Origin of the sequence: Lysinibacillus odysseyi 34hs-1 = NBRC 100172, from assembly GCF_001591965.1 — a bacterium.
Lineage (GTDB): Bacteria > Bacillota > Bacilli > Bacillales_A > Planococcaceae > Lysinibacillus_B > Lysinibacillus_B odysseyi.
Map to the genome: position 1 here is coordinate 1 of NZ_BCVX01000011.1, position 57,671 is coordinate 57,671.

Consider the following 57,671-nt stretch of genomic DNA (forward strand, 5'->3'; position numbering starts at 1 on the left):
ACATCGCTTCGCAATCAGACTCAGCCTGTAGAGGTTGAGTTTTTTTATTGCCAAAAAAGCTCCCAACAACCAAACACCGAAGGTGAGCGCGGCGCATAAAACGAAGATTTCATTTTATCTAAGGGACTCAAAAACATAGGATACGAAATCCCCGAGCTGTGGGAGGACCAAGAAGGGCAAGGAACCAAGGAAGCGAAAGAAGGAACGTACTTTGTACGTGACGGAAAGAGCGAACGCAGATCACGCGGTCATTCGCCGGTCATCGTGCTGCGAAAGTGGCGCCGATGGTAGTTGGGGGCGCCCCCTTTGAGAGTAGGACATTGCTTCGCAAGTATACCCCAATCTAAACAGATTGGTTTTTTTATATAGAAAAAGCCCTCTAGCTAATCAGTAAACACCACTGAAAAACTCAATATATACATAAAAATCTAATTTCCTAACAGGAAAGCAGGAAATCCTTAACGAAGTACCTCATTACTAGACAACCAACATCTCTCCATCATTCATTTTCCTTTATCCTTTCTTTTAACAAAACTCTCTTTCTCGCTAAAAGGCAAAATATATGCATTTTATTACACTCCAGCGATCCATCTAAAATGATACCCCCCTTTTTCAATGTTCCTCTTTTCCCCTTCTTCCCCAATTTTCCAATATGCCGTATCCTTAAAAATAAAGAATTTATAAAGTTCAGAAGGGCACTGGTAATCATTGCTATAGTTATTGATAGGGGGCGACAATATGGAAGGCAGTATTCTACTCGTTGAGGATGATCGTGAAATCGCACGCATAATCAAGGATACACTTACGAAGGCAAACTATAACGTCACATGGGCAACGACGGGAATAGAAGGGCTCGAAGACTTTCAGGCTGGGAAGTTTGATTTAGTACTGGTAGATTGGATGTTACCAGAAATGAACGGACTCAAGCTGACGGAGCATATTCGGCTTCAAAGTGATATTCCCATCATCATGATTAGTGCGAAAAATAGGGAGATGGATAAAGTGGAAGGGCTGCAGGGAGCCGATGACTACTTAACAAAGCCGTTTTCCCTAGAAGAGTTAAAGGCACGGATTGCATCCCAACTCCGGCGCTGGGGGCGTTATAACAAAGTAAAGACTACAGAAGAAGTTGTCCAGTTCTCTCATGGGCTGCGTATCAATTATAAGAGGGAACAAGTTTTCCATAAGAATATAGAAATTAACCTAACCCAGAAGGAATATGCCTTGCTAAAGGTCTTTACCCAACATCCATATAGATTGTTTACGAAGGAGGAGCTGTATACGCATGTTTGGCAACAGCCTGAGCTTGATGAACAGCATACGGTAACGGTCCATATAAAAGGCTTGCGGGAAAAGTTAAAGGACCCTGTGAAGCAGCCTTATTTTATCCAAACAATATGGGGAAAGGGATATCGATTTATAGGTGAGGAACTTTGAAGATCAAGACTTGGCTGTTGCTTACTTATTTATTAGTCATGCTTTTGCCCCTGGCAGGCGGATATGGCCTTTACGTATCCATCAATGCCTATTATCAGGACAAAATGGTAGAAGAGTATTTCGAAAATCGCGTTGAATTAAACGAACTAAAAAAAATATTGCAGAATCCTAAACTGTATGGGGCAGGCGCTTCATTTGAGCCATTAGAAGAAGCTGCGTCTGAACAGCTGGAAATTACTTTATATTCGGCCAAGGGAGAAATCTATTACTCCTCTAACCCTTTCAATAAAAAGGGGAATTTAGAAGTAAAAGAACGTCTATTAAAAGACCTGTATGAATTCCAGCAGAGCTACCAGTCTTTTGTTTATAAGGAGCCGGTATATAGCAAGAATGAAATGGTCGGTATTTATAAAGTGAAATTCCTGCGTACGGAATGGATAGAGATGGTAAATAATCGTTCTTATTTAGTAGGTGCAGGACTGTTGGGCCTATTGGCTATCATTTATGGAGCGGTGATTTATTTCCTGAATAAACGATTAAATAAACCTGTCAAAGAGCTGATGTACCAAATGCGCGCCTATGCGAAGGGAAAAATGGTGAAGTCGGATCTATACCATCAAAAGGATGAACTTGGAGAACTTGCTTGGAGCTTTAAAACAATGCAGCTCGAAATTGAACATGCCAGAAGACAGCTGGAGGAAGAACAGCGGCAGAAGGAGTTCATGATCGCAAGCTTATCCCATGATTTAAAAACCCCGTTGACATCGATTCAGGCCTACGCAGAAGGATTAGGCAACAGCCATTTAAGCGATACAGAGCGCCGGGAGTATTTGCAGGTTATCTTTTCAAAGGCTGACTATATGAAACGTATGCTGGATGATTTAATGATGTATACCTTATTGCAGTCCCCTACGTATGAAATAAAGCGTGTAACAGTAGATGGTGCAGAATTTTTTGAGATGCTGCTTTCTGATTATGAACAGGTATGCAAGGAGAAGGGGTTACTGGCAGACACATTTCTTCATGTGGAGAAAATGTATGACGTTCATCCGGAACAGCTAGTACGTGTAGTGGATAATCTTGTGTCGAATGCCTGGACCTATACAGAGGCAGGGGGATCTATCGGAATAGGCGCCTTTGAATTGCCTCATGTTCCACCTTGGTGCTATTCATTTGTCCAATCCTCCTTAACCGAGAAGGAAGGGATCTATCTAGTTGTCCAAAACAGCGGGGACGGTATTCCTTTGGAGGAGTGCAGCAGGCTTTTTGAACCGCTTTATCAAGTGGATCAGTCCAGAAATAAAAATGCACAAAAAGGTGCTGGACTCGGTTTAAGTATAGCAAAACAAATTATTGAGAAACATCATGGAAAAATTACGGTTATTTCAGAATTAAAAAAGGGCACAGCAATTATTTGCTGGCTGCCGGCGAGGAGAGAGTAAATGAAAAAAGTGATTTATTCAGCCGCATTGGCTTTAACATTGGCGTTAACGGCATGCAACATGGAAGAGACTTATACGCCGCAGGAAATTGTCGACCAGGCTTTGCAGGATACAACAGAAGTAAAGAGCTACTATGGTGAATATAAGATGGATATGGGAGAGGAAGGCGTATCTTATATAAAGGAATGGGTCAAGGATGGAAAGCGCCGGATAGAGCTGACAGGATCAAATGGTGAAGAATATATTACGATAAATGACGGAGAAAAAATAGTGATGCTGGATGTACCGGCAAACAGTATCCAAATCTTCGAATATGAGGGGGATACTGCGGAATATCTTGCGCAGCAGACGCCAAAACAGCAGGCAGATACGTTGCTGGAGCTAATAGGAGACACTCATAAAATTGAAATGAAAGGTGAGGAGACGGTCGCTGGGCGTAAGACCTATCATATTGCTGCGAAAGCTGACAAGGAAAATCAAATGATGGGTGACATGGAAGTATGGATTGATAAGGAAAACTGGATGACTTTAAAAACTATCTCCACAGGTGGAGGTCTAACAGTAACGACTGAATATACAAAAGTAAACATGGAGCCCGAGATAGAAGATTCTTTATTTGTACTGGATGTTCCGGAGGGGGCAGTGGTTGAAAAGATGGATGCAGATAGCTACGGGCCAAAGGAATCCTCAACAGAAGAAGCGAAAGCGGCATTAGGTTCTTTCCTAGTATTTAAAGAAGAAGAGGGAGTAACATTAAGATCCGTGGAGGATATGAAGGTAGAAAGCCGTCCGGAGTTCGCTTTTAATTATAATGTGAATGATGAGCCCGCCTTTACCTTGTCTGTACTTACATCATCAGAAGAGGCCGGAGATCTTGGGGCAGATATAGGAGCGGAAAAAATAAAAATTCGCGGCGTAGACGGCGAGCAGATAGATATGAAAAATTTCCGCTATATTCAATGGACAGAAGGCAACCTCCAATATGGTGTAATTGTAGAAGATCAAGAAATGTCGTTTGAAGAAGTTTATCGGTACATTGAAAATATGGAGATTGTCCAATAATGAGCGGGCGGTGCTATAAGTTAACTTGTAGCACCGCTTTTTTGCATGGTGCATTTTACCAGATGCAATTTGTCGAATCGTTCACAATTTTTATATGGTGCATTTTAAATAAACAATCGATCCATGCTATAGTAATAGAAACCTTTTAAAGAGGAGGAACAAAATTTTTGGCTAAGAAACAAGTATGGTATGAAGTGCAAGAAGAGGAAACAATCGAGCAGTGTTTAGAAAGAATGAAAAAGGATGGTTATATGCCGTTTGGACGGAAAGAGGAACCTGTCTTCGAGATGGTTGACGGGGAACCCTCATATTTGCGCCAAAAAATACAATTTAAAGGTATTCCTATCGAATAAATGAAGGAAAATACCTAAAAACCGAACAATATCATTTTCTGAAAATTTAACGTTCGCATTTTACCGTTGATTTTCTCTCGAACCCTTGTTAAAATGTGAACAGGTAAAGAAATTCGATCCCTACATATATGCTGGAGAATATGGCTCCAGTGTTTCTACCCGGTACCGTAAACACCGGACTATGCAGGGAAAGCAACTTTTGGAATGATTGAGAAAAGGATGTGACCTTAGATGCTTTCATCTGCATATTCCTTTAAATTGAGTCCTCAAGTAGATTGCTTTCTCATGCTTAGAAAGTAGTTTATTTGGGGACTTTTATAGTTGTTTTGAAAATAAGGAATAGTTGTTGAAAAGGAGAGCGAATTCATGGATCCAAAAATTGGTGTTATTATGGGTAGTTCCAGTGACTGGGAAACAATGAAGCATGCATGTGATATTTTAGATGAACTAGAAGTGGCATATGAGAAAAAAGTAGTTTCCGCACATCGTACACCAGATTTAATGTTTGAATATGCAGAACAAGCTCGAAGCCGTGGTTTGCACGTCATCATTGCCGGCGCGGGGGGAGCAGCCCATCTGCCTGGAATGGTAGCAGCAAAAACAACATTGCCGGTAATTGGTGTACCTGTACAATCGCGTGCGTTAAATGGACTGGATTCCCTTCTTTCCATCGTACAAATGCCAGGAGGCGTACCTGTAGCTACTGTAGCTATTGGCAAGGCAGGGGCAACAAATGCAGGCCTGCTGGCAGCACAAATATTATCAACGACCGATACACAATTGGCAGAAAAGCTTACGGCTCGTCGTGAAGCGACAAAGCAGCAGGTTTTGGAAAGTTCGGGTGACTTGTTGTGATGAAAATGATTTATCCGGGTCAAACTATTGGCATCATCGGCGGCGGTCAGCTTGGAAGGATGATGGCGGTCGCTGCAAAGGAAGCAGGCTTTAAAATTGCCGTATTGGAACCGACAATGGATTCGCCGTGCGGTCAAGTGGCAGATATTCGTATTGTGGCTCCGTATGATGATGAGGCAGCTCTGGAAGAATTAGCAGAAGTAAGTGATGTAATTACGTATGAATTTGAAAATATTGATTACGAAGGGCTGAAGCGTTTAACGGAAATTGCTTATGTACCTCAAGGAGCCGAGCTTGTCCGTATCACACAAAATCGTGTAACGGAGAAAGCAGCCATTGTGGAAGCAGGATGTCCAGTTGCCCCTTATATCGTAGCGCATACATACGAGGAACTTGCTGAAAAGATTGAGGAAGTCGGTTTTCCTTGTATCGTGAAAACGGCACGTGGCGGCTATGACGGAAAAGGACAGCAGCTATTGAAAAGTAAAGAGGATCTTTCGATGGCAAAGGAGCTATTGGAGCATTCTGTTTGTATTGCTGAGGGTTTTGTCCCATTTACAAAAGAAATTTCTGTTATTGTCCAGCGTAATGGCAACGGAGATACTTGCTGTCTGCCGGTAGGTGAAAATATTCATGTTAACCATATACTGCATGAAACGATCGTGCCGGCCCGCATAGAAGGGAAAACAGCAGCACTCGCAGAAAAAGAAGCAGCGAAAATTGCGGATTATCTTAATTTGGTAGGCACATTGGCTGTAGAGATGTTTGTACTGGAGGACGGGGAAATCGTCATTAACGAACTTGCTCCGAGACCTCATAACTCTGGACATTATTCCATAGAAGCATGCAATATTTCTCAATTTACACAGCATATCCGGGCTGTATGCGGCTGGCCGCTGCGCAAGCCAAAGCTTTGGGCATCTACAATCATGGTAAATGTACTCGGACAACATGTCATGCCACTAACAAATTCTATTTCTAAATATCCTGATTGGTCTATTCACTTGTATGGGAAAGCAGAGGCGAAAGTGAATCGTAAAATGGGTCATGTTACAATAATGACGGAAGATGTGAATACAACTTTACAACAAATCGAGGATTCTGGCATTTGGTCAGAGCAGAAGGAGAAATAATAAATGATTGAACGTTATACAAGACCTGAAATGGGTGCTATTTGGACGGAGCAGAATAAATACCAAGCATGGCTGGAAGTGGAAATCCTTGCGTGTGAGGCTTGGGCAGAAATTGGGGACATTCCAAAAGAAGATGTAAAGAAAATCCGCGAGAATGCGTCTTTTGATGTTAACCGCATTTATGAAATTGAGCAGGAGACGCGTCATGATGTAGTAGCATTCACACGTGCTGTATCTGAAACACTTGGTGAGGAGCGCAAATGGGTGCACTACGGTTTAACTTCTACGGATGTGGTAGATACAGCCCTGTCTTATTTGATTAAACAAGCAAATAATATTTTGCGTAAAGATCTGCACAATTTTATCGACATCATCCGTGAGAAGGCGCTGGAGCATAAATACACAGTGATGATGGGACGGACGCACGGTGTACATGCAGAGCCAACGACATTTGGCTTGAAGCTTGCTCTTTGGTACCAGGAAATGCAACGCAACTTGGAACGTTTTGAAGCGGCTGCAAAGACGATTGAAACAGGAAAAATGAGCGGAGCTGTTGGTACGTATGCCAATATTGATCCAAAGGTTGAGGCATATGTATGTGAAAAGCTTGGGTTAGCTGCTGCTCCAATTTCAACACAGACATTGCAGCGTGATCGCCATGCTCAATATATGAGTACATTGGCATTAATCGCGACATCCATCGAGAAATTCGCAACAGAAATCCGTGGTCTTCAAAAATCAGAAACACGTGAAGTAGAAGAAGCATTTGGTAAAGGACAAAAAGGTTCTTCTGCCATGCCGCATAAACGTAATCCGATCGGTTCTGAAAATATGACAGGTATGGCCCGCCTGATGCGTGGTTATATGATGACAGCTTTTGAAAATGTAGCATTATGGCATGAGCGTGATATCTCTCATTCCTCTGCAGAGCGCGTCATCCTTCCAGATGCAACGATCACACTGAACTATATGCTTAACCGCTTCGGTAACATTGTGAAAAACTTAACGGTATTCCCAGAGAATATGAAGCGCAATATGGATCGTACTTTCGGATTAATTTATTCACAGCGTATCCTGCTAGCGTTAATTGATAAAGGGCTTGTGCGTGAAGAAGCGTATGATACTGTACAGCCATTGACAGCACGTGCATGGGACGAGCAAACACAGTTCCGCCCGTTAGTGGAAGCGGATGAAAAAATCACTTCTTACTTAACAAAAGAAGAGCTGGATGATTGCTTTGACTATAACTATCACATCCAAAACGTCGACCTTATTTTCGAACGTTGCGGTCTACAATAATCTAGGGGGAACAGGTCATGAAGAAAGGTCAGCTTTTGTATGAGGGTAAGGCAAAACGGTTATATGCGACGGAGGACCCGAGCATTCTCTTTGTGGAGTATAAAGACAGTGCTACTGCATTCAATGGGGAGAAGAAGGAAGAAATCGCCGGAAAAGGCGTTCTGAATAATCGTATCACTACATTACTATTTGAAAAACTACAGGAGAACGGAATCGCTTCACATTTTGTGAAGCGCCTTTCCGACCATGAGCAGCTTGTACGTAAAGTCGACATTATTCCGATTGAACTTGTTGTCAGAAACACCGCAGCCGGTTCGCTTGCGCAGCGTTTGGGGCTTGAAGAGGGAACACCTCTCAAGCGTCCAATCGTGGAATTCTATTATAAAAATGATGACTTGGGAGATCCGCATATTTCAACAGAGCATATTGATGTCCTGGGTATCGCAACAGCCGAGGAAGTACAGGCGTTATATGAAGGCGGCCTGAAGGTAAATGATGTATTACGTCCTATTTTTGAAGAGGTTGGTGTAGAGCTGATTGACTTTAAATTAGAGTTCGGGCGGGATCAGGATGGCAATGTCCTGCTTGCGGACGAAATTTCACCAGATACTTGCCGGCTTTGGGATGCCAAAACAAAACAAAAGCTTGATAAAGATGTGTTCCGCCGCAATCTTGGCAGTTTAACGGAAAGTTACGAAATCATACTTACTAGACTTGGAGGACAATAGAGAATGAAAAAGGTTAAAATTTACGTTACATTACGCGAAAGTATCCTAGATCCACAAGGTTCGGCAGTAAAGGGTTCATTAGTAAAAATGGGCTACGATGAAGTAGAAGACCTGCGGATTGGCAAATATTTAGAGCTGACAATCGGCGATACGGAAAAAGACATTGATACGATAGTAAAAGAAATGTGTGAGAAAGTATTAACGAATGTGGTCATCGAGGACTACCGCTATGAAGTCGAGGAGGCAAACTAATCATGAAATTCGCAGTACTCGTTTTCCCTGGGTCAAACTGTGACATCGATATGTACCATGCAATCAAGGATGAACTAGGTGAAGAAGTAGAATTCGTTTGGCATTCAGAAACAGATCTCAGCAATTTTGATGGTATTTTGGTACCAGGGGGCTTCTCCTACGGGGACTACTTACGTTGCGGGGCGATGGCCAATCAATCTAATATTATGTCAGAAGTAAAAAAAGCTGCCGAAGCAGGCAAACCGGTATTAGGCGTATGTAATGGTTTTCAAATTTTAACCGAAGCAGGGCTGCTGCCGGGCGCACTCCTCCGAAATAAGAATTTAAAATTCATGTGCCGCCCAGTACAGCTGAAAGTGGAAAACAACAGCACTCTCTTTACAAGTCAGTATGAACAAGGAGAAGTCATTACAGTTCCGATCGCTCATGGCGAGGGTAACTATTATTGTGATGAAGAGACATTAGAAAGATTAAAAGAAAACAATCAAATCGTATTCACATATTCAGGGGAAAATCCGAATGGCTCTCTTGAAGATATTGCTGGCATTATCAATGAACGTGGAAATGTTCTTGGCATGATGCCTCACCCCGAACGTGCAGTTGATGCATTGGTAGGCGGAGCAGATGGTCTAAAGTTATTTAAATCAATTGTAAAGCAGTGGAGGGAAAATCATGTCAACAACTAAGTTTGAGCCAACAGCGGAGCAAATTAAAGAAGAAAAGCTATATGCTCAGATGGGTATGTCAGATGAAGAATACACAATGGTGGAAGGGATTTTAGGTCGCCTCCCAAACTGGACAGAGACAGGCCTTTTCTCCGTAATGTGGTCTGAACACTGCTCTTACAAAAACTCAAAACCTGTGCTGCGCAAGTTCCCGACAAAGGGGCCTCAAGTACTTCAGGGTCCTGGAGAAGGAGCCGGGATTGTAGATATTGGGGACGAGCAGGCGGTTGTATTCAAAATGGAATCACATAACCATCCATCTGCGATTGAACCTTACCAGGGAGCGGCAACAGGTGTCGGTGGTATTATCCGTGACGTTTTCTCGATGGGAGCACGTCCTATCGCGATGCTGAATTCATTGCGTTTTGGTGAGCTGAAGTCAGCGCGTGGAAAATACTTGTTCGAGGAAGTAGTCGCAGGAATCGCAGGATATGGCAACTGTATTGGTATTCCGACAGTGGGAGGAGAAATCCAATTTGATCCTTGCTATGAAGGAAACCCGCTAGTTAATGCTATGTGCGTGGGATTGATTGATCATAAGGATATTCAGCGTGGTATTGCAGCCGGTGTGGGTAACACGGTTATGTATGTCGGAGCAAAAACAGGACGTGATGGTATTCATGGTGCAACATTTGCATCCGAAGAATTAACGGAAGATTCGGAAGACAAAAGACCGGCAGTACAAGTAGGAGATCCATTTATGGAGAAGCTTTTACTTGAAGCTTGTTTAGAAGTAGTGAAATCAGACGCATTAGTAGGGATTCAGGATATGGGTGCCGCAGGTCTTACGTCTTCTTCAGCAGAGATGGCTTCTAAAGCAGGCTCTGGGGTAGAAATGAACTTGAATCTTGTACCGCAGCGTGAAACAGGAATGACAGCTTACGAGATGATGCTATCTGAATCACAGGAGCGTATGCTGCTTGTTGTGAAAAAGGGCCGGGAAGATGAAATCAAGGCTATCTTTGAGAAATACGATTTGGATGCTGTAGCAATAGGCCGTGTGACAGATGACAAAATGCTTCGTCTGCTTCATAAAGGAGAAGTCGTAGCAGAAGTGCCGGCAGATGCTCTTGCTGAAGATGCGCCTGTTTACCATAAGCCATCTGCAGAGCCTGCTTATTATGCTGAGTTCCAGTCAAAGGAAAACACTGAGCCGCAAGTAGCTGATTACAAGGAAACATTGACAGCTCTTTTAAAAGCACCGACAGTGGCTTCCAAAGAGTGGGTATACGGTCAATATGACTACCAAGTACGGACAAATACAGTAGTAGCACCTGGTTCTGATGCGGCTGTATTGCGTGTGCGAGGTACAAATAAAGGGCTGGCTATGACAACTGATTGTAATTCCCGTTATATTTACCTTGACCCAGAAACAGGTGGAAAAATTGCGGTGGCAGAAGCAGCACGAAATATTGTTTGCTCTGGGGGCGAACCGCTTGCCATTACGGACTGCTTGAACTTTGGCAATCCGGAGAAGCCGGAAATCTTTTGGCAGATTGAAAAGTCGGCTGATGGAATCGCTGCAGCATGTACAGCGCTAAATGCGCCAGTCATCGGCGGAAATGTATCCCTTTATAATGAACGTTCAGGTGTAGCAGTTTATCCAACACCGACAATCGGGATGGTTGGTTTAGTAAAAGAATTAGAGCATGTTACGACTCAACATGTAAAACAAGCAGGAGACATCGTGTACTTGATTGGTGAAACAAGAACGGAATTCGGTGGTTCGGAGCTTCAGAAATTAGTAGAGGGTGAAATTTCAGGTAAAGCCCCATCAATCGATTTAGATGTTGAAGCAGCACGACAAGCAGCTATTCTAGCAGCAATCCGTGCAGGTTTAGTAGAGTCAGCACATGATGTTTCTGAAGGTGGTGTAGCAGTAGCACTAGCTGAGAAAACATTTGCTTCAGATTCATTAGGTGTCAATGTTACATTAGCAGGTTCTGCCGTTACAGTGTTATTCTCTGAATCTCAATCACGTTTTGTGTTAACAGTTAAAGAGGAAAATGCAAAAGCATTTGAAGAAATCGTAAAGGATGCACAAAAGATCGGTGTCGTAACAGAAGAGGCGAAACTAACAATCAACGGTGACAACGGTGTGCTTATTGAAGGTACAGTGGAGGAATTCCGTTCGGCTTGGAAAGGAGCAATCCCATGCTTGCTGAAATCAGAGGCTTAAATGAGGAATGTGGTGTTTTCGGAATATGGGGTCATAAAGAGGCAGCGCAGTTAAGCTATTACGGTTTGCATGCCCTGCAGCACCGCGGACAGGAAGGAGCTGGCATCGTCACAACAGACGGCCAGCAGCTTCGTGCGGTCAAGGGCGAAGGACTCGTAAATGATGTATTCAATGAAGAAAAATTGCATACGGCCATTGGACATGCAGCCATTGCCCATGCCAGATATGCAACAGCGGGTGGCAATGGTATTGAAAATGTGCAGCCGCTGCTTTTCCGTTCATCAACAGGCTCACTGGCAATCGCGCATAATGGTAATCTAGTAAACGCTACGCATCTAAAGCAATATTTAGAGCGCTCAGGCAGTATATTTAACTCAACTTCCGATACGGAAGTAGTCGTCCATTTAATCAAAAAGAGCTCACATTCGCCGTTCCGGGCAAAGGTGAAAAATGCTCTTTCCTTATTGAAAGGCGCCTTCTCTATTCTACTATTAACAACTGATTCAATGATTGTAGCACGTGACCGTAATGGGCTGCGTCCTTTAGCGCTTGGCAAGCTGGGTGATGCATGGGTTGTCGCTTCTGAAACATGTGCCTTTGACCTCATTGGTGCTGAATATGTCCGGGAGGTAGAACCGGGAGAATTATTGATTATTTCAAACAATGGGCTGGAAGTGGACAGTTATGTTGAAAAGGAACAGCGGACGATGTGCGCAATGGAATATGTCTACCTTGCCCGTCCAGACTCTAATATCGACGGCATTAATGTCCATATGGCACGTAAACGTATGGGCAAAGAACTTGCACGGGAATGTATGCACATTGAGGCTGATGTAGTAACAGGCGTGCCGGATTCCAGTATTTCCGCGGCTATTGGTTTTGCAGAGGAAAGCGGTATTCCTTATGAGCTTGGCCTGATTAAAAACCGTTATGTAGGTCGTACGTTTATTCAGCCTACACAGGAGCTACGTGAGCGCGGAGTGAAAATGAAGCTTTCTCCAGTTGTACAGGTCGTAAAAGGAAAGCGTGTGATTATGGTAGATGATTCGATTGTACGTGGCACAACATCCCGCCGTATCGTGCGTATGCTCAAGGAAGCCGGAGCAAAAGAGGTACATGTTGTGATTTCGTCGCCGCCAATGACAGATCCATGTTTCTACGGCATTGATACTTCAACACATGAAGAGCTTATTGCCTCAAGTCAGAATGTGGAAGAAATCCGTCAGACTATTGGTGCAGACTCCCTGACATTCCTCTCGGCTGAAGGGTTGATAAAAGCGATTGAACGACCATTTGAAGATGAAAACGGCGGGCTTTGTATGGCATGCTTTACAGGAAAATATCCTACTGAAATTTTCCCAGACACGATTTTGCCACATGAAAAAGAATTGTTACGTTAATGGAGGAGAATGAAGATGTCTAAAGCCTATGAACAAGCAGGCGTAAATATTGAAGCAGGATATGAAGCAGTAAAACGCATGAAATCCCATGTAGAACGTACAAATCGTCTCGGTGTGATGGGCACGTTTGGCGGATTCGGCGGCATGTTTGATCTGTCTGCATTGAACTTGAAAGAGCCGGTTCTGATTTCGGGTACAGATGGGGTAGGGACAAAGCTGAAATTGGCATTCATGGTAGATAAGCACGATACAATCGGCATCGATTGTGTAGCAATGTGCGTCAACGACATTGTAGCGCAAGGCGCAGAGCCGCTGTATTTCCTCGACTATGTAGCTGTAGGAAAAGCAGACCCTGCAAAAATCGAGCAGATTGTAAAAGGTGTAGCAGACGGCTGTGTGCAATCGGGTGCTGCCCTGATTGGCGGCGAGACAGCTGAAATGCCTGGTCTTTATGAGGAAGACGAATATGACTTGGCGGGCTTTGCGGTTGGTGCTTGTGAGAAATCGGCTGTCATTACAGGTGAAAGAATTTCAGAGGACGATGTGCTGATTGGTCTGGCTTCAAGCGGAGTGCATTCAAACGGCTATTCTTTAGTACGAAAGATCGTCTTTGCGGACAATGATTTTGCAGTAGATACAATCGTAGAAGGCTACGAGGATTTAGGACCAATCGGAGAAGCGCTACTTGTGCCGACAAAGCTGTATGCAAAGCCTGTCCTTTCTATGCAAAAGGCCGGAGATGTGCATGGTTGTGCCCATGTGACGGGCGGCGGCTTTTATGAAAATCTGCCTCGTATGCTCCCACAAGGACTAGCGGCAGAGATTGAACTGGGTTCTTGGCCGGTGCTTCGCATCTTTGAATTTTTAAAGGAGAAGGGGCAGCTTGCAGATAAGGACCTATACAACGTATTTAATATGGGGATTGGCTTTGTTGTTGCTGTTCCGGAAGCAGAAGCGGAAAAAGTGATGGCTGCTGCAGAAACAAATGGTGAAAAAGCTTACCGAATCGGCCGCGTTGTAAAAGGCGAGGGTGTCCTTTTTAATGGTTTGCATGACGGGAGCTTGGAACAATGACGACGAAGATAGCTGTATTCGCTTCAGGAAGCGGCAGTAACTTCCAGGCAATCCAGGAATCCGTTATAAGCGGCGACTTGCATGCTCAAGTGGCACTTGTTGTAACAGATAAGCCGGGGGCATTTGTTGTAACACGTGCTAAGCAGTTTGATATTCCAGTGCTTGAGCTTTCGCCGAAACAGTTTAATTCAAAGGCGGATTATGAAGAAGCATTGGTTGAGGAACTTCGGGCGCTTAATGTGGAGTGGATTGTCCTTGCAGGGTATATGCGTCTCGTAGGAGATGTACTGCTTTCTGCTTATCCTAATCGTATCGTCAATATTCATCCCTCTTTGTTACCTTCCTTCCCAGGCAAGGATGCTATTGGGCAGGCAATGGAGCACGGAGTGAAGGTGACAGGTGTAACAGTGCATTTTGTAGATGCGGGGATGGATACAGGACCAATCATTTCACAGCAAGCAGTTGAAGTTGTACTAAATGACCGTGAAGCGACGGAAGAGCGCATTCATGCAGTTGAACATGACCTTTACTCAAAGACGCTGCAATCATTATTCAACTAAAATTTTCGCACTAGTCTGGATTCCAGAGGCAAATGCGTACATAAATTGGAGGACTTTATTGTGACTAAACGTGCACTAATCAGTGTTTCGAATAAAGATGGTATTTTAGAGTTTGCAAAAGAGCTTGTGGCACTAGGCTATGAGGTACTTTCCACAGGCGGGACGAAAAAACTGCTTCAGGATAATGACGTAGCTGTTACAGCTGTTGATGAAGTAACAAAGTTTCCGGAAATCCTGGATGGCCGTGTGAAAACATTGAATCCAATGATTCATGGCGGCTTACTTGGCAAATTCGATGAACCGAGCCATGTTGCCCAAATGGAAGAGCACGGAATCGAGCCGATTGAAATCGTCTGTGTAAACCTTTACCCATTTATTGAGACCATCTCTAAGCCCGATGTGACATGGGAAGATGCTATTGAAAATATTGATATCGGCGGGCCGACAATGCTTCGTTCAGCAGCAAAAAACCATGACTATGTGACGGTAATCGTAGATGCAAACGACTATCCACAGGTGCTGGAAGAATTAAAGGCAGATGGGAAAACAACAATCGAAACACGCCGTCGTTTAGCGGCAAAAGTATTCCGCCATACGGCAGCTTATGATTCCTATATCTCTAACCATTTAACAGAAGCAATTGGAGAAGAGTTCCCTGAGAATTTAACATTGACGTATGAATTGAAACAAAACTTGCGTTATGGTGAAAATCCACACCAAAAAGCGGCATTTTATCAAAAACGTCTTGGCTCGGATTTCTCGATTGCCTATGCAAAGCAGCTGCACGGGAAAGAGCTTTCCTATAACAATATTCAGGATGCCAATGCAGCGCTGCAGATCGTGAAGGAATTTGAAATGCCTGCAGCCGTAGCTGTAAAGCATATGAATCCTTGTGGTGTTGGGACAGGTACTACAATTGAAGAAGCGTTTAATAAAGCATATGAAGCAGATCCAACATCTATTTTTGGCGGGATCATCGCCCTTAACAAAGGAGTTGATCAAGCTACTGCCGAAAAGCTTTCCGGCATCTTCCTGGAGATTATTATTGCCCCTTCATTTACGGATGAAGCACTGAACATCCTGACACAAAAGAAAAATATCCGCCTTATGACGATTGATTTCTCACAGGCAAAGCAGGACAAATTTAATGTTGTATCAGTAGAAGGCGGCCTATTAGTCCAAGAGCCGGATCGCTTTGGCTTTAACGAGGCGGATATCAAAGTTGTGACAGACCGCGAGCCGACTGAAGAAGAATGGAAAGCAATGAAGCTGGGCTGGGCAGTAGTGAAGCATGTGAAATCAAATGCCATTGTTGTAACGGACAGTCAAATGACAGTTGGAGTCGGTGCCGGTCAGATGAATCGCGTCGGTGCGGCAAAAATTGCCTTTGAACAAGCTGGAGATAAAGCAAAAGGGGCAGCGCTTGCATCGGATGCATTTTTCCCGATGAATGATACAGTGGAAGCAGCAGCAGCGGCTGGTATTACGGCGATCATTCAACCGGGTGGATCGATCAAGGACCAAGATTCAATCGACATGGCGAATAAGCATGGAATTGCGATGGTGTTTACAGGGGTACGTCACTTCAAACATTAAAATTCGCGGGTAAATCCTTTGGAAAAGCCGGTATTTGAACGAAATTCACGGGTAAAGCGAGGATTTCCGCGGATAAGCTTTCTAAAATCGCGGGTATTTTAAAAAACACGGGTAAACTATCCATTCCTGCAGGCAATTTATTCAATTGATTGTCTTGTTCGATATTTTGATAAAAAAGGCTAGTCTGTTTATCTTTTGCAAGCTATAATAGAATAATGTTTCGCCATTGTTCTGGCCGGATAATGGCAGAAGCGTTTGAAAAAAGCTGTATTCTTCTTTCTGGCCGGAAGAGGAAAATAGCTGGGCACATGGCTTTGGCCGGACATGTCGCCGATAAAAAATGTACAGCCCAGTATGTCTTCACTTTGGCCGGAGGAGACAGAAAGGCAACATCTGTACAATAGCGCATTGAATATGACTATTCTGGTCGGGTACGATTATCAGATGGTTATTGTAGGATGCAGAACGCTCGCTTAATTCTAGATAAGGCGGGCGTTTTTTTTATATAAAAAAACAGGATTTCGGGAGGATAATTGCATGAAGGTTCTAGTAATCGGAAGTGGCGGCCGTGAGCATGCCATCGCAAAGCAGTTCAACGATGCGCCATCAGTGGAGAAGGTATTTGTAGCACCAGGCAATGACGGCATGAAAAACCATGCAGAAGTTATCAGCATTGATGCAATGGATTTTGAAAAATTAGCGGCATTTGCAAAGGAACAAGCAATTGATCTGACGTTTGTAGGGCCAGAACAGCCGCTTGCTGCAGGAATTGTTGATTATTTTCAGGCTGAAGGATTATTAGTTTTCGGGCCGACAAAAACAGCTGCACAAATTGAAGGCTCAAAATCCTACGCAAAGGAAATCATGAAAAAATATAGTATCCCTACAGCAGCATATCAAACATTTACAGAAGCAGAGCCTGCCATTACTTATATTAAGGAGCAGGGAGCACCAATTGTCGTCAAAGCAGACGGGTTAGCGGCAGGAAAGGGTGTTATCGTCGCGATGACAGAAGAAGAAGCGATTGAAGCTATAAATGATATGATCGGCAATCAGCGCTTCGGTGATTCTTCATCACGTGTAGTGATCGAGGAGTTCCTGGAAGGGGAAGAATTTTCGTTTATGTCATTTGTACATAAAGGGCAAATTTACCCGATGGTGATCGCACAGGATCACAAACGCGCCTATGACGGAGATGAAGGACCAAATACAGGAGGGATGGGAGCTTATTCACCAGTACCGCAAATCCCGCAGGAAATGGTATCCCGTGCCTACATTGAAATCGTTGAGCCGACAGTAAAGGCGATGGAGGAGGAAGGAGCATCCTTTACAGGTATCCTTTACGCAGGGCTTATCTTAACGGCAGCAGGGCCGAAAGTGATTGAATTCAATGCTCGTTTTGGTGATCCTGAAACACAGGTAGTACTACCGCGTATGGCTTCAGATTTTGGTTTGTTTATGAAAGCCCTAATGGAAGAAAAATACTTTGATTTACAATGGCATAATGAAGCAGTTTTAGGAGTCGTAGTAGCTGCTGAGGGCTATCCGGGAGATGTGGAAAAAGGAAATCCATTACCGGATCTTGCTAATGTGGAGCTGCCTGTCTATCATGCAGGAACGAAGCAGGTAGACGATCAATTTGTAGGAAATGGCGGACGAGTACTGCTCATAGCAGCTAAAGCTGATTCACTGAAGGAAGCACAAGAAAAAGTATACACAGAGCTTGGCAAGAAGGAATGGGATAAGTTCTTCTACCGCAAAGATATCGGCTGGCGTACTTTTCAGTGAGACAATATCTTAAGCTAGAAATATAGTATTAAATAAAGCAGCACGGGTAAACTACCCATGCTGCTTTCAATAGAATATGTCATAACAGAAGGCTGATTCCCTGCTAATCCTCTTTTTATGACGGTTTCCTAATTCATCATATCGTCCTCGTAGCCATAGTCCTCATCATTGACTACCATTGCTGTTACTGGGCAGTATTGATAATAGCCTTCCGCAACTTTCATCGCACCGCCAATAACCATTAATTTTCCGATGAGACAGTCAGGTTTACGGGAGATACGTGCTGTACCAAACGATACAAGAGCTATACCGCAGATCATACGAATAAAACCGTTTTGTTCAGAAATATTTTCCGATAGCATACAATCACCTCCCTTCAAAAAAGTAAAATAATCCCTCCGAAGTACTTTGCTTTATGAAAGTGCTATGTTACGATAAAATCGTCTACCGAATGAAGGTGCATTTGTAGTATGTGCTGACGGGAAGACACTATACGGGAAGAGATTTTGAAAGGGGTGTAAGATATGCCTGAAATTAAGTGGAAGATAAAAGACATTCGCGAACAGGTAGCAACAATCGATGGAAAATCAGCGCCTTGCATGGTTTTAAAAAATGCGCGCTATTTGCATAGTATGTTTAAGCAGTGGATGACCGGAAATATATGGATTGTAAAAGACCGCATTGTCTATGTGGGAGAGGAAATGCCGGCAAATATAGAAGGATCTCAAATCTTGGATATGGCAGGTAAAACGATTGTGCCTGGCTATATTGAACCGCATGTACATCCTTATCAGCTGTACAATCCTAGTTCTTTTGCTGAATATGCAGCACAAAGAGGCACCACTACATTTTTATCAGACAATATGACCCTTGTTTTATTAACCAACAATAAGAAAGCGTTTTCACTTATAGATCAATTAAACTCACTGCCGTTTTCATTTTACTGGTGGGCCCGGTTTGATTCCCAGACGGAGATTGAACAGGAAGGGGATTTCTTCTCCAATGAATCTGTCCTCGAATGGCTGGATCGGCAGGATGTTCTGCTTGGAGGAGAGTTGACTGGATGGCCGCGCCTTTTACGCGGAGATGACCAAATGCTGTATTGGATTCAATCCGCCAAACATAAAGGAAAGAAAATAGAAGGACATTTCCCAGGTGCTTCAGAAAGAACATTAGTAAAAATGCGCTTGCTCGGAGCTGACGGCGATCATGAGGCGATGACGGCTGATGAAGTAGTAAGACGTGTGCAGCACGGTATTAAAGTAACACTTCGGCATTCTTCTATTCGTCCCGATTTGCCGGATCTCTTGAAAGGGATTCTGGAAAAGAAATTAAATATCTTTGACCACCTTATGATGACAACTGATGGGGCAACACCTGCCTTTTATCAAGATGGCGTGATGGACAAGTGTATTCAGGTCGCGCTTGATGCAGGGGTAAATCCAATTGATGCCTACCAGATGGCAAGCTATAATATAGCGCGCTATTATAATATGGCCAGCCTTCATGGTATGGTGGCAACCGGCAGATATGCGACATTGAATATCTTAAAAGACGAGTTTTCACCACAGCCAGAATCTGTTCTGTCAAAAGGAGTCTGGCTGAAAAAAGATGGGGAGCAGGTTTATGATTTTCATGCAATCGATTGGTCGGGATTGGGAGAGTTCGATCTTCGTTTTGAACTGCGAGAAGATGATTTCCAATTCTCGATGCCTATTGGAATGGAGCTTGTCAATGATGTTATCACAAAGCCATTTAGTGCTAAAATACCAGCACATAAAAGAGAGCTGCCGGTAGGTAAGGAAGAGAGTTATTTAATGCTCGTCGACCGTAATGGAAAGTGGCGCGTTAATACAATGATTAAAGGCTTCGATACCCATGTAAAAGGCTTTGCCTCTTCTTATTCTAATACAGGAGATATTATTTTAATCGGTAAGAGCATTCGTGACATGAAACATGCTTTCCAAGAATTAAAAAATATGCGTGGCGGGATTGTACTGGTGGAAGATGGAGAGGTTGCGGCAAGTTTGCCTCTTCCAATCGCAGGGGGAATGTACGATGGAAAAGTTGAGCATTTAATAGAAAAAGAGCTTGCTTTAAAAGAGGCACTGCGCGAACGGGGCTACCATCATACAGATGCTATTTATACACTATTATTTTTACAATCTACACATCTACCATATATTCGGCTTACACCGCGGGGAATTTTTGATGTCATGAAAAATAATGTGATGCTGCCTTCTGTTATGCGTTAGAAAAGGAGACAAGGGAAATGGTCAAAAAGAGAGTGTTGTTTGTTATGTGTTCAGCTTTACTGTTGGCAGCCTGCAATAAGGATACATCCGAAGAAGTAAAGCCTGTATCAGCCGAACCTGAAGAAGTAGAGGAAGCGGTAGAGGAACTGCCTTATACAACACCTTTTACAGGTGAGAAGGTCGCAGAAGAATCGTTGCTCCGGCCGATTTTAGTGACGATTAATAACCATCCGGATGCAAGGCCGCAATCAGGTATCGCTTCTGCGGATGTTGTATACGAGATGCTTGCAGAGGGAGATGTAACACGCTTTTTAGCATTGTATCAGTCGGAGATTCCTACGAATATCGGACCAATTCGGAGTGCGCGTTCCTATTTTGTGGACATAGCAAAAGGGCTTGATGCATTTTATATTGCCCACGGATACAGCCCGGAAGCAAAAAGTATGCTGACAAGCGGAGTTATCGATAATATTAACGGAATGAATTATGATGGCACACTGTTTCAACGTTCCAACGAAAGAAGAGCACCGCATAATTCCTATATGCCGGGAGAAAATGTAACGGCTGCTGCTGAAAAGGTAGGCGCTTCGTTACTTTACCAGAAAAAAGTGTTATATTCATTTTATGAGGAACAAGATAATGTTAAAATAGGAACAAAGGCAAATGAAGTATCTATTAGCTATAGTAATAGTGCCTTTAATAGTACCTACACATATAACGCTGAAGAAAACCTTTATACAAGAGCCTCAGCTGGCGAACAGACAGTAGATGATCTGACAGGCGAGCCGGTACAGTTATCGAATGTGCTCTTTTTCGAAATGAGCCATCGTATTATCGATAATGAAGGCAGAAGAGATATTGATATTACATCAGGCGGTACTGCCTATGTTGCACAGCAAGGCATGCTCCGTGAAGTAAGATGGGAAAACAGGGACGGCTTACTTGTAGCAATTGAGAATGACGGCAGTGAGATGCTGCTTGTCCCAGGACAGACATGGATTCACTTTGTGCCGACATCTCCGGGAATTGCTGCAAGTGTATCGTATTCCGAATGATTTAAGGAAGGGTGAGAGTATGCAAATCGAAAAAATTCGTGGGCATCAAACAGACCAATTATTTAAAGCAGTGTTGGAACTGAAAAACATAGAGGAGTGCTATAAGTTTTTTGATGACTTATGTACGATCAGTGAAATCCAATCATTGGCACAGCGTTTTGAAGTGGCCCATCTACTGCGCCTAAAGAAAACATATGAAACAATAAAAAAAGAAACAGGTGCATCAACCGCTACTATTTCACGCGTTCGTCGTTGCTTTGACTACGGAAATGATACGTACGATGAAATGCTGGGACGCTTATATCCAGATGAAAAGCCGTTTCAAGATCGCACGAAGTAAGGAAAATTTGCTGAGCAATTAACATAATAGATAAGCAGCCGGGGCAGAATGTACGCTTCGGCTCCATTATAAAGCTGGGCGGCTTGCTGCTCAGTTTTTTATTGTTAAGGAAAGAGAGAGATTTGGGGCAGCAGGTAATGGGGGGCAAAGGCGCCGACGTTTATTTTAGAGTGAAAGTGTCAGGATTGGCCAAGCTCTATTTTCTACTGCGCTTATCAGGGCTAATCGGGCGCTTTAGGGCTGTTGTTTGTTATACTAGAGACAAAAATATGTTGAAACAGGTGGGAAATGAATGGACTACTTACAATGGAGGCATGTATTCAAAATCGACCCGGCCAAGGAGATTTCGGATGAAGATCTGGAGCGGGTATGTGAATCGGGAACCGATGTTATTTTAGTGGGGGGAACGGACGGTGTAACGCTTGATAATGTGCTTGATATTCTCGTGCGCGTACGGCGCTTTTCTGTGCCGATTGCCTTGGAGATTTCCAATTTGGAATCAGTGACACCAGGCTATGATTACTACTTTATTCCTTCTGTACTGAATAGCCGTGATACAAAATGGGTGAAGGATCTGCATCATCAGGCAATCAAAGAGTTCGGCGATATTATGGTATGGGAAGAGCTGGTGGCAGAAGGGTATTGTGTGCTGAATCCAGACTGCAAGGTCGCACAAGTGACGGGAGCGGAGACGGATTTATCGGAAGATGATGTAATTGCCTATGCTCGCATGGCGGAGAAATATTTTAAACTTCCAATTTTTTATATGGAATATAGCGGCACGTACGGGGAAGCAGCACTCGTTGCTTCTGTGAAAGACGTACTTGAAGAGACAAAGCTATTCTACGGAGGGGGTATTACCTCTGCAGAGCAGGCAGCTGAAATGGCAAAGGCAGCAGATACAGTGGTAGTTGGAAATATTATTTATGAAGATTTACAGGCAGCCCTGAAAACAGTTGAAGCTGTAAAGTCGGTTATGTTATAAAATGAATAGGAACAAATGTTTGTGAAAGGCGGTGCAATATGGAACAACTATCAAAGAATTTACTGAATGGGATGAATCCACAGCAGAAAGAAGCAGTGCAGACGACAGAGGGGCCATTATTAATCATGGCCGGAGCGGGTTCAGGAAAGACTCGTGTATTGACGCACCGTATTGCTTATCTAGTAGTAGAAAAGGAAGTATATCCTTCAAAAATTCTAGCGATTACATTTACAAATAAAGCGGCACGCGAAATGCGGGAGCGTATTGACGGTATTCTTGGTAACGGAACTTGCGAAAGCATGTGGGTGTCTACCTTCCACTCGATGTGCGTCCGTATCCTACGCCGCAATATCGACCGTCTTGGCTATTCGAAGAGCTTTTCCATCTTGGATTCAAGCGATCAGCTGACAGTCGTAAAAAACCTGATGAAGGAATATAATATTGACCCGAAACATTATGAGCCAAGGGCAATTTTAAATACAATCAGCTCAGCAAAGAATGAAGGAATAACAGTCGAGGGCTTCAAGATGAACATGAATGAGCGCAATCCATTCGAAAAAATCGTAGCCCAAGTATATGAGGGCTATACGAAGCGCCTGAAGCTGAATTCATCACTGGACTTTGATGATTTGATTATGATGACGATCCGCCTGTTTGAAGAGGCACCGGATGTATTAGAATACTATCAGCATAAATTCCAGTACATTCATGTAGATGAGTATCAGGACACGAACAAAACTCAATATTTATTAGTAAAATTATTGGCACGTAAATTCCGTAATATTTGTGTGGTAGGGGATTCGGATCAGTCCATTTACCGTTGGCGCGGGGCAGATATTACGAATATTTTATCTTTCGAAAAAGACTACCGGGATGCAAAGGTTATTATGCTGGAGCAAAATTACCGCTCCACAAAACGCATTCTTCAGGCTGCTAACAGCATTATCGAAAATAATGAAAGCCGCTATCCAAAGGTTCTGCGTACGGACAACCCGGACGGAGAAAAAATTGTTTATTATAAAGCATATAACGAACAGGAGGAAGCGCAGTTCGTTGCTCAGTCAATCCAGAAGCTAATGCAAAAAGAAGGGCGCAAGCCGGGGGATTTCGCCATACTCTACCGCACAAATGCCCAGTCCCGTGTGATGGAGGAAGTCCTTGTTAAAGCGAACATGAACTATCAAATCGTCGGAGGCACGAAGTTCTATGATCGAAAAGAAATCAAGGATCTCCTCGCTTATTTGCGTCTTATTGCCAATAATGATGATGACCTGTCTTTAGCACGTATTATTAATGAGCCGAAACGAAGCATTGGGGCGACCTCATTTGAAAAAATAGCACGTTACGCTATTGAGCGCGACCGTTCTATTTTCGATGCTATGCAGGAGTTGTTATTCATCGGGCTATCAGGGAAAGCCGCGGCTTCTGCGGAGCAATTTTATGCAATGATTTCTGATTTAACGGCCCGTCAAGAAGAATTGACCGTGACGGAGCTTGTAGAGGAAGTAATCGAACGATCCGGCTACCGGGCAATGCTGCAAAATGAGAAGTCTATTGAAGCAGAGAGTCGGCTAGAAAATATTGAAGAGTTTCTAACAGTTACACAGGCATTTGAAGAGCGCAGCGAGGACCAATCTCTGATTGCCTTCCTGACGGACTTGGCGCTGATTGCCGATATTGACTCGATGAATGATGATTCTTCAGAAGAAGAGGGATCTATCGTACTGATGACGATGCACTCCGCAAAAGGACTTGAGTTTCCAATCGTATTTATCATCGGTATGGAGGAAAATATTTTCCCTCATTCACGGTCTTTAGAAAGCCCGGAGGAAATGGAAGAAGAGCGCAGATTGGCTTACGTGGGGACAACAAGAGCGGAAGAACGCCTGTATTTAACGTGTGCACAATCACGGACAATATTTGGCCGTTCGAGCTACAATACACCTTCCCGCTTTATTCAGGAAATCTCTCCAGAAATTGTAGAGCATGTTTCAAAGGCAGGAAGCGTTTCACAATCTTTACCATTTGGAGCAAGCCGCAATAGCTATGATAGAGCTCCATATGCACGTACACAAGGCAACGTACAAAAAACGCCGCCAGTAACACGTCCGAAACCGACAGGAGCTGCTGCTCTTGATTGGAAAATCGGTGATAAGGTTGAACATAAGGCATTTGGGACAGGAATGGTTGTGAACGTGAGTGGAGAAGGAAACGAGCTTGAATTGAAGGTTGCGTTTCCGAATGCAGGTATTAAAAAGCTGCTTGCAAATTTAGCACCGATTACAAAGGTATGATGGAGGTATTGTATGAACGAAATTGAACAACGCATTGCTGAATTGAATGAACTGTTACACGAATACGGCTATGCTTATTATGTTTTGGATAAACCCATTGTACCGGACTCAACCTATGACCGGCTGATGGAAGAGCTAATTGCGCTTGAGGAAGCAAATCCTTCTCTCATCTACCCTGATTCGCCCACACAGCGCGTGGGTGGTATGGCGCTTGAAGGTTTTCAGAAAGTGACACATGAGTTCCCGATGCTTAGCCTCTCCAATGCTTTTGATGAGGAAGGGTTACGGGATTTTGACCGGAAAATCCGCCAATCGATTGGCGATAACTTCAATTATGTATGCGAGTTGAAGATTGATGGATTAGCTATTTCTCTCCGCTATGAGGAAGGTCGCTTTATCCAGGGAGCTACACGCGGAGACGGAACTGTAGGAGAAGATATTACGGCAAACTTAAGAACGATCCGTTCTATCCCGCTCCGCCTGAAAGAGCCAGTAACAATCGAGGTGCGGGGCGAAGCGTATATGCCAAAAAAATCATTTGCCGGCCTAAATGCTAAGCGGGCAGAAGAGGGCAAGGAGCTGTTTGCCAACCCCCGTAATGCAGCGGCAGGTTCTCTGCGGCAGTTAGATCCCCGTATTGCGGCCAGCCGGAATTTATCCGTATTCATCTACGGTATCGGCGGTGATGGTGAAATGTACGGCGTTGACTCACATGGAGAAATGCTGGATTATTTGGAAAGCCTCGGTTTTGTGTCAAACCGCGAGCGCCAGACATGTGGAACAATTGAAGAAGTGCTGGCGTTTATTACTAAGTGGACGGAAGCAAGACCAAATTTATCATATGAAATTGATGGTATTGTCATCAAGGTAAACCGCTATGCACAGCAGGATGAGCTGGGCTACACTGCAAAAAGTCCCCGCTGGGCGATCGCCTATAAGTTTCCTGCCGAAGAGGTAACAACGAAGCTTCTTGATATTGAACTGACGGTAGGCCGCACAGGGGTTATTACTCCGACCGCTATTTTAGCACCTGTTCAAGTGGCAGGGACAACGGTAGGCCGTGCGTCTCTTCATAATGAAGATTTAATCCGGGAAAAGGATATCCGCATTCATGATACAGTCATTATCCGAAAGGCGGGAGATATTATCCCTGAGGTAGTAGGCGTCATTGCAGCAGAACGTCCGGAAGAAGCGGTGCCGTTTGAGATGCCGAAGCATTGTATCGCCTGTGGCAGTGAACTAATCCGGATTGAGGGCGAGGTAGCGCTCCGGTGTGTTAATCCGGCCTGTCCTGCTCAGATTGCAGAGGGAATCAAGCATTTTGTTTCCCGTAATGCGATGAACGTAGATGGTCTGGGGGAAAAGGTCGTAGAGCAGCTATTGCGTGAAGGGTATATTGCGAATGTAGCAGATCTTTATCTTCTCCAGGTGGAGCAGCTTATACAGCTGGAACGTATGGGGCTGAAGTCAGCTACCAATCTGGTCGAGGCGCTCGAAAAATCGAAGAGCAATTCTCTGGAGCGTCTATTATTCGGGCTGGGTATCCGACATGTAGGAGAAAAGGCAGCTAAAATTTTAGCTGCAGAATACGAAACGATGGATGCTCTGATGGAAGCAAAAGCAGAAGAACTCACAAGCATCTTTGAGATTGGTGAAAAAATGGCCGACTCTATTGTTTCTTATTTTGCCACGGAAGAGGTACAGACGCTGATTTCCCGTCTCAAGGATGTCGGCGTAAATATGACGTATAAAGGCAAGAAGGTTGCTGTTGAAGCTGGAGCTAATCCATTTGCCGGCAAGACAATCGTTCTGACAGGAAAACTTGCACAATTGACACGCAATGAAGCTAAGGCGAAAATAGAAGAGTTGGGCGGCTCTATAGCAGGTTCTGTCAGTAAAAAGACAGATCTTGTGATCGCAGGTGAGGATGCCGGCTCAAAACTTGAAAAAGCACAAAGCCTTGGCATAGAAATTTGGGATGAAAACCGTCTAATCGAAAATTTACCACAGTAAAGGGGTTTTACCTATCATGAAGCGATTTCGCTGGCTTTCAGCAATCGTAGCGGCTGCAGTCCTGGCAGGCTGTACACCTTCCATCAGCCCTGAGGAAGAGGTCATACAGGAGTCTGATAAAGAGAAAGCTGAAATGACGATTATTCCAAATCTTGCATTAAGCGATAATTATTATAAAACGTTAATCCCATATAAACAAAGTGCGAGCCGGGGCCTTGTCGTTTCCAATATTCATACGAAATACGATATGAAGGAAGTGGAAACAGGTTTGATGAGACTTTCCCAGCATGAATTCAATACAGAGGATTACTATTTCCAAGAAGGACAGTACCTTTCGGAAGACACAGTGCGTTATTGGCTGGCAAGGGAAAATCAAACAACTGATAAAGGACCGGAATATAAAGGGCTGAATCCGTCTAGTCTGGATGCAAACGGCAAGGAGCTGGACCCGACAACAAAGGCAAAAGAAGCACCTGTCTATCTTGCTCATTTAGTAGAACAAAACTATTTAACAAAGTCAGGAGAAGATAAGGTCAAACTTGGCGGTATTTCTATCGGATTAGCGTTAAATTCAATTTACTATTATCAAAAAGAGCAATATGGTGAATACTATGAAGAAAAGATAGACGATGCTAAGCTTGAAAAGATCGGCAAGGAGATGGCACAGGAGGTAGTAAACCGGCTGCGTCAACGACCGGAGCTGGCGAATGTCCCAATTGTCATTGGGTTATTTAAACAAAAAGCACGGAATGCTATCGTACCAGGCACTTATTTTGCTTATAGTGTTACGGAGGCAAATTCCTCAAAATTAGGAGAATGGACAAAAATCAATGAAGAGTATGTTACATTGCCGATGTCCTCACCGGAGGAAGTTTACCGTGAATTAAACGATAAATTCCAAAACTTCAAACAGGATATCGATGAATATTTCTCAAACTTCACGAGTGTAATCGGGCAAGGCTTCTATCAGGATAATAAATTATCAAGTCTTAAAATCGAAGTGCCGATTCAATTTTATGGAACTGCTGAAATCATCGGTTTCACACAGTATCTGACAGGTGTGATGTTGAAGGAACTGCCAAACGATATCCAAATTACAGTGAGTGTGACGTCCTCTAACGGAGCGGAAGCACTCATTAAAAAAGAGGCGAATAAGGACGAACCGTTTGTACACATTTATAATTGACGATAAATGGTGATTATGAGAAGGAGGCTGCCTGGAAAGTGTAAACTTTCTGGACAGCCCTTTCTTGATAAATACCTGTTCAAAAAACGGTTCCTACAGCGGTTATATCAATATAGCGGATGCCTTTTTCGTAATAAGAGCCCTGCAAAAAGATTTCCGGGATGCTGCTTTTTCTGCTAGACTGCAGCGAAATAGTGGCTCTGCAGCCGACTACTGGGGCAGTTTCGGTAATTTTGTACAAAGTTGTGATTTTTAAAATCAAAAATGGTATCATTATGGGCATGGTTACCTTTATTAAGCCCGACATACTTGAAAAAAAGGTAGAAAATTTTCTTTATCCGGAGGTGTAAAAATGGCGAAATTAACAAAAGAGGAAGTAAAGCATGTTGCACACTTAGCCCGCCTTGCCATTACAGAGGAAGAAGCGGAAAAATTCGCTGAACAATTAGGGAAGATTACGGATTTTGCTGAGCAGCTAAATGAGCTTGATACAACAAATGTGGAACCGACATCCCACGTATTGCCGCTAGTGAATGTTATGCGCGAAGACATCGCAGGGCAAGGATTACCACGTGAAAAAATGATGTTAAACGTAAAAGAACAAGAAGATGGACAAGTGAAAGTACCATCTATTTTAGACTAATTATAAAAAGGAGGCGCAATGCATGACATTGTTTGAGCGTTCAGCGAAAGAATTGCAAGAAAGCCTACATAACGGCGAATTGACAATCGCTGATTTGACAAAGGAAGCATTTGACCGTGTAGAAAAACTGGACGGTGATGTACAAGCGTTTTTAGCACTAAATAAAGAGCAAGCAACGGCAAAGGCCGCTGAATTGGATCAAGTACCATTCGAGGAGCGCGGACCATTATTCGGTCTTCCTATTGGCGTAAAGGATAATATCGTAACGGAGGGTCTTGAAACAACATGCGCTTCTAAAATTCTAGAAGGGTTCATGCCGATCTATGATGCTACGGTTGTAAAAAAACTGCGAGAAGCAGGTATGGTAACAATCGGGAAATTAAATATGGACGAGTTTGCAATGGGTTCTTCAAATGAAAACTCGGCGTATAAAACAACAAAAAACCCATGGAAGCTTGAACATGTACCAGGTGGTTCCTCAGGTGCATCTGCTGCCGCAGTAGCAGCAGGGGAAGTACCGTTCTCGCTGGGTTCAGATACAGGCGGTTCGATCCGTCAGCCGGCCGCATACTGCGGGGTTGTAGGAATGAAGCCGACATATGGCCGTGTATCACGTTTCGGTCTTGTAGCATTCGCATCTTCTCTAGATCAAATCGGTCCGATTACACGCAATGTACGCGATAACGCATTATTATTGGAAGCAATCGCGGGTGTGGACCCTAACGACTCTACGTCGGCAGATATTCCTGTACCGAATTATGCAGCGGCATTAGACGGCAACATTAAGGGCCTGAAAATTGCTGTACCGAAGGAATTCATTGGTGAAGGTGTACAAGAAGCTGCACGTCAATCGGTTCTTGATGCACTGGAAGTATTAAAAGGATTAGGTGCCACTGTAGAAGAAGTATCGCTACCTCATTCAAAATACGCACTTGCTGCTTATTACATTCTTTCATCTTCAGAAGCTTCTTCCAACCTTTCCCGCTTTGACGGTATCCGTTACGGCTTCCGTGCAGAAGGTGTGAAAAACCTAATGGAGTTGTACAAGGAAACACGTGCACAAGGCTTCGGTGATGAAGTAAAACGCCGTATTATGCTTGGTACTTACTCATTAAGTGCTGGTACATACGATGCTTACTATAAAAAAGCACAACAAGCACGTACATTGATTAAACAAGACTACGATAAAATTTTCGAAGAATATGATGTGATTGTTGGCCCGACTGCACCTACAGCTGCTTTTGAAATCGGTAAAAACATCGATGATCCAATGACAATGTACGCAAATGATATTTTAACGATTCCGATCAACTTAGCGGGCGTCCCAGCTATTTCGATCCCTTGTGGATTTGACGGAGACCTGCCGCTTGGTTTACAAATTATCGGTAAACACTTTGATGAGGAAACAATTTACCGTACTGCCTATGCATATGAAAAGGCAACGGATTTCCATACAAAAACTCCTCAAATTTGGGAGGGTAAATAATTATGAACTTTGAAACGGTTATTGGTTTAGAAGTCCACGTAGAGCTGAAAACAGACTCTAAAATTTTCTCAAGCTCACCTAACCACTTTGGTGCAGAGCCAAACACAAATACTTCTGTTATTGATCTAGGCTATCCAGGTGTCCTGCCTGTTCTTAATAAAAACGTCGTTGATTTTGCGATGAAGGCAGCACTTGCCCTGAACATGGAAATCGAACAGGAAACAAAGTTTGACCGTAAAAACTACTTCTATCCGGACAATCCGAAAGCTTATCAAATTTCGCAATTCGATAAACCAATCGGTAAAAACGGCTGGATTGAAATCGAAGTAGACGGCTATAAAAAACGCATCGGTATTACACGTCTTCATATGGAAGAGGATGCAGGGAAATTAACACACGCTGACGGTTATTCATTAGTAGACTTCAACCGTCAAGGGACTCCTCTAGTGGAAATCGTATCGGAGCCGGATATCCGTACACCGAACGAAGCATATGCATACCTTGAAAAATTGAAATCCATTATCCAATATACAGGTGTTTCCGACTGTAAAATGGAGGAGGGCTCTCTTCGCTGTGATGCGAACATCTCCATCCGTCCATACGGTCGGGAAGAGTTCGGCACAAAAACAGAGCTAAAAAACCTTAACTCCTTTAACTATGTACGTAAAGGGCTTGAGCATGAAGAAGTGCGCCAAGCAGAGGTATTACGTGCAGGTGGTGTAATCGAGCAGGAAACTCGTCGCTTTGACGAGAAGACAGGCAAAACAATCCTAATGCGTGTAAAAGAAGGAACAGATGACTACCGCTACTTCCCAGAGCCGGATTTAGTCCGCTTGTCTATTAGCGATGAGTGGGTGGAAGGCATTCGTCAATCGATTCCAGAGCTGCCAGACGCACGAAAAGTACGCTATGAAACAGAGCTAGGTTTAACACCTTACGATGCTGCAGTACTTGTTATAAACAAAGAAATTTCAGATTTCTTTGATGCGATGGTAAAAGAAGGGGCAGACGCGAAGCTGTCAGCAAACTGGCTGATGGGGGATGTTTCTGCTTACTTGAATGCAGAGCAAAAGGATCTTGCTGACACAGCATTGACGCCTGAAAACCTTGCAGGTATGGTGAAATTGATTTCCGACGGCACAATCTCTTCTAAAATTGCAAAGAAAGTATTCACTGAGCTTGTAACAAACGGTGGAGACGCTGCGAAAATCGTGAAAGAAAAAGGATTGGTTCAAATTTCTGATCCTGAAGTGATCCGTGGATTTGTAACAACTGTATTGGATAACGATCCGAAATCGGTAGAGGACTTCAAAGGAGGAAAAGATCGTGCGCTTAAAGCACTTCTTGGACAAATTATGAAGGCTTCCAAAGGACAGGCTAATCCACAGCTGACAAACGAAATTCTTTTAGAAGAAATCAACAAACGATAATAAAAAAGAAGACAGCAGCGAAAAGATTCGCTGCTGTCTTTTTTGCATTCTTTTAGTATAAAATAAGGTTATATAAATTTAATTAAAAGAAGGGACGGGTAATAATGAAAACAGAACAACAATATTTTGAAGAGGCTATCTCAATCGAACAGTATATGAACGATATGTCACAGCTGAAAGATGAAAGCTTTGCCATTTATAATGCTTTTGAAGTACCAGAGGATGAGTTCATCCCGAAATTAAAAGAAAGCGGTTTTCATCTTCTTGTGATTACAGAAGATTGGTGCGGAGATGCGATGCTCAATAATCCGATTATCCGTAAAACAGCAGAGGCAGCCGGACTGGACATGCGAGCGGTTTTCCGTGATGAGGATACAGATTTAATTGACCGTCATTTAACAAATGGCGGACGGGGAATTCCGATCTATCTCGTATTAAACGAGTCAGGCGATCTTGTCGCAAAATGGGGGCCTCGTGCACCAGAGCTTCAGGAATTCGTCATGAAGAGCCGTGCACAATTGCCGGATAAAGAGTCCGCAGAGTTTGAAGAGGCACAGCGCGATATGTATACAAATATGCGCAAGCAATATATCGAAGATCCAACATTCTGGACATATGTATACAACAGCTTTAAACAGGCGGTAGAAAAAGCATTCTAAAAAATATAGGTGCATGGCTGTACACTTTTATCAATTCAGCAGACAGCATCGCTTACGAGTAAAAAGGGACAGACCCATTATCTAATGAGTCTGTCCTTTTTCATTTATGAAGATACCCAGCGTCCTACTTGCTCGTCTGTACCGTATACAAAATGACCAGGCTTTGCCTCAATCACTTTTCCATCCTCTTTTACTTCTTCATGTTTGTAAGGAATCCGCACACGCTTGCGTTCATATACAGGGTTTGGCTGCGGAACGGCGGAAAGGAGCGACTTTGTGTATGGATGGATTGGATTATTGTAGATTTCATCTGCCTCTCCTAGCTCCACGATTTTCCCTCGGTACATAACAGCGATACGGTCACTAATGTATTTAACCATCGATAAATCATGGGCAATGAATAAATATGTCAGCTTGCGTTCTTTTTGCAGTTCCTTCAGTAGATTAACTACCTGTGCCTGAATCGATACGTCAAGCGCTGAAATTGGCTCATCGGCAATAATGAAGCTTGGATCAAGGCTAAGGGCACGCGCAATACCGATCCGCTGGCGCTGACCCCCTGAAAACTCATGGGCATAACGGTTTGCATGCTCCCGATTTAAGCCGACAGATTCCAATAAAGAACCAATCTTATCCTGACGCTCTTTTTTGTTTTTATAAAGGCCATGAATGTCGTAGGCTTCCGCAATGACTTCACCCGCCGTCATACGCGGATTCAAGGAAGCGTATGGATCTTGGAAAATCATCTGCATTTCCCGGTTAAATTGAAGAAGGTCTTTACGTGACTTGTATTCCGTAACATTTTTCCCTTTGAAGAAAATTTGCCCCTCTGTAATATCATAAAGACGGATAATTGAGCGTCCCGTCGTGGATTTACCGCAGCCTGATTCTCCTACAAGCCCTAACGTTTCACCCTCGTATACATCAAAGCTGATACCATCGATAGCTTTAATCGGTGCTTTCTTCGTCCCGAAATACTGTTTGAGTCCTTTTACCTCTAAAATTTTATTTGCCATTCTTATTCGCCTCCTTGTTCAAAGCCTTCGATGCGGCGGGCAACCGCTACAGGAAGCGGAATTTCAGGCGCATCGGGATGCAGCAGCCAAGTTTTTGCATAATGTGTATCGGAAATCTGGAACATTGGCGGCTCCTTCTCGTAATCGATGGCCAGGGCATATTCATTACGAGGAGCAAAAGCATCTCCGATAGGGGGATCGATTAAGTTAGGCGGTGATCCTGGAATAGCCCGCAATAGTTCATTGGATTTGTTATTTAAGTCAGGCATGGAACCAAGCAGTCCCCATGTATAAGGGTGCTTTGGATTATAGAAAATATCATTAACCGTGCCATATTCAACAATTTGGCCGGCGTACATTACGGCTACACGATCTGCTACATTGGCTACTACCCCCAAATCATGGGTAATAAAAATAATCGATGTATTAGATTTCTTTTGGATTTCCTTCATCAGCTCTAAAATCTGTGCTTGGATTGTTACATCAAGCGCTGTCGTCGGTTCATCGGCTATTAACAGCTTTGGATCTGCTGCCAGTGCAATAGCGATAACGACACGCTGACGCATTCCTCCTGATAGTTCGTGCGGATAGGAGCGGAAGCGTTTTTCCGGGAATGGTATCCCTACTTGATCCAGCAGCTGGATGGCACGTTCCTTTGCTTCAGCACGGGAGCCGATTTTTTTATGTTTTAATAGTACTTCGGTAATTTGATAGCCAATTCGCATAGTTGGGTTAAGCGCTGTCATCGGATCCTGAAAAATCATCGCGATATCATTTCCGCGAATCTTCATCATTTCCTTTTCCGTCAATGGAACAAGATCACGTCCACCAAATCGGATTTCACCGCCTGCGTAAATGCCTGGCGGCTGTGGAATTAATTTCATCAGGGCATTACTAGTTACAGACTTACCTGAACCGGATTCTCCTACGATGGCCAATGTTTCACCTTCAAAAAGCTCAAAGCTTACACCGCGCACGGCTTTTACTTCACCGGCGTACGTTTTGAAATTGATACGCAGGTCTTTTACTTCTAAAATCTTCTTTTTCATATCGTACACCCTCTTTTATTTACGTAGTTTCGGATCCAGTGCATCTCGCAGTCCATCCCCAACAGCATTGAACGCAAAAATTGTTAGTGAGATGAACATGGCAGGGAAGAAGAGGCGCCAAGGAGATGAGGTCAGTGCCTTAAATCCTTCAGAAGCCATTGTTCCCCAGCTTGCCAGCGGGGCTTGTACCCCAAGACCTAAATAACTTAAAAAGGCTTCTGTAAAGATGGCTTGTGGAATTGTCAATGTCATTGTTACTAAAATTGCACCCATGGCATTTGGGATTAGATGGCGTTTGATTAAATGCCATGTACCTGCTCCAAGTGTTCGTGCCGCTAATACGTATTCTTGATTTTTAATCGACAATACTTCACTTCTGACGATACGTGACATGTTGACCCAACCGGTAATCGATAAGGCAATAATCAATGGGATTAAGCCGCGCTCCATAACGACAAGCAGGATAATAACTACTAAAAGATAGGGAATCGCCGTTAAAATATCTGCAATCCGCATCATGATGTTATCGACACGGCCGCCTGCAAGACCGGCAATGGAGCCCCATAATACACCAATAATGAGGTCGATGACTGCAGCAGTGAGTCCGATGAATAGGGAGATACGGGCACCTTCCCATACACGGACAAAGATATCGCGGGCGAGGTCATCTGTACCAAACCAGTGCTCAGCGGATGGGGGAGAATTGTATAATCCGACATTTTGCTCATAGCTGTATTTTGAAAGTTCAGGCGCGATAATGGCCATTCCGCCAATCAGGATAAGAATAACGAAACCAATCACTGCTAATTTATTGTGAGAGAAACGATAAAATACTTCCTTCCAGAAGGATACTTGCTTTTTAGCAAGTTTATCCGACTCATCAAAACGGCCGCCTACAACTTTAAACATGTCTGACGATAATTTTTCCGTCTTTTGCTCGGTTTGTATCATTATTTTTTCGCTCCTCTCAATTTAATACGTGGATCGATGACACCGTATAAAATATCAACGATTAATACTGCGAATAATAGAATAATAGAGTAGAACACCGTCGTCCCCATGATGACTGTATAATCACGATTCGTAATGGACGTGACAAAATGGCGCCCCAGGCCGGGAATAGCAAATATTTGCTCAACGATAAAACTGCCAGTGATGACCCCGGCTGATAAAGGTCCTAAATATGTGACAACCGGCAAGAGCGCATTACGTAGTGAATGTTTCACTACTACTGTCCATTTACCGATTCCTTTCGCACGTGCGAGCTTGACGTAATCACTGTTTGTTTGTTCCAACATGCTCGAACGAGTTAGCTTTGCGATAAATCCGGCATGTGTAAGGGCAATTGCAATTGTAGGAAGAACGGTATACGAGAACCCTTTCCATCCACTTACAGGGAACCAGCCGGCTTTATAGGATATATAGTATTGGAGCAGTCCGGCAAGAATGAATGATGGAACAGAGATACCCAATATTGCAACTACAGTCGACACATAGTCAGGAAATTTATTATGATAAAGTGCTGAAATGACACCTAACAGAATCCCTAAACCAATAGATAGAATCATAGCTTGGACTCCTAACGTAACGGAAACCGGGAAGCTTTCTGAAATAATATCATTTGTAGAACGGCCTTTATATTTCATCGATTCGCCAAAATCAAAGCTTAGCGTGGAAACTAAATAATCTTTGTACTGGATATACCATGGATTATCCAATCCGTATTTTGCATTTAACCGCTCCTCAATTGCCGGCGGAAATTCTCTTTCACTTGCAAAAGGGCTGCCGGGGGCTAACTGCATTAAGAAAAATGTAGCAGTAATGATTAAGTACATCGCAATGACAAGGTAAACAAGACGTTTTAAAATATAACCAAGCAATGAACAGGCCTCCTTTTCTAACTATTTTGAATATTCTATAATACTATGAAAGGCTGCTTGAAATCGAGAAACGATTTAAGCAGCCTTTGTGCAAGTTACACGTTATTCTTTGTTAACATCAACATATTTCAAGTTAATGTTGCCTAGAGCATCTGGCTCCATACCTGTTACGTAATCCTTCTGAATATAAAGATTTGTATAGAAGTAGATTGGTGCTACAGGCATTTCGTCCATAAAGATTTCCTCAGCTTGCAACATAAGGTCTAAACGAGCTGCTGGATCTGTTGCAGCAATTGATTGCGTTAACAGGTCTGTGTATTTCGGGTTTTCCCAGCCAGTATCGTTGTTACCGTTTTCTGCAGAGTCATATTGCTCTAAGAATGTATAGGCATCGTTGTAGTCAGCAATCCAGCCAAGACGGCCGATTTGGTAATCCAAGTTTGAAAGTTTGTCTAGGTAAACTTGCCATTCAGAGTTGTCTAGTTTTACGTTAATGCCTAGTTCACTCGTCCAGCCTTGTTGGATGAATTGAGCGATCGCAGCATGTGACTCACTTGTATTATAAGAAAGAGAAACAGTTAAATCAGATGGTTTTGATAAACCAAGCTCTTTTAGCCCTGCCGCTAAAAACTCCTTCGCTTTTTCAAAGTCCGCATCTTTGTAATAGCCTTCATCATCTCCGAAGCCTTCAACACCGTCTGGAACAAGTCCTAATGCAGGGATTTGTTCACCTTTTGTGATATTTTTGATTAAGCTTGCACGGTCGATACCGTAAGTAAGCGCTTTACGGATATTAGCATTAGACATGATTTCATCTGTTGTATTGAATTTGTATACATACACACCAGAGTAGTCCACGATATTTAATAAGCCTTCTGATTTTAAACGCTCGATGGAGTCAAGCGCGATTGAACCATAAGAAGTACCTAAATAGTCAACTTCATCATTATCAAACATCGTCAGTTGCGTTGATTCTGCCTCTGCCATTGCGATGTTTACTTTGTCGAGCTTTACAGAGTCCGCATCCCAATATGTGTCGCTTTTTTCTAAAACCATAGAACCGCTGTGCACCCATTCAGTTAACTTGAATGGACCGTTTGAAACGATTGATTCTGCTTCACTATACCAATTTTTGTTAGCTTCTTGTGTTGCCTTATGGAATGGGTACATTGTTTTGAATGCCGTTAATTCCAGGAAGTACGCTGTTGGCATTTCTAATGTAACCTCAAGTGTTTTATCATCTGGTGTATTGATTGCTACTTCTTCAGCAGTCCCTTTTCCTGAATTGTAAGCCTGTGCACCTTTGATCGGATAAAGGATTGAAGAATATTCAGAAGCATTTTCCGGGTTTAATACCCATAGCCATGAATATTTGAAGTCTTCAGATGTTACTGGGTCTCCATTTGACCACTTTGCATCACGTAGGTGGAACGTATAAGTCAAGAAGTCATCACTAATTTCATAACTCTCGGCAATAGCCTCAACCGGTTTCCCGTTTTCCATCCGCATTAAGCCTTCAAAAGTACTTTGGAGGATAGCGCTGGAAGTAGTATCCGTAGCCAAGCCCGGGTGTAGTGATGGTGGTTCAGAAGCAACTAAAAGGTTCAGTTCCTTTGTACCGCCCTCCGATGTCTCCCCAGCATCGGTTGAAGAATCAGAATCTTTGTCTGCGTTATCGTCACTGTTACAAGCTGCAAGTACAGCGGCTAACGCCAGGACCATGAACAACATAAGAAATTTATTCAATTTCATTCTAAAAACCCCCTTTTTCTGTTTTCAATGAATATTCTGATAAAACGTGGTGCATTACAAATATATCAGAAATTGCCTAATTAATAAATATTAAATTTTCGAAACAAATGCTAAAAATTACATTAATATTTCAATCTTATTACTAAATGTTCTGGTTCGTGTAGAAATAAATGGGGCGAAAACGTGACGAACTATGCCATTTGAAGAGGGAGTAAGTGAAAATTTTTAAGGGTTTGGGTTATAATTAGTGGATGTATGCGATAGGAAACTTTACAATGATTAGAAGCGTTTACTTTATTACAAAAAAATCATGTGGGATGAGTAAAAAATGAACAGAGCTAGAATTATATATAATCCGACGTCAGGTCGGGAATTATTTAAGAAACATTTACCGGAAGTGCTGGAGAAGCTTGAAATTGCGGGATATGAGGCTTCATGCCATGCGACTACCGGGGCAGGCGATGCTACACAGGCTGCGATTACTGCAGTTGAACGAGGCTATGATATTGTTATAGCAGTTGGCGGGGACGGCACACTAAATGAAGTAGTAGCCGGAATCAGCCAATGTGAAAACCGCCCGAAGCTTGGTTTAATACCGATGGGAACAACGAATGATTTTGCACGCGCTGTGCACATTCCCCGGAAGATTGATGAAGCGATTGATATTATTATCAAGGGAGATACGATTCCCGTCGATGTGGGGCTTATGAATAATGAAAAGTATTTCATTAATATTGCAGCTGGCGGTCGTCTGACAGAGCTGACATATGAAGTAACTAGTAAAATGAAAACAATTCTTGGACCGGTTGCCTATTATATTAAAGGAATTGAAATGATTCCTTCTATAAAGGCAACGCATATGCGTCTAGAAGTGGATGATGAAGTGTTTGATGGCAATAAGATGATGTTCCTTTGTGCGCTGACCAATTCTGTCGGCGGCTTTGAGCGCATTGCCCCGGACGCATCGATTAATGACGGCTATTTTACTGTCATGGCTTTGGAAGAATGCACATTACCGGAGTTCGCCCGTGTAATTACACTGGCAGCGCGGGGGGAGCATCTGAAGGACCCGCGTATTATCTACCGTAAGGCCAAGCGTGTGAAGGTATCGACGAGCGGAGAGATCCATTTGAACCTTGACGGGGAATACGGCGGGGATGCACCTGCTGAATTTGTAAACCTGATGCGCCATATAGAAGTATTTGTCCCAATCGATGAAATTCGGGATATTGATCGGGTATAATGAAGCGGCTTGTGGAGCCCATGAAGGCTCCGCAAGCTTTTTGTGTGCTTGAAAGTTGTTTTAAAAAGCAATTTGTCATGGGCATGCTACAATAGAAGAATTGAAATGAGGGGGCGAATATTTATGAGCGCACCGGTAAAAAAGAATGACCGTGTAACAGTGACAGTAGAGGATTTGACACATGACGGGAACGGCGTCGCAAAAGTAGACGGCTATCCGTTGTTCATCCAAGGGGCACTGCCTGAGGAGACGGTGGAGATCCATGTTTTAAAAACATTAAAGAATTACGGCTTTGCAAAAGTCGTTGATATTATACAGCCTTCTGCGGACCGGATAGAGGCACCATGTATTTATTTCGACCAGTGCGGCGGCTGCCAGCTGCAGCATCTATCCTACGAGGGGCAGCTGAAGTGGAAACGCAAGATGGTTGAAAATGTGATGAAGCGTCTCGGTAAAATTGACGCACCTGTCTATCCAGTAAAAGGAATGGAGAATCCTTGGACATACCGAAACAAGGCCCAAATTCCATTTGCGCAGGGAGAAGAAGCGGCAATTGCTGGTTTTTATAAAACAAAGTCGCACACAATCGTGGATATGGAGCGCTGTCTTATTCAGACAGGCGAGGCAGATGCTATATTAGGCGGATTAAAGCGTGAGCTTACAAAGCTTGGTATCGAGCCTTATCATGAAATGACACATAGCGGACAATTGCGCCATGTAGTTGTGCGTAAGGGACGGGCAACAAATGAAGTAATGGTTGTGCTTGTCACAAAATCACGTAAGCTTCCACAAAAAGAGGCAGCCATCGATGTAATTAAACGTCTTGTGCCAAACGTGGCATCGATCGTGCAAAACGTCAACGGTGAAAAGACGAATGTTATCTTCGGTGATATAACAATCACATTATGGGGCAAAGAGACGATTGAAGATAGAATAGGGGATGTCCGGTTTGAAATTTCCGCACGCTCCTTCTATCAGGTAAACCCGGAGCAGACAGAAGTACTGTACAAGCAGGCACTTGATTACGCACAGCTAGAAGGAAACGAACGCGTTATTGATGCCTACTGCGGTATTGGCTCTATTTCGTTGTTCCTCGCTCAAAAAGCAGGCTTTGTGATGGGCGTGGAAATTGTTCCGCAGGCGATCGAGGATGCGAAACGCAATGCCGAGCTGAACGGCTTTACCAATACGTATTTTGAAGCAGGAGCAGCCGAAGACGTCATTCCGCGCTGGTATAAAGAAGGCAAGGAGGCAGACGTGCTCGTTGTCGACCCGCCGCGAAAAGGCTGCGACGAGGCGCTGCTAAACACGATCATCGAGCAGAAACCAAAACGTGTTGTCTACGTTTCATGTAACCCGGCAACACTTGCCCGGGACCTCCGTATTTTAGAGGACGGCGGCTATAAAACACAGGAAATCCAGCCAGTGGACATGTTCCCGCATACGACGCATTGTGAAGCGGTGGCGTGGCTTGAACTAGCTGACTAATCCTAAGGTAAACGTGTTTTTCACGTATGCTTTATTAGAGGATGTCTTTGCTATATCTTAATATTTATTGAAACATAAAAAGCAGATGGTTTAGAAGTGCGATAATGCACTTCTAATTGGCCGTCTGCTTTTACTTTTATTACTTTGATGAAGCGGGCTAAAATTGATGGTGTAATTTTAGTAATAGGTTCGTTTATTTTAAGTTGCCTGAGTTCATATTCTTTTAATTCAGCAATACTACCGTTAGTAGTTGATGCTTCAAGTTCTAAATCGTTTAGCTGCTGTGTTCGGGCATAGAGGAATGGAGAAAGCCATACCCGCTTATACAAAAGTAAAGATAAAATTGTCGGACTTCTTCCGGCATTAGTAAATACACCAGGTGACTTTTTCTTATGATTTTTATTTTGGATTCCCCAGTTCTCCATGTAATTTTAGCGATTCGTGATAATAAGGCAGACAAAAGAATGAAACATCAGATTAAATTGATGAAGAGATAATAAGTAATATTAGCTAATGTTAATTTGAAGGTACTCGACGGAGTACCCTTTTTTTATTGAATTTCGGAGGTGGTGTTGATGCATGCAGCATGGTTAACTGGGGAGAAATGAAAAGGGAATATGAAACAACCAAAAGTACACTAGCAAAGTTTGCTAAAAAGCATGGCATCCCATCCGGGACGATACAGAGCCAGATTAATACATAGAGTTTCATTTAGACAAATGCTTAAGTTTGAAAAAATACGCCATGTTACAGTTCAATCTTAATAGGGTAGTGAATAATATGCTGCTGCCATGACAAGTGAAATCGGTTGATTCGGGTATTTCGAGGCATGTCGCTAATAACGAAGCGTATAGCGCTTCGATAAAGCCCCAAATTATATATAGAGCATTGCGTCAATACGGAGGTCAACTTCTAGTAAAAGCCCGATTGGTTGGGGTCTCCAGGAGACATGGAAATAAGGCATTGCAACAGGACGTAGCGAACTTTGCATTTTGTTCGGCTACTCAGCGGGAATAGCATCCCAGAGCCAAGTTAGAAATAGGAGTGTTTATGTTGGAAAAGGGTTATATTATATTAATAATTTCATTACTATTAAATGTACTGTTGTTAGGAACAGGCAGCTATGTGGTGAAAAATATAGGTGGATTTGAATTTGTTAAAACAAAAATGCAGTCAACACCTTCTCCCAAGAAGGATTCCGCCTATTACTTTACGAAAAAAAGCGTTTTTGAACATTCGTCAATTAGTAATATAGATAAAGTGTTCATTGGTGACAGTATTTCCGATTACGGAGAATTCCAAGAATACTTTCCCGGTGAAGTTGTGCTGAATCGAGGAATCCGGAATGATAGGACAGAAGGTGTATTGAATCGGATACAGGAAGTAGTGGACCGCAACCCGAAAGAGGCGTATTTGATGATTGGTGTCAATGATATCCGTTATGGAACAGAAGCCGAAGTATTTAAAAGTAATGTCGAAAAAATCGTGGATTCGTTTGAAGGAAAAGGTACAAGGCTCGCTATTCAATCAATCCTACCTGTGAATAACGAGCTATTCGGAAATGAAGTGACAAATGACAAAGTGAAGCGATTTAATATTATTTTGCAACAGATTGCGGATGAGAAGGGAATTAAGTATATCGATCTGCATTCGAGCTTTGTCGATAAAAACGGGCAACTGGATAAGCAGTTCACAGGTGATGGGCTTCATTTAAATGGGAAAGGGTATGAAGTTTGGGTCGATAGGCTTCGCTCTAAATAAAATAAATTATATAAAAAGCTGAACCTCAGAGATGAGGTCCAGCATTTTTTTACGTCGGAATAGGTGTCTTTTCTTTCTTGATTGAAAACCCGCCAAGTAGAGTTTTCCCGTTTGGTAGCAATTTTTTTATTAAAATTGAAACAATGATAGGAATGAATATCCCAAACGTTGTGTAACCAATAAGCCCGTATGTGAAATAATCATTTAAAATAATATCTGCAAATATATGCAAGTACATAATGGAAAGCGAGTGATTTTCTATTTTCTGCAGCCAGTTGAGCGACAGTTTTGCTGCGAGCAACTGGAAGCATCCTACTAATACGATTGTAAATGATAAGGGAATGACCAAATCCAATATAAAATGGTCATACCGTAAGAACTTCATACTCAGTCGATAATCGATGATATTGAAGCAATCAAGCAATACCGCTGTCGCACTCAGGAACACGGCCGTACTCATCCATCGTTTTGAAATATCCATCCACAGATCTTTGAAATAATACCCGATTGCAAAATAGACGATTGCCATCAGCGCAACATCGATGTTCCAAATCATGGGAATCGATTGCGCTGCTTCGGAGGGCTTGCCGCCGATGACTTTCATAGCGATGATGCTCTCAAAATGTGCAATAATATAAAAGAGCCCTAGAATCATAAACTGTTTCATCCGATTGAAGTAGGTCGTCAACCACATGAATAATAAGTATGTGAAGAATAATGTCGTCACAAACCAGAAAACACCATATGCTTCGCGAACAAAACGCCCCCCTATGGCAAGTGTCCATAAGTCATTAAGATACCATTCTAAATCTCGATTGCCTGAAAAAATCTCCATTCCATAACGGACTAGTGTAATACTAGCAAGGAAAAATAGGTAAGGGACGATTAATTGCATGAAACGCTTGTGAATCGTCGGCTTTATATCTTTTTTATCTAAAACCGGCTTAAAGAACAAACCGCTTAATATGAAAAATGCAGGCATATGAAACCAATAAATATATTTCGCGAGTGGAAAGTCGAGCTCTCCTGGATAATGCCCAATGACGACAAGGATCATTAAGAATCCTTTCGTAATATCCACCCACGTTATCCGTTTTTTCTTCATCAATGTACACCTCTAAAAAAGTATGCTGTTATTATATACCCTCTTTTCGTGTTAATAGGGCAATGTAACAGTATAGATATGTAATTGTTAAATAAACGGTAAAATACGGATATAGAGGATTCCTGTCGTGTCTATAAAAGAAATTCCTAACCACTGAACAGAAGTGATGGTTTCAGCTCAGATAATTCTTGCTGAAAGAATTGCGACAGGCAGTTCAACAGAAGTTAATATAGTCGCCAGCCCTCCTGAAACTAACGGGCGCCGACTGCAATGAAGACGATAAACCCCAAAATCATTGGTTATCATCACAGATGTACGTGTTAGCAGATCGACATTGACTGCGACCTATCCACTGAAAACTATAAAGGCTGCATAAGTAAAGGTGGATAATATTCCTGATAAAAACCCTATATTCGGAAGTCCTTGGATATCTATGTTTAAAATATTGGAAGAAAAATACCCTGATTAAGATGAGTACGATTGAAAATATGGTAGAAAGTAAAGAAAACCGTGGAATGCTTAAGTCATAGTAATGATAAAATAGGAAAACTGCTTAGTGCTGGAACACTAAACAGTCATTAGCAAATAAGGGGGGTAACAGGGCTAGTAAATCACCCCTAATACATCGACCTGCTGCATATGGTAATTTTACCGTTATTTCCATTAAATACGAAAGTTAACGCTAATTCTTTTGAGCTTTTATAAGGAAATTAGTGCTTTTTAATTTGTTACGATACATTCTGCAATCTCCGGAAAATCAATAAATGGGTTCCGATTGCCTTGAAGTTCTTGGATAGCTAGGTTGCGGTGCTTTTCATAGATGGATACTGGAAAAGATTGATGCCATTTTAACAATAAAGAGACGTTCTCCAGTTCTTTTTTTATTGTGTTTGGATAGCGAATTAGGAAATAGAGTGTTGCTCTAGCAACGATTCCTTTGCCGTATTCTGGTTCGAACTTGCTTTCTTCAGTTTTGCCGCAGCCATCTTTGATCCCTAGAATTAATCCTTCAGGGTTATAATTGTGGAAATCATAGTAGGGGTAGTTGCTGCGACTGCTATTGCAGGTGGGTTCACAGGCGAATAGATGATGCAAGTCTCCTCTCATCGGTCCTTTTTTATCAAACCATGATTGAGGCACTACATGTTCACAGTTAAATAGATGATCCGAGAAGACGCTGATTAACCCTTTTGCCTGCATTTCATGAAGCCGAATATCCTCCTCTATGACAGAAAGTGGATCCATCCTATTTCCAGAATAAAGGCTTTTTAATAAACCGTCTTCCTGCAAATCAACCCAAGGGTATACATAACGGTGGGGGCTGTAGCTTAACCGATTTGTATGTGTTTTTTCAAGCAATGTGTGAAGGCTATCTAAAAGATTGGCATCCGTGAATGAAATATCCTGATAGTATTGTTTTCTGACTTCCTTATCTTTCTTTTCGTCATAATAGGGTCGGTTTTCCTTATAATTTAAAAAGTATGACTTGGCCGTTTCCCATTCATCGTATAGCAAACTTAGTTTTTCCATTATATTTTCAACGCCTTTGCAGATACTTCTTGGTTGAACACCTCCGATAAGTACTTCTCCGTTATTAAGTACAGCAATCCGTTGCCTTCGAGTTTTGGCGAGTTTCCTAAAGGAATGGTTCTCTTTATCAATTGCGCATACAGCTCAGGCTCTGTCAGATTTCGCTCGAAGTTTCTGTTGGCATTCTGTTTTATGAGTGCAAGTGCACCGGATACATGCGGTGTTGCCATCGAAGTTCCGCTAAGTTTTGCATAAGTTCCATTTACATACGTTGAAAGGATTCCTTCACCAGGGGCTACTAAGTCGACTTCATTATTCGAATTTGAAAATTCGGAAGAACTGCGTTGCAGGTTAACAGATCCGACGCTGATGACTTCATTGTAGCAGGCAGGATAGGCAAATTCATTTGAAGAACTCTGTCCATCTCCCTCATTACCGGCGGCACAAACTACTAGAATTTGATTATTGATTGCGTTTTGAATAGCCTGGTGTAACTCAGGTACATCGACAGGACCACCGAGGCTCATGGAGATGATATCCACCTTTTGTTCAACTGCATAGTTAATACCATTTATGATCCAGTCGTATTGCCCTGATCCACTTTTATCAAGCACTTTTAAAATCAATAAACTTGCTTCAGGTGCAACACCAACTACTCCTGTACCGTTATCAATTGCAGCAATTGTGCCAGCCACATGGGTTCCATGGCCGTTGTAATCGATGTATACATCAGGTTGTCCATCATCATCACGAGTGAAATTCCGTCCGCCGATAATACGCTCACTCAAATCAGGGTGAGTGACGTCGCAGCCTGTGTCCAATATCGCAACAGTGATTCCCTCCCCTTTAGAATTCTCCCACATTTCCGGTGCTGCAATAAGTTCAATACCCTTTGGCACCACTTCGACCATTTCGACCACTTCATCCACTTGATATGGAATTAAATGTAACTTTTGTTCCATTTGTATCCCTCCTGAAAGAATTAAGTTTCAAGTGTATTCTTGGTAGTTGATAATAGTCTAACAATTCTGAATTATTATGGGAAGTTACAATTGATGTGTTTTTATCCAAATATCGGAGTTTTAAAAGTGAAAATAGTATTGGTATCTATTAGTCAATCATGCATGATAACAATCTTAAGGATTATGAATGTTTGTACTTGAACTAAGATGCGTTCGTATGAGCTACCGTATATACACCACGCACTGAGGTAGCTTGGTTGGCATCGGTTGAATAAATAACTCGAGCAGCACGTTTCTAATATTATAGATGGTGCGACTTTTTAATAATATTGGAAAAATATGTGTATTTTTACATCTGTCCATTTATTGTATTAATATAAAAGTAATGGGTATAAGGGGGATTTATGGTGTATTATTGCTCGGATTTTAGTGACGATGAAAAGGAGTTTTTACCTTTTGTTGAATATGTGGATTTTGGTTATGTGAAAACAGATAAAGAATATGAGGAGCCTATAAAGCAATCCTTAAAGGACGTAAAAGAACTGAAGAGGCAATGCGCTATTAGAAGCATAGACGATGCAAAGGAATTCGAATTGTTTGAACGGATAGAAAACGGTGACGATGAAGCGCGAAATATCATTTTTATTAATTTTCTATTATACATACCACGAATTGTAAAATATTATGTTGGTAATGGCGTGGCGATAGAAGACTTAATTCAAGAAGGCAATATAGCATTATTAGAGGCGATTGATACGTTTGAGTTTAGAATGGTTATTTTTAATGAGTAGGTTAAACGGCAATATATTTCTATGATTTATATAATCTACGCTCAGCACTCACCACATTGTGAAGCAGTCGCTTGGTTGGAGTTAGTTTGATTTATTAAATAATATGTTGCTGTGCTGAAAAATCCGATTCTTATTCGGTTTTTCAGCACAGCTTTTTGAATTGGAAGGATTTTTTGCTCCCTGTGCAAGTAATGATAAAAACCGTAAATGCGAATATCACATTTACGGTTTTTGAATAGGTTTATTTTTAGTTTTCGGATAACCGATGAGGATGGCAATGACTCCGCAGACACCTACTAAAATGGAGTAATACGAATATTGCATGATTAAAATAGGGGAAATGCCGGCGATACTGGCAGCTGCTAAAAATTGCGCGCCATACGGAATGACCCCTTGAACAACACATGAAAAAATGTCGATAATGCTTGCTGATTTACGTGGCTCAATATCGTATTGATCGGCAATTTTTTTTGCTATTGGCCCAGCAATCATAATTGCAATCGTATTATTGGCGGTTGAAAGGTCGGTTAAACCAACTAAACCCGCCATTGCAAATTGGGCATCCTTTTGCGACTTAATTTTATGCGTGGCGGTATATACGATAAAATCAATGCCGCCATTATGCTTAATGATCTCGACCATACCGGCAATTAACATCGCTAAAAACGCCATTTCAAACATATTGCTCATACCGTCACCAATTGCGCTGATAAATGTCATTACCTCATAACTACCATCAATTAAGCCAATAGTTCCAGCGAGGATGATTCCACTTGCTAATACCGTAAAGACATTTACTCCCATCAAAGCAAAAACTATGACGAATAAATAAGGAATCAATTTGTACCAATCAAAGCTGGCATGTGTCACTGCGGCTGTGGAATTCGGTGTCAAAAAAGCTAAAACAACACATGTGATAATTGCTGCTGGTAACACGATGAAAAAGTTAACTTTAAATTTGTCTTTCATTTCTGCGCCTTGAGAGCGGACCGATGCTATAGTTGTATCAGAAATAAATGATAAATTATCGCCAAACATAGCCCCGCCAATAACAGTTGCCATTAATAGCGGTATTGAAAGTCCAGTTTGATCCCCAATCGCTAAACCTATTGGGGCAAGGGCAACAATCGTTCCAACTGAAGTGCCCATTGCTAAAGATATAAAACAGGCAATTATGAATAAGCCAATAACTAATAAGTTTTGTGGCAAAATAGAGAGTGCAAAGTTTACCGTTGCTTCAATAGCGCCCATTCCTTTTGCGGTTTCCGAAAATGCACCGGCAAGTAAGAAAATGATTACCATTAACATGACATTCGAATTCCCGGCACCGGTCGTAAAGATTTCAATTTTTTTTGTGATTGTTTCTTTGCGGTTCATGAAAATAGCAACAATGCTTGCAATTGAAATGGCAACCATTACAGGAAATGCATAAAAATCGTTTAATACAATTCCTGAGCCGATAAACAAAATCAAAAATACAACAATTGGAATTAAAGCCCATGGATTTCCTTTTTGCATTTCTTCCTCCTTTAAGTAGTGCGTATCAGTTAATATACAAATAAGGGCCTCTTCTAAAATTAAGTAAGAAGAGGCACCACATATATTAGAGTGCATTTTATTTATCGAGAAAATTTTTGTAGGGTTGAGCATGACATCTACTACTTCATTACGAAGCGTTTATTATGGCCATCCCACAATAATCATGATGACAACAATTTCATACTATGAAATAAAGATTAGAATATAAGAAAATTTGTGTTAAGTCAATTTGTTTGTTATTTCAGAATAATGAAATTGCGGTTCCTTTGAGGCTGAAATAGAATTCGACAATTGTATGAGTTAAATTCACAATTCTAATCCCGTTGGTTTCAAGGACTTTAGAATAATTAAAAGGGCACCCGATATGGGAGCTAGCATAAACACTGCGTTTCAGAAAATGAGAGAAGGGTGATTAGAGTACCACGAATTATTGAAGAAAATATTGATGTAAAGGTAACAATTTCTCAAACACCTCTAGCTACCCTCTGAAGAGAATGCTTTATAGTTTCTAAAACCAATACCAGGATAAGCAATGCACAAGCGCGTGATCTAACTGGAGTCAGATCTGAATAGTAAACCCACCAGCACCATTGTGTTGCCAAATATACTCTGGACCTTGCGAAGCAGTTGCATGTTTGGACTTGGTATAATAATTTGTTTTTTCTTTTTGTATAAAAGAGGAGGCATTTTTAATGAAACTCTTGTACTAACAACGTCGGCTAGTTCAAGAATTTTTTATTATTTATAACCTGTTAATGTCCCGTTTTTTTAGATGAGGCATAATCAATGCAGCGTTCCACAAACTCCAGGACCTCTTTGGAAATTGGATAGAGTCCAGTATCTTCGTGAGGCAGATTTCTTACTTCCCAAAATCGATCTATTAAATCATCGTCTCCTTGAAATATCACTTCTGAGAGCTCCATTAACTTCCCGGCAATTTGAATACCTTGTACTGATTCTGCCTGTATATCTTGGCAGATATAAGATTCAATTTGTTTTAGTAACAAAATATATTGATGGGTTATTTCATCATTGTGACTAAGGCTGGGAATCACCTTTTGTAAAAAAGCTTTTTCGTCATCTTGAAAATAGTCAATCCAATTTTTTGCTTTACTTTGTGAAAGTTTAACAAGTTCAGAGACATGTTCCCAAGATAAATCTTCTTTTAAATCAACCATATTAATTAATGTAGTAGTATTAGCTATGCTTGTTTGGAGTTTTGAGAGCTGTTCTTGTAAGTAATTGTAGTGTGAAGTTAAAACTTGCTTATAAGATAGCTTATCCAATAGATTGTGGATATCCTCTAATGGCAGCGAAAGGGATTTTAGAATAATAATTTTCTCTAATTTAAATAAATCCTCTTCAGAGTAGAATCGTTTTCCAGACTCATCTTTAAAACTTGGTGTAAGGAGATTGATTTGATCATAATAGCGAAGTGTTCGAATGGATATATTTCGTTGTTTACTTACTTCTCCCGTAGTCCATCGTTTCATTGCATTCCCTCCTAAAAAAGGCTTGTAGGTTACGTAACGTCATCCAATATAGTTGAATTATAACGTATATGGGAAGAGGAATGACGGATGGAAATCAATCAAAATAGTTGGAAAGAGCAAGACCAATGGGGAATTAAAGAATTTATCTTATTAACGTCACTTGAGTTTATCGTTGTGATTGGATGCCTAAAGTTCTTTGTTTCCCCGATTTATTCACAATGGCTTAAGAATGATTTATATGCCGGTACATTAATGGGATTAACAATAGCGATAACGTTACTTTTAGGCATTTATTTTATTGCACTGCGCCCTAAAAGGCTTTCTTGGTGTGAAGTAGGTATAAAGAGATTTTTGATGAAAGATTGGAAGATTATCGTACTATATTCTGCCGTTTTACTCATTGGTTCAGTGATCATTGTTGTGCTTACCAGCTTTATAGGAAATTCGTGGGAGAATAGCAAAACAGAATCATTACAACAAAACGTAACTTTTCTTACGGTTTCTATTGCTTTTGTTTCTGCTGCAGTAATTTCTCCGATTTATGAAGAAATATTTTACCGTGGATTTTTATATCGTTGGTTACGTACTCGTATGGGACTGATTGGAGGGGTTCTAATCAGCGCAGCCATTTTTACAATTGTACATATCCCAACCTATAATGTAATGCCGGTTAACTTTTTCAGCGGTATCATTTTTGCGATGGCATATGAGCGAACGAATTCAATATGGCCATCAGTGATGATTCACGGGATTACGAATGGAATTATGGTTTTGCTGACAAGCTTGGGATAAAGAGAGTGCTTTTAGTATTCAATTACTAAAACCCTTGGACATTCATGTGTCTACATATACACTCCTTGAATTGTGAAACTTCGCTTGGCTTGAACAATCATAAAAGTAAGCCCCCTGAATGCTGATTGTACTTTCAGCATTCAGGGGGTATTTATATAGTCTGGTTAAATAGGAATTAGTTTAACTAATTAAAATCAGTCGTATTTCTGTGTCGTTGTTTTTGTCTTTATTCAAAGATATAGCTGATGACATCGATTGCCTGTTCAACTGTTTCAACGGTTACATTTGCTTTATTGGAAAGCTCTTTTAACGGGTGGATTAATGATTCAGGCCGGATAATTATGGTCGGCTTGTTCATGGCAATGGCTGTGCTTGCGTCCATTGCGGTATTCCACTGTTTATACTTTTCGCCAAATAAAGCGATAACGATATCTGCTTTCTGCATTAATACCTGTGTTCTGAAGTTATTTATATCAGAGGCTGCAGCGTCTTTATAAAGATTAGAAGGCTGCTTTCCTAAAATCTCCTCACCGATATTGTCTGAACGGTCATGATTTGTCTGAGGTGCTACGAAGTGCAGCGGAAGGTTTTTTTTCTTTGCTATTCGTGCCACTTCCTCTCGCCAATCATCATGAATCTGTCCTGCTAAATAAACCGTAAGTTCCATTTTTACTCCTCCTATACTATTTCGCTTTCATTAATAGTACCCAACTTACAAGAGTTTTCAAAGTAAACCTTCTAAACACTCAGATGAAAAATTCATTACCGGAATTATGGTATGGTTGTAAGTGAGAGAAATCAGCATGCTAAAAATATAAAAGTAACTAAACGAAATTTCATACTTATAAATAAGGAGGCCAAAGATGAACATCGGTTTAATCGGGGCGGGAGCAATAGCGCATTTTTTACTGGAAGAAATCAATCAAAAGCAGCAGGACAACTTACACATTACAAGTATTTTCGTAAGGGATAAGGAAAAGTATCAGCGGCTGGAAGAAGACTTTGGGATAAAGCTGTTTACAGACCTCGATGCCTTTCTTGATTTAGAAATTGATATTGTTGTGGAGGCAGCAGATATAAATGCGGTGAAAGTTTTGGTGCCATCTATTATAAAAAGAAAGAATGTTGTAGTAATCAGTGTCGGAGCTCTTGCAGATGAGGGGCTGCTGGCAGAAATAAATGATCTCACCGATAAGTACAAAAATGAAGTCTATCTGCCTTCAGGTGCTATAGGCGGTTTGGATTTAATACAAAATGCACACGCCCTCGGCACGGTTACAAGCGTCTCGCTGACAACCCGGAAGCCCGCCCGCTCTTTAATTGATAAGGACATCAATGAACCCAAAGTTGTGTTTGAAGGGAGTGCCGTCGATGCCATTGGGCAGTTTCCGAAAAATATGAATGTCTCAATCATCCTTTCACTCGCAGGAATAGGAATGGACAAAACGAATGTGCGCCTTATTGCTGACCCGCATATTGAAAAAAACATTCATCATATGGAAGTAGCTGGCGATTTCGGGGAAGCAGTATTTACGATTCAAAATAATCCACTGCCGGAAAACCCAAAGACGAGCTATTTAGCCGCTATGAGTATTCTGGGAACGTTGAAAAGAATAAACGGGAAGCTGAAAATCGGCGGGTAATTTAATAAAAGAGAGATCCCAAAGTCTAAAAAATAATAACGGTTCTGATGCAAAAGAAATCGGGGATATATAAACACGTGGACAGCTATGTATTGTCCACGTGTTTTGTTATAAAAATAAAGCCGATATGGTAGAAGGAAGCGTATGAAAAGTATAAAATGAAATAGTGATTTTTGAAGCATGCTGCGTTAGCTATGAAAGCTCGGTTATACTATAATAATGATTTGGTTTCTTTAAACTGCAAACCCTTCATGGATTACGATATAGATGCTCTATAGGAGAGCTTAATTTTAAAATTGGGGATCAGTAACATGCTGCCCCGCTTTGAGAGGATTTGAATACAAATGAAAGAAAATTTCTGGCAGGACTTACCGAAGCCATTTTTTGTACTTGCACCAATGGAAGATGTAACGGATACTGTATTTCGCCATGTTGTAGCGAAAGCAGGCAGACCGGACGTATTTTTTACGGAGTTTACAAATTCGGAGAGCTATTGCCATCCAGAGGGCGCAAAAAGTGTTCGTGGACGTTTACTATTCACAGAAGATGAACAGCCGATGGTAGCACATATTTGGGGAGATAGCCCGGAAAACTTCCGCAAAATGAGTATCGGCATGGCAGAGATGGGCTTTAAAGGAATTGATATTAATATGGGTTGTCCTGTGCCGAATGTCGCGCAAAGAGGAAAAGGCAGCGGACTTATCCTTCGTCCGGACGTCGCAGCAGAGCTGATCCAAGCAGCAAAAGCAGGGGGACTGCCTGTAAGTGTGAAAACCCGCCTTGGCTATAAGGAAGTGGATGAGTGGAAGGAATGGCTGACACATATTTTAAAACAGGGTATCGCGAACCTTTCCATTCATTTACGTACAAGAAAGGAAATGAGTGCTGTAGATGCCCATTGGGAACTCATTCCGGAAATCAAAGCATTGCGTGATGAAATCGCACCGGATACGTTGCTGACAATTAACGGTGACATTCTTGATCGTCAAATGGGGCTGGAGCTGGTCGAGAAATATGGTGTTGATGGGGTAATGATCGGACGGGGGATTTTTAAAAATCCGTTCGCCTTTGAAAAAGAGCCGAAAGAGCATAGCACTAAGGAGTACCTGGATCTTTTAAGATTGCAGCTTGACCTTCACGATCAATATATAGAAGAACTACCTCGTTCAGTTACAGGACTTCATCGTTTCTTCAAAATATATGTTAAAGGCTTCCGTGGCGCAGGGGAATTAAGAAACCAATTGATGAGTACAAGATCAACTGATGAAGTGCGGGCATTGCTTGATAACTTTGAAGCAAACAATGCTGAGTGATGCAGGACAGTAGAATAAGTTAAATAAGCAGACGGTTTAGAAGTGCGGTCACGCACTAATGGACTGTCTGCTTTTACTATATGTGAATGAAAAACCGCCTCGCGTAAGTAAATGAATTTGATTTGTCGTTGGTGCATTTATATATAAAACCCTTACAAACTGGTGTTACCGCTGTTTGTAAGGGTTTCATTTATAATTTGAATTTTGACAGGGAACCGGTTAATTTTTCGACCTGATCCTGTAAATGGTTTGCATGGATCGTTACTTCCGAAGTGGCTGATGTTTGTTCTTCAATAGAACTTGCAATTTCCTGTGTTTCGGCTGTGACCTCTGCTGTCATTTCGTTAACCATTGAGATGGATGATAACACAACATTTTTTTGCTGCTGCATTGTCGAAACGTCTTCCATTGTATTTGAAATGGAGACCTTCATGTTTTCCAACGTATCTGAAAGCTGTTTAATGGCGTGGTCTACCGTTTCAACTGCTAGTTTTTGATCTTCACTAATCTCGTTTGTCTGCTTCATTACTTGGACGAGCTGCTGTGTATCTGTCAAAATACTTACGATAATTTGCTGGATGTTTGTCGTCGCTGCTTTTGAGCTTTCCGCTAAACTTCTTACTTCATTGGCTACAACTGCAAAGCCTTTACCGTGTTCGCCGGCTCTAGCCGCTTCAATTGATGCATTAAGTGCCAGTAAGTTTGTTTGTTCCGTAATTTGGGCAATGGCATTTGTGACTTGCGAAATGGATTTCGTTTTTTCATCTAAATTGCTGGTTACGATTGTTACTTCATTGAACGCTCGTTCCAGGTTTGTGTAAGACTGTTCTAATTGTTGTACTTTATCAATACTCATATGCACTTCTGCCAGCGCTTCGTTCGCATCCTCTACCATTTGCTGCGACTTCGATTCAATCGATTCAATACCATCTGCCAATACATGAATGGCTGTAGAACCATCCTGCATTTTGTCTGCTTGGGTGCCAGTATTCATAGCGATTTCCTCAATACTATTGGACACATTATTTAATGCTTGTTCATTCTCTTTTGCGATAACCGCTAAACTATTAGAGGATTGCTGGATTTTATCTGTGTTTTCATTTACCTGAACGATCAAATCACGAACTTGAGCGAGCATATGGTTGTAGTGATTTGCCAAGTCAGCTATTTCGTCATTTGAATCAGTTTCAAAATGTGAAATAAAGTCGCCGCTTGCCGTTTTTTCGAACACCTTTTTAAAGTTACTTAAAATGCCTACCAGTTTACGGGCCATTATATAGGCAAATAGGCAGCCGATTAGCAGCCCGATAGCCAGTGAAATCCAGCCAGCCATGGTGAAGTCTTTTAATTTTTCCGCGTAGCTATTGGCATCTACTAAAGAGATGATTTGCCAATTGTTTTTTTCAATCGTTTGAATTTCCCCTGTATAGTTCACACCAGCCCATTCAAACTTTTTGATTTTATTGTTTCCGTTTCTTGCATCTGCAAGCCAGTTGAACTCTGCTGCTAGTTCACTCGCGTCTACTAAATCCGAGACCCCATTAATCTTACCGGAATTTTCAGCATTAATGTTTTTCCCGTCACCATCTTTAATAAAGGAAGAAATAATCAAACCGTTTGGATCCACTATCATTAATTTAGTGGATGATCCGGCCTCGATACCTTCCCGGATTGCGCCGATCGTTGAGAAGTCTATATCATAGCCGACTGCTCCTACAAGCTGTTTATCTTTAAATACCGGGGCAATAACAGAAGTCATTAGTTTGTTTACTCCCGTATCCAAATAGACATCTACCCATTGCAAAGCTGGATTTGCGGTTAACTTTGCGAATGTTTGGGAATCACGTACATTCCAGTCGTATTCAATTTTAGGCGTCATATGTATTTTGCTTGTTTCAAAATCCATGAAATACACTGATAAGTAGTCGCTGTTCTGCTCTTTTAACGTACTTGTTATTTTATCGATTTGCGAATAATCTACTTGGTCATTCTTTAAAATCGTTTCGACCACTTGTCCAAATTGTAAAACGCTTGTTTCATAGTTTAGTAAGCCTAACGATACTTGATCCACTGCATTTCTGGCATTGTCAGAAGAAGATTGAAGATTTTCTTCATTTAAAATGTTACGTACAGTCCACTGACTGAAACCGACCGTAATACCAACTGCTATTACGATAGCAAGGGAAATAACGATCATCCACTTTGCCTTTAAAGAAAAATTTTTTAAAAAGTTCATTTGCCCACATCTTCCTTTAACCTATGTATTTACCTCGATTCCTAAAAATGGGTATTTAAATATAGTTAAAAGTATATATGTGTGTAGGTCTATTGTCTATTCGCTTATTTTTATTTTAGGTAATATGTAATATTTAAAATATTAAGATTTGTACTTTTATTCTTTGCTTTCGGAATAGTTTATCTATTTAAATTTTGCCATTTATGAATGTAATTTTTTAGAGGGGCGGAGCAGTCTTTAAAAGGGGAGTTTGTAATTAGAGGAGAAGGAAAGTATCTATTGTAGTTAAACGCATAGATAAAGCTAGTAATTCCAGTGTGTTTTAAGTTTGATCTTTCCTCTCTGCTATGCTGTGAAGTTATCGTACAGCTGCAATTAGTATGAAAAAATAAAATGAAAATTGCCGTTTCAGGATGGTCTTCCGTTAAAATAAATAGTTCTTGTTTCAAATTCTTGATCAATAATAACCCGGATTCTCTCTTCATTGAATCCGAGTTTTTCGAGGTACTATTTCCTTTGTTTTTTGATGACATCTACAATCTATTTTCTGCATGATGCTTAAAAACAGCAGAAAGCATAAATAGCCAAGGCATACTTATTGATTTCTGCTTTTGCTATGTTAAAATAAATCATTTTTAGTCACATTTTCTCCAATATGACTAAAAAGTGATTCTGTCAATTCCCGTCTTATTTGTGTAATATGTTTTTCCATCAGTTGTTTGGCGTGTTCGGCATCACCAGCTGCGATAGCTAAATAAATTTCTTTATGCTCATCAATGGTTTCCTGTGTGCGTTCTGGATCTTTCAAGCGCTGTTTTCGGGTAGTACGAATCGTATCTTGCATATGTTCGCTAAGTGTTTGAAATAATTGCAGAAAAATTGAATTATGTGAAGCAAGAACAATATTAATATGGAAACTCAGATCAGCCTGAATGCCTAACTCTACATCATTTTTACTTCTATCCATCATTTTTAATGCATTGCCAATCCGCTCCAAGTCTTCGGAAGTGGCCCGTCGTGCAGCTAAAAAGGCACACTCTACTTCAAGTGCCTGGCGGAGTTCCAGCATTTCATATATTAGTTTTTTGTCTGTTTTTGTGACGGTAGTTGAAAGTTCTTCCCCTAATGTATAGCTTTCTGTTGCTTTGATAAAGCTGCCGCTGCCTTGCCTGATTTCAATAAATCCTTTTATTTCAAGCTTCCGGAGCGCCTCCCTAACAGATGTTCGACTTACATTAAAACGGCTCGCTAACTCCCTTTCTGTCGGAAGTTTTTCTCCAGGCTGTAATTCCCCATTTAAGAAACATTCCCTTATCTGATCAACAATTATTTGATATGCTTTTTTCTTTGGTTTTGGCATTCTCTATGTCAATCCTCTCAAATACTGGTAGTATAAACGCTTTAATCATACAGAAATAGCTCATGATTATCAATTTAAGAAAAATAATAATTATTGATATTTTCAGAATATTTAGTATAATAGTAAAAGGTTGGACCAATTGGGGAATAAGGTAAATTGGTATGACATATATATTCATCATTCATACAACTAAAATAAACAGTAATAAGTAATGAGCGCAAAAGGGGGAGGATAATATGATTATAACAAATGAAGAAGTGGTGAGTGCTCTAGGGGCTATTCTTACAGAAAGCCAAGTAACGGTCAATCAAACGGTTTTAGAACAACATAGCGGTGATGAATCATATCATAGTGCCAGTCTGCCGGATATTGTTGTATTTCCGGCAACAACAGAAGAAGTGAGTAAGATAGTAAAAATAGCAAATCAATATAAAATGCCGATAGTACCTTTTGGGAGAGGAACAAGCTTAGAAGGGCATGTTATTCCTT

Annotated in this window: 53 protein-coding genes and 1 riboswitch (1 of these 54 running past the window's edge); of the genes, 37 read left to right on the plus strand and 16 right to left on the minus strand. The window is 41.8% G+C overall.

The genetic code is table 11. From position 1 onward, the window contains the following. Positions 1 to 738 precede the first annotated feature (738 nt). The 17 genes from BOD01S_RS16815 (at position 739) to purD (ending at position 17,883) form a co-directional block, all read left to right on the plus strand. On the plus strand, positions 739 to 1,437 hold the full coding sequence (locus tag BOD01S_RS16815) for a response regulator transcription factor (RefSeq protein WP_036150389.1): 699 nt from the start codon (positions 739 to 741) through the stop codon (positions 1,435 to 1,437). After that, positions 1,434 to 2,879: a HAMP domain-containing sensor histidine kinase gene (locus BOD01S_RS16820; protein ID WP_036150390.1), complete on the plus strand. Its 1,446-nt coding sequence runs from the start codon at positions 1,434 to 1,436 to the stop codon at positions 2,877 to 2,879. Before BOD01S_RS16815 ends, BOD01S_RS16820 begins: the two co-directional genes overlap by 4 nt. Continuing rightward, a complete protein-coding gene (locus tag BOD01S_RS16825) occupies positions 2,880 to 3,941 on the plus strand; it encodes a LolA family protein (protein WP_036150392.1) in 1,062 nt (353 codons plus the stop codon). It abuts the gene before it with no gap. A 167-nt stretch (positions 3,942 to 4,108) separates the two neighbouring features. Next, entirely contained in the window at positions 4,109 to 4,294 is a 186-nt protein-coding gene (locus BOD01S_RS16830; RefSeq protein WP_036150393.1) for an NETI motif-containing protein, read from the plus strand. Positions 4,295 to 4,396: 102 nt separating this feature from the next. Further along, positions 4,397 to 4,496: riboswitch (purine riboswitch) on the plus strand. Positions 4,497 to 4,660: 164 nt separating this feature from the next. Next, positions 4,661 to 5,149, plus strand: a complete 489-nt coding sequence (gene purE, locus BOD01S_RS16835; RefSeq protein WP_036150394.1) for a 5-(carboxyamino)imidazole ribonucleotide mutase — start codon at positions 4,661 to 4,663, stop codon at positions 5,147 to 5,149. Then, positions 5,146 to 6,282, plus strand: a complete 1,137-nt coding sequence (purK, locus tag BOD01S_RS16840) for a 5-(carboxyamino)imidazole ribonucleotide synthase (RefSeq protein ID WP_036150396.1) — start codon at positions 5,146 to 5,148, stop codon at positions 6,280 to 6,282. The genes purE and purK overlap by 4 nt, the downstream gene beginning before the upstream one ends. Positions 6,283 to 6,285: 3 nt before the next feature. After that, a complete protein-coding gene (purB, locus tag BOD01S_RS16845) occupies positions 6,286 to 7,581 on the plus strand; it encodes an adenylosuccinate lyase (protein ID WP_036150397.1) in 1,296 nt (431 codons plus the stop codon). 17 nt (positions 7,582 to 7,598) lie between these two features. Beyond that, positions 7,599 to 8,309, plus strand: a complete 711-nt coding sequence (gene purC / locus BOD01S_RS16850; RefSeq protein ID WP_036150398.1) for a phosphoribosylaminoimidazolesuccinocarboxamide synthase — start codon at positions 7,599 to 7,601, stop codon at positions 8,307 to 8,309. Positions 8,310 to 8,312: 3 nt separating this feature from the next. Then, entirely contained in the window at positions 8,313 to 8,561 is a 249-nt protein-coding gene (gene purS, locus BOD01S_RS16855) for a phosphoribosylformylglycinamidine synthase subunit PurS (protein WP_036150400.1), read from the plus strand. 2 nt (positions 8,562 to 8,563) lie between these two features. Then, positions 8,564 to 9,247 (plus strand): phosphoribosylformylglycinamidine synthase subunit PurQ, encoded by a 684-nt coding sequence (purQ, locus tag BOD01S_RS16860; protein WP_036150401.1) that lies wholly within the window; start codon positions 8,564 to 8,566, stop codon positions 9,245 to 9,247. Next, positions 9,234 to 11,465, plus strand: coding sequence for a phosphoribosylformylglycinamidine synthase subunit PurL (gene purL / locus BOD01S_RS16865; RefSeq protein WP_036150403.1), 2,232 nt, complete (start codon positions 9,234 to 9,236; stop codon positions 11,463 to 11,465). Before purQ ends, purL begins: the two co-directional genes overlap by 14 nt. Next, entirely contained in the window at positions 11,441 to 12,865 is a 1,425-nt protein-coding gene (purF, locus tag BOD01S_RS16870) for an amidophosphoribosyltransferase (RefSeq protein ID WP_036150404.1), read from the plus strand. The genes purL and purF overlap by 25 nt, the downstream gene beginning before the upstream one ends. A 15-nt stretch (positions 12,866 to 12,880) precedes the next feature. Then, positions 12,881 to 13,939, plus strand: coding sequence for a phosphoribosylformylglycinamidine cyclo-ligase (purM, locus tag BOD01S_RS16875; protein ID WP_036150405.1), 1,059 nt, complete (start codon positions 12,881 to 12,883; stop codon positions 13,937 to 13,939). Next, complete coding sequence (gene purN / locus BOD01S_RS16880; protein ID WP_036150406.1) at positions 13,936 to 14,499, plus strand: phosphoribosylglycinamide formyltransferase; 564 nt, start codon at positions 13,936 to 13,938, stop codon at positions 14,497 to 14,499. Before purM ends, purN begins: the two co-directional genes overlap by 4 nt. Positions 14,500 to 14,559: 60 nt before the next feature. Beyond that, a complete protein-coding gene (purH, locus tag BOD01S_RS16885; protein WP_036150407.1) occupies positions 14,560 to 16,095 on the plus strand; it encodes a bifunctional phosphoribosylaminoimidazolecarboxamide formyltransferase/IMP cyclohydrolase in 1,536 nt (511 codons plus the stop codon). A gap of 324 nt (positions 16,096 to 16,419) precedes the next feature. Then, positions 16,420 to 16,572 (plus strand): hypothetical protein, encoded by a 153-nt coding sequence (locus BOD01S_RS23570; protein WP_156116997.1) that lies wholly within the window; start codon positions 16,420 to 16,422, stop codon positions 16,570 to 16,572. Positions 16,573 to 16,632: 60 nt separating this feature from the next. Next, positions 16,633 to 17,883, plus strand: a complete 1,251-nt coding sequence (gene purD / locus BOD01S_RS16890; protein WP_036150408.1) for a phosphoribosylamine--glycine ligase — start codon at positions 16,633 to 16,635, stop codon at positions 17,881 to 17,883. Positions 17,884 to 18,011: 128 nt separating this feature from the next. On the opposite strand, the gene BOD01S_RS16895 is transcribed toward purD, so the two are convergent. Continuing rightward, entirely contained in the window at positions 18,012 to 18,245 is a 234-nt protein-coding gene (locus tag BOD01S_RS16895; protein ID WP_052124677.1) for a YgaP-like transmembrane domain, read from the minus strand. Between the two features lie 162 nt (positions 18,246 to 18,407). Between BOD01S_RS16895 and BOD01S_RS16900 the strand changes: the two genes are divergently transcribed. The 7 genes from BOD01S_RS16900 to BOD01S_RS16930 all read left to right on the plus strand — a co-directional run bounded on the left by BOD01S_RS16900 (position 18,408) and on the right by BOD01S_RS16930 (position 28,011). After that, entirely contained in the window at positions 18,408 to 20,138 is a 1,731-nt protein-coding gene (locus tag BOD01S_RS16900) for an adenine deaminase C-terminal domain-containing protein (RefSeq protein ID WP_036150409.1), read from the plus strand. Positions 20,139 to 20,155: 17 nt separating this feature from the next. Further along, on the plus strand, positions 20,156 to 21,193 hold the full coding sequence (locus tag BOD01S_RS16905; RefSeq protein ID WP_036150411.1) for a DUF3048 domain-containing protein: 1,038 nt from the start codon (positions 20,156 to 20,158) through the stop codon (positions 21,191 to 21,193). Between the two features lie 19 nt (positions 21,194 to 21,212). Then, positions 21,213 to 21,533 (plus strand): YerC/YecD family TrpR-related protein, encoded by a 321-nt coding sequence (locus BOD01S_RS16910; RefSeq protein ID WP_036150412.1) that lies wholly within the window; start codon positions 21,213 to 21,215, stop codon positions 21,531 to 21,533. A gap of 292 nt (positions 21,534 to 21,825) precedes the next feature. Next, on the plus strand, positions 21,826 to 22,518 hold the full coding sequence (gene pcrB / locus BOD01S_RS16915; RefSeq protein WP_036150413.1) for a heptaprenylglyceryl phosphate synthase: 693 nt from the start codon (positions 21,826 to 21,828) through the stop codon (positions 22,516 to 22,518). A 38-nt stretch (positions 22,519 to 22,556) separates the two neighbouring features. Then, entirely contained in the window at positions 22,557 to 24,812 is a 2,256-nt protein-coding gene (pcrA, locus tag BOD01S_RS16920) for a DNA helicase PcrA (protein ID WP_036150414.1), read from the plus strand. A gap of 12 nt (positions 24,813 to 24,824) precedes the next feature. Beyond that, positions 24,825 to 26,825: an NAD-dependent DNA ligase LigA gene (gene ligA / locus BOD01S_RS16925; protein WP_036150415.1), complete on the plus strand. Its 2,001-nt coding sequence runs from the start codon at positions 24,825 to 24,827 to the stop codon at positions 26,823 to 26,825. A gap of 16 nt (positions 26,826 to 26,841) precedes the next feature. Next, positions 26,842 to 28,011, plus strand: a complete 1,170-nt coding sequence (locus BOD01S_RS16930; protein ID WP_036150417.1) for a CamS family sex pheromone protein — start codon at positions 26,842 to 26,844, stop codon at positions 28,009 to 28,011. Between the two features lie 79 nt (positions 28,012 to 28,090). Here the strand turns inward: BOD01S_RS16930 and BOD01S_RS23575 are convergent, their stop codons facing one another. Continuing rightward, on the minus strand, positions 28,091 to 28,273 hold the full coding sequence (locus tag BOD01S_RS23575; RefSeq protein ID WP_218016443.1) for a hypothetical protein: 183 nt from the start codon (positions 28,271 to 28,273) through the stop codon (positions 28,091 to 28,093). 90 nt (positions 28,274 to 28,363) lie between these two features. Between BOD01S_RS23575 and gatC the strand changes: the two genes are divergently transcribed. From gatC to BOD01S_RS16955, 4 genes are all read left to right on the plus strand, one after another. Further along, positions 28,364 to 28,654, plus strand: a complete 291-nt coding sequence (gatC, locus tag BOD01S_RS16940) for an Asp-tRNA(Asn)/Glu-tRNA(Gln) amidotransferase subunit GatC (protein ID WP_036150422.1) — start codon at positions 28,364 to 28,366, stop codon at positions 28,652 to 28,654. Between the two features lie 22 nt (positions 28,655 to 28,676). Beyond that, positions 28,677 to 30,140: an Asp-tRNA(Asn)/Glu-tRNA(Gln) amidotransferase subunit GatA gene (gene gatA, locus BOD01S_RS16945; RefSeq protein WP_063180362.1), complete on the plus strand. Its 1,464-nt coding sequence runs from the start codon at positions 28,677 to 28,679 to the stop codon at positions 30,138 to 30,140. Positions 30,141 to 30,142: 2 nt separating this feature from the next. Next, positions 30,143 to 31,570 carry an Asp-tRNA(Asn)/Glu-tRNA(Gln) amidotransferase subunit GatB gene (gene gatB, locus BOD01S_RS16950; protein ID WP_036151638.1) on the plus strand — a complete coding sequence of 476 codons (1,428 nt, stop codon included), beginning with the start codon at positions 30,143 to 30,145 and terminating at the stop codon, positions 31,568 to 31,570. Positions 31,571 to 31,674: 104 nt separating this feature from the next. After that, positions 31,675 to 32,229, plus strand: coding sequence for a thioredoxin family protein (locus tag BOD01S_RS16955; protein ID WP_036151640.1), 555 nt, complete (start codon positions 31,675 to 31,677; stop codon positions 32,227 to 32,229). A gap of 104 nt (positions 32,230 to 32,333) precedes the next feature. Here BOD01S_RS16955 and BOD01S_RS16960 read toward each other — a convergent pair whose 3' ends face one another. The 5 genes from BOD01S_RS16960 to BOD01S_RS16980 all read right to left on the minus strand — a co-directional run bounded on the left by BOD01S_RS16960 (position 32,334) and on the right by BOD01S_RS16980 (position 37,926). After that, positions 32,334 to 33,245, minus strand: a complete 912-nt coding sequence (locus BOD01S_RS16960) for an ABC transporter ATP-binding protein (protein WP_036151643.1) — start codon at positions 33,243 to 33,245, stop codon at positions 32,334 to 32,336. A 2-nt stretch (positions 33,246 to 33,247) separates the two neighbouring features. Beyond that, the gene (locus BOD01S_RS16965; protein ID WP_036151646.1) at positions 33,248 to 34,294 is read right to left on the minus strand and encodes an ABC transporter ATP-binding protein; all 1,047 of its coding nucleotides are present in this window, start codon (positions 34,292 to 34,294) and stop codon (positions 33,248 to 33,250) included. A 15-nt stretch (positions 34,295 to 34,309) separates the two neighbouring features. Then, entirely contained in the window at positions 34,310 to 35,245 is a 936-nt protein-coding gene (locus tag BOD01S_RS16970) for an ABC transporter permease (RefSeq protein ID WP_036151649.1), read from the minus strand. Next, a complete protein-coding gene (locus BOD01S_RS16975; RefSeq protein WP_036151651.1) occupies positions 35,245 to 36,174 on the minus strand; it encodes an ABC transporter permease in 930 nt (309 codons plus the stop codon). The genes BOD01S_RS16970 and BOD01S_RS16975 overlap by 1 nt, the downstream gene beginning before the upstream one ends. 102 nt (positions 36,175 to 36,276) lie before the next feature. Beyond that, positions 36,277 to 37,926 (minus strand): peptide ABC transporter substrate-binding protein, encoded by a 1,650-nt coding sequence (locus tag BOD01S_RS16980; protein ID WP_036151654.1) that lies wholly within the window; start codon positions 37,924 to 37,926, stop codon positions 36,277 to 36,279. 328 nt (positions 37,927 to 38,254) lie between these two features. Here BOD01S_RS16980 and BOD01S_RS16985 point away from each other — a divergent pair, with 328 nt between their 5' ends. Both BOD01S_RS16985 and rlmD read left to right on the plus strand, forming a co-directional pair. Further along, positions 38,255 to 39,169, plus strand: a complete 915-nt coding sequence (locus BOD01S_RS16985) for a diacylglycerol kinase (RefSeq protein ID WP_036151656.1) — start codon at positions 38,255 to 38,257, stop codon at positions 39,167 to 39,169. A 123-nt stretch (positions 39,170 to 39,292) separates the two neighbouring features. Beyond that, positions 39,293 to 40,657 carry a 23S rRNA (uracil(1939)-C(5))-methyltransferase RlmD gene (gene rlmD, locus BOD01S_RS16990; RefSeq protein ID WP_036151658.1) on the plus strand — a complete coding sequence of 455 codons (1,365 nt, stop codon included), beginning with the start codon at positions 39,293 to 39,295 and terminating at the stop codon, positions 40,655 to 40,657. A 50-nt stretch (positions 40,658 to 40,707) separates the two neighbouring features. Here rlmD and BOD01S_RS16995 read toward each other — a convergent pair whose 3' ends face one another. Continuing rightward, a complete protein-coding gene (locus tag BOD01S_RS16995) occupies positions 40,708 to 41,082 on the minus strand; it encodes a hypothetical protein (protein WP_036151659.1) in 375 nt (124 codons plus the stop codon). Positions 41,083 to 41,210: 128 nt separating this feature from the next. Here BOD01S_RS16995 and BOD01S_RS23485 point away from each other — a divergent pair, with 128 nt between their 5' ends. Together BOD01S_RS23485 and BOD01S_RS17000 are read left to right on the plus strand one after the other, a co-directional pair. Then, on the plus strand, positions 41,211 to 41,360 hold the full coding sequence (locus tag BOD01S_RS23485; protein ID WP_174523098.1) for a hypothetical protein: 150 nt from the start codon (positions 41,211 to 41,213) through the stop codon (positions 41,358 to 41,360). A gap of 347 nt (positions 41,361 to 41,707) precedes the next feature. After that, positions 41,708 to 42,418, plus strand: coding sequence for a GDSL-type esterase/lipase family protein (locus tag BOD01S_RS17000; protein ID WP_052124717.1), 711 nt, complete (start codon positions 41,708 to 41,710; stop codon positions 42,416 to 42,418). A 49-nt stretch (positions 42,419 to 42,467) separates the two neighbouring features. Here the strand turns inward: BOD01S_RS17000 and BOD01S_RS17005 are convergent, their stop codons facing one another. The 3 genes from BOD01S_RS17005 to BOD01S_RS17015 all read right to left on the minus strand — a co-directional run bounded on the left by BOD01S_RS17005 (position 42,468) and on the right by BOD01S_RS17015 (position 46,015). After that, positions 42,468 to 43,523, minus strand: a complete 1,056-nt coding sequence (locus BOD01S_RS17005) for an acyltransferase family protein (protein ID WP_036151662.1) — start codon at positions 43,521 to 43,523, stop codon at positions 42,468 to 42,470. A gap of 720 nt (positions 43,524 to 44,243) precedes the next feature. Beyond that, entirely contained in the window at positions 44,244 to 45,053 is an 810-nt protein-coding gene (locus BOD01S_RS17010; protein WP_036151663.1) for an endonuclease I family protein, read from the minus strand. Further along, positions 45,053 to 46,015 carry a S8 family peptidase gene (locus BOD01S_RS17015; protein WP_036151665.1) on the minus strand — a complete coding sequence of 321 codons (963 nt, stop codon included), beginning with the start codon at positions 46,013 to 46,015 and terminating at the stop codon, positions 45,053 to 45,055. Before BOD01S_RS17015 ends, BOD01S_RS17010 begins: the two co-directional genes overlap by 1 nt. A gap of 404 nt (positions 46,016 to 46,419) precedes the next feature. On the opposite strand from BOD01S_RS17015, the gene BOD01S_RS17020 reads away from it, so the two are divergent. Then, the gene (locus BOD01S_RS17020; RefSeq protein ID WP_036151666.1) at positions 46,420 to 46,806 is read left to right on the plus strand and encodes a sigma factor; all 387 of its coding nucleotides are present in this window, start codon (positions 46,420 to 46,422) and stop codon (positions 46,804 to 46,806) included. Positions 46,807 to 47,028: 222 nt separating this feature from the next. On the opposite strand, the gene BOD01S_RS17025 is transcribed toward BOD01S_RS17020, so the two are convergent. Together BOD01S_RS17025 and BOD01S_RS17030 are read right to left on the minus strand one after the other, a co-directional pair. Continuing rightward, positions 47,029 to 48,324, minus strand: a complete 1,296-nt coding sequence (locus tag BOD01S_RS17025; RefSeq protein ID WP_036151668.1) for a Na+/H+ antiporter NhaC family protein — start codon at positions 48,322 to 48,324, stop codon at positions 47,029 to 47,031. Positions 48,325 to 49,097: 773 nt separating this feature from the next. After that, on the minus strand, positions 49,098 to 49,838 hold the full coding sequence (locus tag BOD01S_RS17030; protein ID WP_036151670.1) for a MerR family transcriptional regulator: 741 nt from the start codon (positions 49,836 to 49,838) through the stop codon (positions 49,098 to 49,100). 87 nt (positions 49,839 to 49,925) lie between these two features. On the opposite strand from BOD01S_RS17030, the gene BOD01S_RS17035 reads away from it, so the two are divergent. Beyond that, on the plus strand, positions 49,926 to 50,630 hold the full coding sequence (locus BOD01S_RS17035) for a CPBP family intramembrane glutamic endopeptidase (protein ID WP_036151672.1): 705 nt from the start codon (positions 49,926 to 49,928) through the stop codon (positions 50,628 to 50,630). Positions 50,631 to 50,856: 226 nt separating this feature from the next. Here the strand turns inward: BOD01S_RS17035 and BOD01S_RS17040 are convergent, their stop codons facing one another. Then, positions 50,857 to 51,297, minus strand: coding sequence for a YtoQ family protein (locus BOD01S_RS17040; protein ID WP_036151674.1), 441 nt, complete (start codon positions 51,295 to 51,297; stop codon positions 50,857 to 50,859). Between the two features lie 196 nt (positions 51,298 to 51,493). On the opposite strand from BOD01S_RS17040, the gene nadX reads away from it, so the two are divergent. After that, positions 51,494 to 52,273 (plus strand): aspartate dehydrogenase, encoded by a 780-nt coding sequence (nadX, locus tag BOD01S_RS17045; RefSeq protein ID WP_036151676.1) that lies wholly within the window; start codon positions 51,494 to 51,496, stop codon positions 52,271 to 52,273. A gap of 344 nt (positions 52,274 to 52,617) precedes the next feature. Next, entirely contained in the window at positions 52,618 to 53,586 is a 969-nt protein-coding gene (locus tag BOD01S_RS17050; protein WP_036151678.1) for a tRNA dihydrouridine synthase, read from the plus strand. Between the two features lie 190 nt (positions 53,587 to 53,776). Here the strand turns inward: BOD01S_RS17050 and BOD01S_RS17055 are convergent, their stop codons facing one another. Together BOD01S_RS17055 and BOD01S_RS17060 are read right to left on the minus strand one after the other, a co-directional pair. Next, the gene (locus BOD01S_RS17055; RefSeq protein WP_036151680.1) at positions 53,777 to 55,822 is read right to left on the minus strand and encodes a methyl-accepting chemotaxis protein; all 2,046 of its coding nucleotides are present in this window, start codon (positions 55,820 to 55,822) and stop codon (positions 53,777 to 53,779) included. Between the two features lie 619 nt (positions 55,823 to 56,441). Next, positions 56,442 to 57,182: a FadR/GntR family transcriptional regulator gene (locus BOD01S_RS17060; RefSeq protein ID WP_036151682.1), complete on the minus strand. Its 741-nt coding sequence runs from the start codon at positions 57,180 to 57,182 to the stop codon at positions 56,442 to 56,444. Between the two features lie 236 nt (positions 57,183 to 57,418). Here BOD01S_RS17060 and BOD01S_RS17065 point away from each other — a divergent pair, with 236 nt between their 5' ends. Then, on the plus strand, positions 57,419 to 57,671 hold the 5' portion of the coding sequence (locus BOD01S_RS17065) for an FAD-binding oxidoreductase (RefSeq protein WP_036151685.1). The gene runs 1,133 nt beyond the window's last position; only the first 253 of its 1,386 coding nucleotides appear in the window; it begins with the start codon at positions 57,419 to 57,421; the stop codon falls past the right edge of the window.

Excerpts from the sequence above, each read along its gene's own strand:
- BOD01S_RS17000 (WP_052124717.1), top strand. The coding sequence starts at position 41,708 with ATGTTGGAAAAGGGTTATATTATATTAATAATTTCATTACTATTAAAT.
- BOD01S_RS16930 (WP_036150417.1), top strand. The coding sequence starts at position 26,842 with ATGAAGCGATTTCGCTGGCTTTCAGCAATCGTAGCGGCTGCAGTCCTG.
- gatC (WP_036150422.1), top strand. The coding sequence starts at position 28,364 with ATGGCGAAATTAACAAAAGAGGAAGTAAAGCATGTTGCACACTTAGCC.
- purB (WP_036150397.1), top strand. The coding sequence starts at position 6,286 with ATGATTGAACGTTATACAAGACCTGAAATGGGTGCTATTTGGACGGAG.
- BOD01S_RS16980 (WP_036151654.1), bottom strand. The coding sequence starts at position 37,926 with ATGAAATTGAATAAATTTCTTATGTTGTTCATGGTCCTGGCGTTAGCC.
- purQ (WP_036150401.1), top strand. The coding sequence starts at position 8,564 with ATGAAATTCGCAGTACTCGTTTTCCCTGGGTCAAACTGTGACATCGAT.
- BOD01S_RS16970 (WP_036151649.1), bottom strand. The coding sequence starts at position 35,245 with ATGATACAAACCGAGCAAAAGACGGAAAAATTATCGTCAGACATGTTT.
- purD (WP_036150408.1), top strand. The coding sequence starts at position 16,633 with ATGAAGGTTCTAGTAATCGGAAGTGGCGGCCGTGAGCATGCCATCGCA.
- BOD01S_RS16910 (WP_036150412.1), top strand. The coding sequence starts at position 21,213 with ATGCAAATCGAAAAAATTCGTGGGCATCAAACAGACCAATTATTTAAA.
- BOD01S_RS16995 (WP_036151659.1), bottom strand. The coding sequence starts at position 41,082 with ATGGAGAACTGGGGAATCCAAAATAAAAATCATAAGAAAAAGTCACCT.
- BOD01S_RS23570 (WP_156116997.1), top strand. The coding sequence starts at position 16,420 with ATGTCGCCGATAAAAAATGTACAGCCCAGTATGTCTTCACTTTGGCCG.
- BOD01S_RS17010 (WP_036151663.1), bottom strand. The coding sequence starts at position 45,053 with ATGGAAAAACTAAGTTTGCTATACGATGAATGGGAAACGGCCAAGTCA.
- BOD01S_RS16955 (WP_036151640.1), top strand. The coding sequence starts at position 31,675 with ATGAAAACAGAACAACAATATTTTGAAGAGGCTATCTCAATCGAACAG.
- BOD01S_RS17005 (WP_036151662.1), bottom strand. The coding sequence starts at position 43,523 with ATGAAGAAAAAACGGATAACGTGGGTGGATATTACGAAAGGATTCTTA.
- BOD01S_RS16825 (WP_036150392.1), top strand. The coding sequence starts at position 2,880 with ATGAAAAAAGTGATTTATTCAGCCGCATTGGCTTTAACATTGGCGTTA.
- BOD01S_RS16960 (WP_036151643.1), bottom strand. The coding sequence starts at position 33,245 with ATGGCAAATAAAATTTTAGAGGTAAAAGGACTCAAACAGTATTTCGGG.
- purE (WP_036150394.1), top strand. The coding sequence starts at position 4,661 with ATGGATCCAAAAATTGGTGTTATTATGGGTAGTTCCAGTGACTGGGAA.
- BOD01S_RS16965 (WP_036151646.1), bottom strand. The coding sequence starts at position 34,294 with ATGAAAAAGAAGATTTTAGAAGTAAAAGACCTGCGTATCAATTTCAAA.
- BOD01S_RS17050 (WP_036151678.1), top strand. The coding sequence starts at position 52,618 with ATGAAAGAAAATTTCTGGCAGGACTTACCGAAGCCATTTTTTGTACTT.
- BOD01S_RS17035 (WP_036151672.1), top strand. The coding sequence starts at position 49,926 with ATGGAAATCAATCAAAATAGTTGGAAAGAGCAAGACCAATGGGGAATT.
- BOD01S_RS16900 (WP_036150409.1), top strand. The coding sequence starts at position 18,408 with ATGCCTGAAATTAAGTGGAAGATAAAAGACATTCGCGAACAGGTAGCA.
- rlmD (WP_036151658.1), top strand. The coding sequence starts at position 39,293 with ATGAGCGCACCGGTAAAAAAGAATGACCGTGTAACAGTGACAGTAGAG.
- BOD01S_RS17055 (WP_036151680.1), bottom strand. The coding sequence starts at position 55,822 with ATGAACTTTTTAAAAAATTTTTCTTTAAAGGCAAAGTGGATGATCGTT.
- gatB (WP_036151638.1), top strand. The coding sequence starts at position 30,143 with ATGAACTTTGAAACGGTTATTGGTTTAGAAGTCCACGTAGAGCTGAAA.
- purS (WP_036150400.1), top strand. The coding sequence starts at position 8,313 with ATGAAAAAGGTTAAAATTTACGTTACATTACGCGAAAGTATCCTAGAT.
- BOD01S_RS17015 (WP_036151665.1), bottom strand. The coding sequence starts at position 46,015 with ATGGAACAAAAGTTACATTTAATTCCATATCAAGTGGATGAAGTGGTC.
- nadX (WP_036151676.1), top strand. The coding sequence starts at position 51,494 with ATGAACATCGGTTTAATCGGGGCGGGAGCAATAGCGCATTTTTTACTG.
- purM (WP_036150405.1), top strand. The coding sequence starts at position 12,881 with ATGTCTAAAGCCTATGAACAAGCAGGCGTAAATATTGAAGCAGGATAT.
- ligA (WP_036150415.1), top strand. The coding sequence starts at position 24,825 with ATGAACGAAATTGAACAACGCATTGCTGAATTGAATGAACTGTTACAC.
- BOD01S_RS17060 (WP_036151682.1), bottom strand. The coding sequence starts at position 57,182 with ATGCCAAAACCAAAGAAAAAAGCATATCAAATAATTGTTGATCAGATA.
- BOD01S_RS16985 (WP_036151656.1), top strand. The coding sequence starts at position 38,255 with ATGAACAGAGCTAGAATTATATATAATCCGACGTCAGGTCGGGAATTA.
- purC (WP_036150398.1), top strand. The coding sequence starts at position 7,599 with ATGAAGAAAGGTCAGCTTTTGTATGAGGGTAAGGCAAAACGGTTATAT.
- BOD01S_RS16895 (WP_052124677.1), bottom strand. The coding sequence starts at position 18,245 with ATGCTATCGGAAAATATTTCTGAACAAAACGGTTTTATTCGTATGATC.
- pcrB (WP_036150413.1), top strand. The coding sequence starts at position 21,826 with ATGGACTACTTACAATGGAGGCATGTATTCAAAATCGACCCGGCCAAG.
- BOD01S_RS17040 (WP_036151674.1), bottom strand. The coding sequence starts at position 51,297 with ATGGAACTTACGGTTTATTTAGCAGGACAGATTCATGATGATTGGCGA.
- purF (WP_036150404.1), top strand. The coding sequence starts at position 11,441 with ATGCTTGCTGAAATCAGAGGCTTAAATGAGGAATGTGGTGTTTTCGGA.
- pcrA (WP_036150414.1), top strand. The coding sequence starts at position 22,557 with ATGGAACAACTATCAAAGAATTTACTGAATGGGATGAATCCACAGCAG.
- BOD01S_RS16815 (WP_036150389.1), top strand. The coding sequence starts at position 739 with ATGGAAGGCAGTATTCTACTCGTTGAGGATGATCGTGAAATCGCACGC.
- BOD01S_RS16905 (WP_036150411.1), top strand. The coding sequence starts at position 20,156 with ATGGTCAAAAAGAGAGTGTTGTTTGTTATGTGTTCAGCTTTACTGTTG.
- BOD01S_RS17020 (WP_036151666.1), top strand. The coding sequence starts at position 46,420 with ATGGTGTATTATTGCTCGGATTTTAGTGACGATGAAAAGGAGTTTTTA.
- purN (WP_036150406.1), top strand. The coding sequence starts at position 13,936 with ATGACGACGAAGATAGCTGTATTCGCTTCAGGAAGCGGCAGTAACTTC.
- purL (WP_036150403.1), top strand. The coding sequence starts at position 9,234 with ATGTCAACAACTAAGTTTGAGCCAACAGCGGAGCAAATTAAAGAAGAA.
- BOD01S_RS17025 (WP_036151668.1), bottom strand. The coding sequence starts at position 48,324 with ATGCAAAAAGGAAATCCATGGGCTTTAATTCCAATTGTTGTATTTTTG.
- gatA (WP_063180362.1), top strand. The coding sequence starts at position 28,677 with ATGACATTGTTTGAGCGTTCAGCGAAAGAATTGCAAGAAAGCCTACAT.
- BOD01S_RS17030 (WP_036151670.1), bottom strand. The coding sequence starts at position 49,838 with ATGAAACGATGGACTACGGGAGAAGTAAGTAAACAACGAAATATATCC.